47 protein-coding genes and 1 riboswitch (1 of these 48 only partly in view) are annotated in these 47,910 nt (G+C 56.9%); of the genes, 26 read left to right on the top strand and 21 right to left on the bottom strand.

Annotated features, from left to right (window positions below):
• On the top strand, positions 1-1,666 hold a 1,666-nt coding region (locus Y5S_RS19860; RefSeq protein ID WP_035232555.1), incomplete at its 5' end, for an InlB B-repeat-containing protein.
• Between the two features lie 41 nt (positions 1,667-1,707).
• Complete coding sequence (locus Y5S_RS09835) at positions 1,708-2,346, top strand: hypothetical protein (protein WP_035232553.1); 639 nt, start codon at positions 1,708-1,710, stop codon at positions 2,344-2,346.
• Positions 2,347-2,425: 79 nt separating this feature from the next.
• Here the strand turns inward: Y5S_RS09835 and Y5S_RS09830 are convergent, their stop codons facing one another.
• Positions 2,426-3,790: a deoxyguanosinetriphosphate triphosphohydrolase gene (locus tag Y5S_RS09830; protein ID WP_035232549.1), complete on the bottom strand. Its 1,365-nt coding sequence runs from the start codon at positions 3,788-3,790 to the stop codon at positions 2,426-2,428.
• Between the two features lie 118 nt (positions 3,791-3,908).
• Here Y5S_RS09830 and Y5S_RS09825 point away from each other — a divergent pair, with 118 nt between their 5' ends.
• Both Y5S_RS09825 and Y5S_RS09820 read left to right on the top strand, forming a co-directional pair.
• Complete coding sequence (locus Y5S_RS09825) at positions 3,909-4,589, top strand: type 1 glutamine amidotransferase domain-containing protein (protein WP_035232548.1); 681 nt, start codon at positions 3,909-3,911, stop codon at positions 4,587-4,589.
• Positions 4,590-4,623: 34 nt separating this feature from the next.
• Entirely contained in the window at positions 4,624-5,100 is a 477-nt protein-coding gene (locus Y5S_RS09820) for a glutathione peroxidase (protein WP_035232546.1), read from the top strand.
• A gap of 21 nt (positions 5,101-5,121) precedes the next feature.
• Here Y5S_RS09820 and Y5S_RS19700 read toward each other — a convergent pair whose 3' ends face one another.
• From Y5S_RS19700 to trhA, 5 genes are all read right to left on the bottom strand, one after another.
• Entirely contained in the window at positions 5,122-5,271 is a 150-nt protein-coding gene (locus Y5S_RS19700; RefSeq protein ID WP_156107698.1) for a hypothetical protein, read from the bottom strand.
• A 160-nt stretch (positions 5,272-5,431) separates the two neighbouring features.
• Positions 5,432-5,857, bottom strand: coding sequence for a YeeE/YedE family protein (locus Y5S_RS09815; RefSeq protein WP_035232544.1), 426 nt, complete (start codon positions 5,855-5,857; stop codon positions 5,432-5,434).
• A complete protein-coding gene (locus tag Y5S_RS09810) occupies positions 5,857-6,309 on the bottom strand; it encodes a YeeE/YedE family protein (protein WP_331280442.1) in 453 nt (150 codons plus the stop codon). The genes Y5S_RS09815 and Y5S_RS09810 overlap by 1 nt, the downstream gene beginning before the upstream one ends.
• Positions 6,294-6,629, bottom strand: a complete 336-nt coding sequence (locus tag Y5S_RS09805) for an ArsR/SmtB family transcription factor (RefSeq protein ID WP_231552665.1) — start codon at positions 6,627-6,629, stop codon at positions 6,294-6,296. The genes Y5S_RS09810 and Y5S_RS09805 overlap by 16 nt, the downstream gene beginning before the upstream one ends.
• Positions 6,630-6,723: 94 nt before the next feature.
• Positions 6,724-7,395 carry a PAQR family membrane homeostasis protein TrhA gene (gene trhA / locus Y5S_RS09800; protein WP_035232629.1) on the bottom strand — a complete coding sequence of 224 codons (672 nt, stop codon included), beginning with the start codon at positions 7,393-7,395 and terminating at the stop codon, positions 6,724-6,726.
• Positions 7,396-8,081: 686 nt separating this feature from the next.
• Here trhA and Y5S_RS09795 point away from each other — a divergent pair.
• The 5 genes from Y5S_RS09795 (at position 8,082) to Y5S_RS09775 (ending at position 15,386) form a co-directional block, all read left to right on the top strand.
• Positions 8,082-9,152 carry an efflux RND transporter periplasmic adaptor subunit gene (locus tag Y5S_RS09795; RefSeq protein ID WP_035232539.1) on the top strand — a complete coding sequence of 357 codons (1,071 nt, stop codon included), beginning with the start codon at positions 8,082-8,084 and terminating at the stop codon, positions 9,150-9,152.
• Between the two features lie 3 nt (positions 9,153-9,155).
• The gene (locus Y5S_RS09790) at positions 9,156-12,224 is read left to right on the top strand and encodes an efflux RND transporter permease subunit (RefSeq protein WP_035232537.1); all 3,069 of its coding nucleotides are present in this window, start codon (positions 9,156-9,158) and stop codon (positions 12,222-12,224) included.
• A 317-nt stretch (positions 12,225-12,541) separates the two neighbouring features.
• Positions 12,542-13,522, top strand: a complete 981-nt coding sequence (locus Y5S_RS09785) for a calcium/sodium antiporter (RefSeq protein WP_035232535.1) — start codon at positions 12,542-12,544, stop codon at positions 13,520-13,522.
• Between the two features lie 14 nt (positions 13,523-13,536).
• Positions 13,537-14,643, top strand: coding sequence for an AI-2E family transporter (locus Y5S_RS09780; RefSeq protein ID WP_035232532.1), 1,107 nt, complete (start codon positions 13,537-13,539; stop codon positions 14,641-14,643).
• Between the two features lie 2 nt (positions 14,644-14,645).
• Complete coding sequence (locus Y5S_RS09775; protein ID WP_035232530.1) at positions 14,646-15,386, top strand: DUF4397 domain-containing protein; 741 nt, start codon at positions 14,646-14,648, stop codon at positions 15,384-15,386.
• Positions 15,387-15,401: 15 nt separating this feature from the next.
• Here the strand turns inward: Y5S_RS09775 and Y5S_RS09770 are convergent, their stop codons facing one another.
• Entirely contained in the window at positions 15,402-16,301 is a 900-nt protein-coding gene (locus Y5S_RS09770; protein ID WP_231552664.1) for a LysR family transcriptional regulator, read from the bottom strand.
• Between the two features lie 118 nt (positions 16,302-16,419).
• On the opposite strand from Y5S_RS09770, the gene Y5S_RS09765 reads away from it, so the two are divergent.
• The 3 genes from Y5S_RS09765 to Y5S_RS09755 all read left to right on the top strand — a co-directional run bounded on the left by Y5S_RS09765 (position 16,420) and on the right by Y5S_RS09755 (position 18,727).
• The gene (locus Y5S_RS09765; RefSeq protein ID WP_035232527.1) at positions 16,420-17,043 is read left to right on the top strand and encodes a class I SAM-dependent methyltransferase; all 624 of its coding nucleotides are present in this window, start codon (positions 16,420-16,422) and stop codon (positions 17,041-17,043) included.
• Positions 17,044-17,099: 56 nt separating this feature from the next.
• Positions 17,100-17,858 (top strand): hypothetical protein, encoded by a 759-nt coding sequence (locus Y5S_RS09760; protein WP_035232526.1) that lies wholly within the window; start codon positions 17,100-17,102, stop codon positions 17,856-17,858.
• A 137-nt stretch (positions 17,859-17,995) separates the two neighbouring features.
• A complete protein-coding gene (locus Y5S_RS09755; RefSeq protein ID WP_156107694.1) occupies positions 17,996-18,727 on the top strand; it encodes a DUF4397 domain-containing protein in 732 nt (243 codons plus the stop codon).
• A 3-nt stretch (positions 18,728-18,730) separates the two neighbouring features.
• On the opposite strand, the gene Y5S_RS09750 is transcribed toward Y5S_RS09755, so the two are convergent.
• Entirely contained in the window at positions 18,731-19,678 is a 948-nt protein-coding gene (locus tag Y5S_RS09750) for a pirin family protein (RefSeq protein ID WP_052041504.1), read from the bottom strand.
• A gap of 88 nt (positions 19,679-19,766) precedes the next feature.
• Between Y5S_RS09750 and Y5S_RS09745 the strand changes: the two genes are divergently transcribed.
• The 6 genes from Y5S_RS09745 to Y5S_RS09720 all read left to right on the top strand — a co-directional run bounded on the left by Y5S_RS09745 (position 19,767) and on the right by Y5S_RS09720 (position 24,776).
• A complete protein-coding gene (locus Y5S_RS09745) occupies positions 19,767-20,153 on the top strand; it encodes an OsmC family protein (protein ID WP_035232626.1) in 387 nt (128 codons plus the stop codon).
• 62 nt (positions 20,154-20,215) lie between these two features.
• Positions 20,216-20,497, top strand: a complete 282-nt coding sequence (gene ppnP, locus Y5S_RS09740) for a pyrimidine/purine nucleoside phosphorylase (protein WP_035232524.1) — start codon at positions 20,216-20,218, stop codon at positions 20,495-20,497.
• Positions 20,498-20,531: 34 nt separating this feature from the next.
• Entirely contained in the window at positions 20,532-21,431 is a 900-nt protein-coding gene (locus tag Y5S_RS09735) for an alpha/beta fold hydrolase (RefSeq protein WP_035232523.1), read from the top strand.
• Positions 21,432-21,586: 155 nt separating this feature from the next.
• On the top strand, positions 21,587-22,675 hold the full coding sequence (locus Y5S_RS09730; protein WP_035232522.1) for a patatin-like phospholipase family protein: 1,089 nt from the start codon (positions 21,587-21,589) through the stop codon (positions 22,673-22,675).
• A 265-nt stretch (positions 22,676-22,940) separates the two neighbouring features.
• Positions 22,941-24,233, top strand: coding sequence for an MATE family efflux transporter (locus tag Y5S_RS09725; RefSeq protein WP_052041512.1), 1,293 nt, complete (start codon positions 22,941-22,943; stop codon positions 24,231-24,233).
• Between the two features lie 297 nt (positions 24,234-24,530).
• The gene (locus Y5S_RS09720) at positions 24,531-24,776 is read left to right on the top strand and encodes a hypothetical protein (protein ID WP_035232521.1); all 246 of its coding nucleotides are present in this window, start codon (positions 24,531-24,533) and stop codon (positions 24,774-24,776) included.
• 201 nt (positions 24,777-24,977) lie between these two features.
• Here Y5S_RS09720 and Y5S_RS09715 read toward each other — a convergent pair whose 3' ends face one another.
• Positions 24,978-25,940 (bottom strand): sterol desaturase family protein, encoded by a 963-nt coding sequence (locus tag Y5S_RS09715; protein WP_035232520.1) that lies wholly within the window; start codon positions 25,938-25,940, stop codon positions 24,978-24,980.
• Between the two features lie 116 nt (positions 25,941-26,056).
• Between Y5S_RS09715 and Y5S_RS09710 the strand changes: the two genes are divergently transcribed.
• Positions 26,057-27,082, top strand: coding sequence for a helix-turn-helix domain-containing protein (locus Y5S_RS09710; RefSeq protein ID WP_035232519.1), 1,026 nt, complete (start codon positions 26,057-26,059; stop codon positions 27,080-27,082).
• Between the two features lie 171 nt (positions 27,083-27,253).
• Entirely contained in the window at positions 27,254-28,234 is a 981-nt protein-coding gene (locus Y5S_RS09705) for an NAD(P)H-dependent flavin oxidoreductase (protein ID WP_035232518.1), read from the top strand.
• Positions 28,235-28,408: 174 nt separating this feature from the next.
• On the opposite strand, the gene Y5S_RS09700 is transcribed toward Y5S_RS09705, so the two are convergent.
• Positions 28,409-28,930, bottom strand: a complete 522-nt coding sequence (locus Y5S_RS09700; RefSeq protein WP_035232517.1) for a hypothetical protein — start codon at positions 28,928-28,930, stop codon at positions 28,409-28,411.
• Between the two features lie 152 nt (positions 28,931-29,082).
• Here Y5S_RS09700 and Y5S_RS09695 point away from each other — a divergent pair, with 152 nt between their 5' ends.
• The 3 genes from Y5S_RS09695 to Y5S_RS09685 are packed head-to-tail and all read left to right on the top strand — an operon-like array spanning position 29,083 to position 31,476.
• Positions 29,083-30,129, top strand: coding sequence for a DUF7064 domain-containing protein (locus Y5S_RS09695; protein WP_035232516.1), 1,047 nt, complete (start codon positions 29,083-29,085; stop codon positions 30,127-30,129).
• Entirely contained in the window at positions 30,129-31,139 is a 1,011-nt protein-coding gene (locus tag Y5S_RS09690; protein WP_035232515.1) for a phosphotransferase family protein, read from the top strand. The genes Y5S_RS09695 and Y5S_RS09690 overlap by 1 nt, the downstream gene beginning before the upstream one ends.
• Positions 31,129-31,476 (top strand): hypothetical protein, encoded by a 348-nt coding sequence (locus Y5S_RS09685; protein ID WP_035232514.1) that lies wholly within the window; start codon positions 31,129-31,131, stop codon positions 31,474-31,476. The genes Y5S_RS09690 and Y5S_RS09685 overlap by 11 nt, the downstream gene beginning before the upstream one ends.
• A 124-nt stretch (positions 31,477-31,600) precedes the next feature.
• Here the strand turns inward: Y5S_RS09685 and fghA are convergent, their stop codons facing one another.
• Together fghA and Y5S_RS09675 are read right to left on the bottom strand one after the other, a co-directional pair.
• Complete coding sequence (gene fghA / locus Y5S_RS09680) at positions 31,601-32,440, bottom strand: S-formylglutathione hydrolase (protein WP_035232513.1); 840 nt, start codon at positions 32,438-32,440, stop codon at positions 31,601-31,603.
• A 226-nt stretch (positions 32,441-32,666) separates the two neighbouring features.
• Complete coding sequence (locus Y5S_RS09675; RefSeq protein ID WP_035232512.1) at positions 32,667-33,776, bottom strand: S-(hydroxymethyl)glutathione dehydrogenase/class III alcohol dehydrogenase; 1,110 nt, start codon at positions 33,774-33,776, stop codon at positions 32,667-32,669.
• Positions 33,777-33,915: 139 nt separating this feature from the next.
• On the opposite strand from Y5S_RS09675, the gene Y5S_RS09670 reads away from it, so the two are divergent.
• Together Y5S_RS09670 and Y5S_RS09665 are read left to right on the top strand one after the other, a co-directional pair.
• Positions 33,916-34,788, top strand: a complete 873-nt coding sequence (locus Y5S_RS09670; protein ID WP_035232511.1) for a LysR family transcriptional regulator — start codon at positions 33,916-33,918, stop codon at positions 34,786-34,788.
• Positions 34,789-35,162: 374 nt separating this feature from the next.
• The gene (locus tag Y5S_RS09665) at positions 35,163-35,564 is read left to right on the top strand and encodes a GFA family protein (RefSeq protein ID WP_035232510.1); all 402 of its coding nucleotides are present in this window, start codon (positions 35,163-35,165) and stop codon (positions 35,562-35,564) included.
• A gap of 251 nt (positions 35,565-35,815) precedes the next feature.
• Here Y5S_RS09665 and Y5S_RS09660 read toward each other — a convergent pair whose 3' ends face one another.
• Together Y5S_RS09660 and Y5S_RS09655 are read right to left on the bottom strand one after the other, a co-directional pair.
• Complete coding sequence (locus tag Y5S_RS09660) at positions 35,816-36,970, bottom strand: hypothetical protein (protein WP_035232509.1); 1,155 nt, start codon at positions 36,968-36,970, stop codon at positions 35,816-35,818.
• A gap of 27 nt (positions 36,971-36,997) precedes the next feature.
• Positions 36,998-37,216 carry a hypothetical protein gene (locus Y5S_RS09655; protein ID WP_035232508.1) on the bottom strand — a complete coding sequence of 73 codons (219 nt, stop codon included), beginning with the start codon at positions 37,214-37,216 and terminating at the stop codon, positions 36,998-37,000.
• A 311-nt stretch (positions 37,217-37,527) separates the two neighbouring features.
• Here Y5S_RS09655 and Y5S_RS09650 point away from each other — a divergent pair, with 311 nt between their 5' ends.
• Positions 37,528-38,859: a hypothetical protein gene (locus tag Y5S_RS09650; RefSeq protein ID WP_035232507.1), complete on the top strand. Its 1,332-nt coding sequence runs from the start codon at positions 37,528-37,530 to the stop codon at positions 38,857-38,859.
• Positions 38,860-38,892: 33 nt separating this feature from the next.
• On the opposite strand, the gene Y5S_RS09645 is transcribed toward Y5S_RS09650, so the two are convergent.
• The 7 genes from Y5S_RS09645 to Y5S_RS09615 form a co-directional block, all read right to left on the bottom strand.
• Positions 38,893-39,837: a DegV family protein gene (locus Y5S_RS09645; RefSeq protein WP_035232506.1), complete on the bottom strand. Its 945-nt coding sequence runs from the start codon at positions 39,835-39,837 to the stop codon at positions 38,893-38,895.
• A 191-nt stretch (positions 39,838-40,028) separates the two neighbouring features.
• The gene (gene pyk, locus Y5S_RS09640; protein ID WP_035232505.1) at positions 40,029-41,477 is read right to left on the bottom strand and encodes a pyruvate kinase; all 1,449 of its coding nucleotides are present in this window, start codon (positions 41,475-41,477) and stop codon (positions 40,029-40,031) included.
• A 561-nt stretch (positions 41,478-42,038) separates the two neighbouring features.
• Positions 42,039-42,506 (bottom strand): aminoacyl-tRNA deacylase, encoded by a 468-nt coding sequence (locus tag Y5S_RS09635; RefSeq protein WP_035232504.1) that lies wholly within the window; start codon positions 42,504-42,506, stop codon positions 42,039-42,041.
• Between the two features lie 542 nt (positions 42,507-43,048).
• A complete protein-coding gene (gene metF / locus Y5S_RS09630) occupies positions 43,049-43,879 on the bottom strand; it encodes a methylenetetrahydrofolate reductase [NAD(P)H] (protein ID WP_035232502.1) in 831 nt (276 codons plus the stop codon).
• 132 nt (positions 43,880-44,011) lie between these two features.
• A complete protein-coding gene (gene ahcY / locus Y5S_RS09625; protein WP_035232500.1) occupies positions 44,012-45,400 on the bottom strand; it encodes an adenosylhomocysteinase in 1,389 nt (462 codons plus the stop codon).
• Positions 45,401-45,420: 20 nt separating this feature from the next.
• A riboswitch (S-adenosyl-L-homocysteine riboswitch) is annotated at positions 45,421-45,497 on the bottom strand.
• Between the two features lie 88 nt (positions 45,498-45,585).
• Positions 45,586-46,734, bottom strand: coding sequence for a methionine adenosyltransferase (gene metK, locus Y5S_RS09620; protein WP_035232498.1), 1,149 nt, complete (start codon positions 46,732-46,734; stop codon positions 45,586-45,588).
• 208 nt (positions 46,735-46,942) lie between these two features.
• Positions 46,943-47,910, bottom strand: partial view of an ArsR/SmtB family transcription factor gene (locus tag Y5S_RS09615; protein WP_035232495.1) — the 3' portion only. 16 nt of this gene lie beyond the right edge of the window; only the last 968 of its 984 coding nucleotides appear in the window; its start codon lies off the right edge, out of view; it ends in the stop codon at positions 46,943-46,945.

Raw genomic sequence — 47,910 nt, 5'->3', positions numbered from 1 at the left:
GCTGACCACGGTGCCAAGCACCAGCGGCGATGACTCGGCTGCCAAGCAGTACGCGGCCGTGCTGGGCGGCCTCTCCAACCAGGCACATACCATTAGTTCCGGTACGGATGAGTTTGATACCGTCATGGCCCTGATCGAGGATGCCAGTGACGGCGTGGTAGATGGCAAGAAAAATGGTGGCGATATCACCATCGGTGACAATGCCGGCACGCTGCCTGCTACCAGTGGCAGTGACCTTGTGGATGCCATCAATGCGTATGCGTCCGAGAATGAAGCGCTTGGCGTAACCAGTTACAGCCTCTCCGCCGTCGCAGGAGACAATGGCAGCGTTTCGCCAGCGTCAGTCTCGGTGTTGGGTGGCGCCTCTGCCAACTTCTCAATCACGCCGGCGGAAGGTTACAGCATCGATGAAGTCACAGGCTGTAGCGGTGAGCTGGATGGCACGACGTTTACCACGGATGCCATTCAAGCAACCTGTAGCCTGTCTGTCTCCTTCGCCATTAATGAATATGAAGTGACCACAGCCATGGTCACTGGCGGTGGCCTGCTGCCGGGCTCTGCTTTCGTTGATCATGGCGACAGCACCCAGTTCGAAGTCAGTGTGGATGAAGGTTATGACCTGGTGGGCGTCGAGGGGTGTGGAGGTGATCTTGAGGGCACTACTTACACCACCGGTGTGATTACCGCAGCCTGCACCATCACCCCGACGTTTGCACCGAAGCAGTACGCAGTGACCACCAGTGTGGTGGGTGATGGCAGCTTCGATCCGGATTCTTTGACGGTGGGTCATAACCAGAATGGCTTGCTGACGCTCACTCCGGCAATGGGCTTTATGGTGGACTCGGTTGCGGGCGACACCTGTGAAGTGGTGCCGACGGGGCAGAACGGTGGCTACACCGTTGGCCCGGTGACCGAAGCCTGTCATGTGGAAGCCGTGCTCAGCTTGATGAGCTACACCGTGACCACCCAGGTCACCGGGAACGGCGTGATCTCACAGTCCAGTGCCACCGTGGAGCATGGCACTGCCACCGTGTTTGGTCTGACCCCGGATGAGGGGCATCAGATCGGTACTGTCGGCGGCACCTGTGGCGGTAGCCTGGATGGCAGTAATTACGTCACTGCGGCTATTACCGGGGACTGTACGGTGGCGGTGACCTTCGAAGCTATTGAGTATCAGGTCACCACTATCGCGGATAACGGCAGCTTTACACCGGCCAACCCCATGGTGGATCACGGTCAGACCCAGCAATTCACAGTGACAGCGGATGAGGGCTATGAGCTGACTGGCGTCAGCGGCTGTGGCGGCACCCTGGATGGCAATACCTTCACCACCGGCACCATCACTGCGGCATGTTCTGTCACCGCCACCTTTGCGCAGAAGACCTACACCATCACGGCCAGTGTCGATGGTGAGAACGGCATGATTGTAGGCAGCAATCTGGAAGGGGTCCTGCATGGTGACATTCGTGTGCTGACAGTGACGCCGAATGAAGGCTATGTGGTGAATACCATTTCCGGTTGTGGTGGTGATCTGATCGACGACACCTACACCACCGGCGCAATCACCGCAGATTGCTCCATCAGCGTCAGCTTCGTGGAAGACGGTACCGGTCCGACCGCTGCTGTCTGGGACAATTTCAACTGGGATCAAGCCAACTGGCAGTGAGGCCGTTGGTTAAAGCACAAAACCTATAGAGGGGAAGAGACATGAAAAAAGTAATTCTGACAGGCCTCACCGCTGCTGTGCTGAGTGCCAATGCCATGGCCGCAGAAGTGACCGGCTACACGGCTCCGCAATCGGGTCAGGCGGCGACTGCTGCCGGAGTGGATGCGAACTTTCAGGCGCTGATTACGGCGATCAACGACAACAATACTCGTATTGCCGCTCTTGAAGCTGCAAGCGGCGAGGTGGCGAGTCTGAACGACATTGTGAGCGGGGCTACCTACAAGCTGTACTTCTCAGGTGGCATCATCGAGCTGGATGACGGTGGTGGGGCCAATCTGGAGCGCTTCGGTGGCACCGCCGATCTGACCTTCAACAGTGACGGCTCGCTCAGCGAAACGTTCAGCGAGAGTGGACGCTTCATCAGTCTGGATGCAAACATCTGTGATGAGTCCAGCTGTTCTCACTATGTTGACACCTGGAATGACAATGAAACAGGCGGGGGCTCCTGGTCCGTAACCGGGCAGACGCTCAACGTTACCTGGAGTGACGGTGATTCCGAAGCCTTCATGCTCTCTTCCGATGGCAAGGTCATTACGGCTGGTGGAGGTAACCTGGACGAAGGCGACGGTACCTCCGGGCTGGAGACTTTCGTGGCGGTGGGTGTAAGACTGGCCGACTAAGCTGCGATTATTCAAACGAGTATGAGACGGAAAAACGCCCTGACTTGTCAGGGCGTTTTTCGTTGCAGGGGTGCTGAGACTAATAGCGCGTTTCCGCCATGCCTGAAAACTGCTTGGCCAGATAGGTGGCGTAGTTGTCTGTCATGCCAGCGAGAAAATCCAGCGCGCGCATGATGCACTGATAGATTCGTTCCTGTTCCGGTAGCTGTTCCAGGTTTTCCGGAAAACTGTGTCGGCCGATCAGGTCGATAATGCGTTCGTGACGGTAATTGTTGTATGTGTTTTTCGCGTTGTTACAGGCGTGCGAAACGGCCGCTTCAATCAGTCCGTCAAGTAGCGCCCCCATGACTTCGAAAGCGCCAATTTCCAGTTCAATCTTTCGTGGGTGTTCAAAGACTTTTGAGCGCGCCAGTTGCTTGGCGTTTTCTACTACGTCCCGTACAGCGGGTTCACAGTGGCTGATCAGGTCACCCTCCATACGACCCAGCAACAGTTGCTCGTGATTGGCGACAAACGCTTCCACGCCCGCTTCGATGAAGCGCTCGATAATTTTGCCGCGCAGCAGGGCTGCCTTGCGGCCGTCGCGAAGATCGGAATGAATCAGCTCGCTGACTTCTTTGGTGTCGGGCAATGCCGGTTGCAGAAGGGCGTACACTTCATCCCAGTGCAGCAGATCCATCTCCAGACCATCTTCCAGGTCGATAATGGCGTAGCAGAAGTCGTCGGCGGCCTCCATCAGGTAAGCCAGCGGATGACGGCTGAAGCGGCCCGGAGATTGTTCTATCAGTCCGGTGGCGTTGGCGACTTCCTGAAAAGCGGCAGCTTCCGAGACAAAGGCACTGTACTTGCCCGGTTTGCTGCTGGCGTTTCCAGCATCCGCTGATAGCCAGGGATATTTCAGGAAGGTGGCCAGGGTGGCGTAGGTGAGTCGCATGCCATCGTCGTACTGGTGGTATTCGCTCTTGGTGAGAATACGAAAGCCCTGGGCGTTGCCCTCAAAAAAGGTCAGGTCGCTTTGCTGCTGCGCTGGCAGCATGTCGAGAAAACGTTGGCCTCGTTCCTGAAACCAGGCACGGATAGCGCGCTCGCCGGTATGGCCAAACGGCGGGTTGCCGATGTCGTGGGCGAGACAGGCGGATTGCACAATGTCACCGAAGTCGGTGGCGCTGACACTGTCGGGGAGTAGATGTTGTCGTTGCAGGCGTTCTCCTGCGCGAATGCCCAGCGTTCGTCCTACGCAGGAAACTTCCAGCGAATGCGTCAGACGATTATGAACATGATCATTGGTGGCCAGCGGGTGCACCTGGGTCTTGCGGGCCAGGCGGCGGAACGCACCGGAAAAAATGATTTTGTCGTGGTCGCGGAGAAAAGCGGTACGGCCACTTTCATCCTTCGCATCGCGCCCGCCCAGGCGGGTCTTGTTCAGTAGCTGTTGCCAGTCCATGAAATCCGGTCCAGGGTTGATATTGCCGCTGCAAGTCACCACAGTGAATTCACAACATGTTGCCACGGCTTGTGCTGTGGTGAACAGGCAGCACAACCATCTTGTGTGGGAGGAGAGAATGAATCTGGACAATCCCTTGTTGATGTTGGTGACCAGTGCAGCCCAGATGGGGCAGGGTCAGCAGACAGGGCTGTGGCTGGAAGAATTTGCGCTGCCTTATCTGGCGTTTCGAGCGCAAGGCATTCCTCTGGTCGTTGCCAGCCCGCGGGGAGGCAAGATTCCGGTCGATCCCAATTCGATCCCCGACGATAGTCAGAAAGAGGCCTGGGTGGATGCCATAGCGGCATTGCAGGACACAAAAGCTCTGGAAACCGTTTGGGAAGACGCATTTTCCGGTGTCTTTGTCCCAGGTGGCCATGGTGCCATGTTCGACATGCCCGATAATCCCTTGGTGGCTGCGGTGATGGAACGTACCTGGAGTCGCGGCGGGCTGCTGGCGGCGGTATGCCATGGGCCGGCGGCCTTGGTAGGGCTGCGCAATGAGGACGGTACTCCGCTGGTGCAGAACCGCACGGTAAGTTGCTTTACCAATGAAGAGGAACGCGAAGTCGGGCTCGATGATGTGATGCCATTCTTGTTGGCCTCACGACTGGAAGAGCTTGGGGCACGCCTGGATCTGGCCGACAAGTTCGTTGCGCATACGGTGACGGATGGCAAGCTGGTGACGGGACAGAATCCGCAGTCGAGCGAGGCAGTGGCGCAGGCGGTTATTGCCGCGTTGTCCGAACAATCTCAGTAACCTGGCCCTGGGCCAGAAACGACATGGAGTGACAATGGGGATCTACGAGTTTTCAGCGACTACCCTGAGCGGTGATGAAAAGAGCCTGGCTGAGTTCAAAGGCAAGGTGATGTTGATCGTGAATACTGCCAGTAAATGTGGCTTCACCCCCCAGTTTGAAGGGCTCGAAGGGCTGTATGACGATCTCAAGGATAAGGGCCTGGAGATTCTCGGTTTCCCTTGCAACCAGTTTGGTAAACAGGAACCCGGTGGAGCGGAAGAAATTGGTGCGTTCTGCCAGAAGAACTATGGCGTCAGCTTTACCATGTTCGACAAGATTGATGTGAACGGCGACAACGCCCACCCGCTCTATAACTTCCTGAAAAAGGAAGCGCCGGGCTTGCTGGGCAGCAAGGGTATCAAGTGGAATTTCACCAAGTTCCTGGTCAACAAGGACGGCAAGGTGGTGAAGCGTTATGCGCCCACCGACAAACCTGAGTCCATCAAGAAAGACATCGAAGCTCTGCTGTAAGACGCGGGTAGATCCTGCCTGTTAACGGCTCCCTTCCGGTGTGGAACTGGGGGCCGTTTTGGTTTTGTTTTTCTTGTCTTGATCGTAATGCCACTTGATGGCGAAGAACATGCCCGTGCCAAACACGGCCAGCTTGAAGACAAGGAAAATGATCGGAACCCAATTCAACATGCCGGGGATCTCCAGCCTTTGACGTGACACTACCGCTAGGGAGAGGGCCTGGCGCAACAGGCCACTGGTTCTCTCCATTGATGCCGATAGATTCTAGGCCAGGCCTGCTGTCTTCCACATTGGACATAGTGTCTCAGGACGCCATGTCGTAGTGGACGGATCAATCCGGTTTTTGGCGTTCCAACATTTCAAAGATCACCATTCCGCTGAGCATGGCGGCAACAAATACAACCGCCTTCAGGCTGCCTGTGCCGAGTGCTACCAGCGCCGGGCCAGGGCAGAAACCGGCCAGCCCCCAACCCACGCCAAATCCCAACGCGCCCAGAACCAATCGCTTATCGAGTTTGCGGTTGGTGGGCACCTGAAAGCTGGCGCTGAACAGTGGAGCTTTACGATGGCGGGTCAGATAAAAGCCGATGGCGGACACCGGGATCGCGCCACCCATGACCAGTGCCAGCGATGGGTCCCAATGGCCAGCAATATCCAGAAAGGCGAGTACCTTGGCCGGGTTGGCCATGCCCGCCAGGAGCAGACCGATGCCGAAGATCAGACCAGCGACGAAAGCGGTGATATGGCTGCGCTGCATTACACACCCCCCAACAGATGACGAACGACAAAAACGGTAATGAAGCCACTGGTCATGAACGCCAGGGTGGCCACCAGTGAGCGTGGGGACAGGCGCGACATGCCGCAGACGCCATGGCCACTGGTGCAGCCAGCGCCGTAACGGGTGCTAATGCCCACAATCAGACCGGCGGCGATCAACAGCGGAAAGTCTGCATCAATGATCATCGGCGGGAGGGTGCCAACCAGTGTCCAGGCGACGGGGGCGATGAGCATGCCGAGGATAAAGGCAATGCGCCAGCCGCTATCCATGGGTGCCGGGCGCAGCAGTCCGCCGACGATACCGCTGATGCCGGCGATGCGGCCATTGGTATGCAGCAACCACAGGGCGGCCAGGCCGATCATGCCGCCGCCGGCGAGTGAGGCCCAGGGGGTAAACGCATTCCAGTCAATGCTCATCAGGGGGCTCCGCAGAATTGTTCGTAAAGGGTTTGCAGGATGGCCAGTGCGCGGGCGTCGGCTACGCGATAGAACATGTGTTTGCCGTCCCGCCGGCCTTCAATCAGTCCCTCACGGCGGAGGACGCCGATTTGCTGAGACAGCGAGGGCTGGTGCAGGTCGGTCAGCTCTTCCAGTTCACTGACGCTGCGTTCGGCACCGTCAGCCAGCTGGCACAACAGCATCAGCCGGTCCGGGTGAGACATGGCCTTGAGCATCTGGCTGGCGTCGCGGGCGTTTTGCCGGAGGGCTTCCGCATTGGCCATCAGGGTTGGGTTTTCAATAACGTTATTCATAATAAAATAATGTATATTGTCGCGATGGATCTGGCAAGGGGAAGTGATCAGCTTCTCGAAACTCGAAACTCGGGACTGGCTTCAGGCGTGAAATTCACACCACCGGCGCGGTGAACGGCAGTACCCCGTAGTACATGGCGTAGAAGTGGCAGACGCTGCCGCCGACCACGAATAAATGCCAGATGGCATGGTTGAACGGGATCACCCGATCAGCCAGATAGAAGACCACGCCCACGGTATAGGTGATGCCGCCGGCCAGCACCAACCAGAAGCCGGTGTCGTTGAGCTTGGTGGTCAGTTCGCCGGAGGCAAACAGGATCAGCCAGCCCATGGCCAGATAGATGCCGACGCGCAGCAACTTGAAGCGGTGACCATAAAGCGCTTTCAGGGCAATACCGGTCACTGCCAGCGCCCAGATCACGGCGAACAGAATCCAGCCAGTCTGGCCGCGCAGGTTGACCAGCAAAAAGGGCGTATAGGTGCCTGCAATCAGACCATAGATGGCGCAGTGATCCAGCATCTTGAAGGCGGCCCGGAGTTTTGGGCTGCGGCTGCTGTGGTACAGGGTGCTGGCGCTGTAGAGCAGGATCAGACTGGCACCGAAAATGCTGAAGCCGACAATTTTCCAGGGATCACCCTGCAGGCTGGCTGCGACGATCAACACCACGGTACCGGCGATGCTGAGTGCTGCACCAATACCGTGGGTCAGGCCGTTTAGCCATTCCTCGTGATGGGAATAGGGGGGCTCGTGGGTATCGCTGGCCATGCCGTTCCTCTTTTCACTGATCAGGTTCTGAGCAGGGTTGAATGATTCTGAATGATGCCGAGCCGGCAGAGAGGCTGTAAAGCTGCCAAATCGGACAACTTTACCGGGTGGCAGGTGCCGCGTGCCGACGGATAGGTTGCGCCGATAGCTGGCATAGGGCAATTCCGCTTCATTCATTAATAGAAATTATCTATTGTTGCTTTGCTGTCTAGAGACAGCGTCATGTGCAACCCCACTCGCCAGTCCCCCCTCTGGCGAGTATGCAAACTTCCCCTTGGCCGACGTTGAGTCGGCCTTTTTTTGGTTGATCACTGATTAGCGGGAAGGCGTCTACAGTCCAGTCCCCCGAGAGAAGGTTGCCTGACGCTGGCACCTTAAGCCTCTCCCGTTCCCCGTGCCGCTTTGGTGGGAGCGGCGGTTGCGCCGCGATGAACGCTTTTTGCCCTCTTGATCGTTGCTGCATGCTTTTGTCCACCTGCATAAAAAGTAATCACAGTGTTATGCAAGTAACGCAAGGTCATCGCTTTGTGCCGTTTGCGACCTTTCCGGTGTCGCTTTCGCCGACTGTCCCGAGTAAACAAAGACAGCCGTGCCATAGCAGGCGACAATACAATTCTTGTGCAGACGTTTCGCCGGCGATTTGCGGGCGGTCTTGATGGTGTTGCTATTTTTGTTGGGAGAGCGAGATGCAACAACGTATCTGGGTTTTGCTGGGTTTGTCGCTGGCATTGTGGGGTTGTGGTGAGGAGCCACCGGTCGAGGAGGTACAGGCGCAGCCAGTGAAACTGTATACCGTGGACAGCATGGTGGAAGGGCGCTTGCGCCATTACCCGGGCAAGGTGGTAGCCACCGAGGGCTCAGAGCTGGCATTCCGGGTATCCGGGCAGCTGGAGCAACTGCCGGTGCGAGCCGGGGAAGAAGTCAAGAAAGGGCAGCTGCTGGCGGCTCTGGACCCGGCGGATTTCCGTAACCAGCTGGCGGATCGCCAGGCCCAGTACGATCTGGCCGATAGCCAGTATCAGCGCAGTATCAGTCTGTTTGAACGCGGAGTGATATCCGAAGCCCAGTTCGACGAGATCAAGGCCAAACGTCGCCAGGCACAGGCTGCCCTGAGTCTGGCCCGTGACAACGTGAATTACACCCGACTGAAGGCGCCTTACGCCGGTACCGTAGCCCGCACCTATGTGGAGAACTACCAGTTCTTGCAGGCCAAGGAGCCCATTCTTTACCTGCAGGGCAACAAGGACATTGATATCGAGTTCGCGGTGTCCGAGCGGTTCTTGACCAACATCCGTCAGGATGGCGAGGACTATCAGCCGGAACTGCGCTTTGAAGGCGCTCCGGACAAGGTGTTCAAGGCCAGTTACAAGGAGCACGAAGCCAGCGCGGATGATCGCACCCAGACTTACATCATTACTCTCACCATGGCTAACCCGGAAGGGATTTTCGTACTGCCGGGCATGAGTGTGGATGTGGCCATCGACCTGAGTCAGATCATGCGCAAGGCCACCACCTGGCCGCAGGTGCCGGTGGAGGCGGTGTTCAACAAGGATGATGCCGAGGGTTCCTGGGTGTGGCGTTTCCAGCCGCAGGACAACACCGTGTCTGCCGTGCAGGTCACGCTGGGGCAGGTGGTCGGTGGCGGGGTGGAGATCACTGCCGGGCTGGATGCCGGGGATCGTATCGTCAGTGCCGGGGTGCACCATCTCAAGGAAGGCCAGCAGGTTCGCGAACTGGTGAAAGAGCGGGGCCTGTAAGCGATGAATATTGCCGAGTACAGCGTTCGCCACAAGGTGGTGAGCTGGCTGCTGACGGTGGTGCTGCTGGTAGGTGGGGCGGTGAGCTTTACCCGTCTGGGGCAGCTGGAGGATCCCGAGTTTACCCTCAAGATCGCCATGGTCATCACCCAGTATCCCGGGGCCTCTCCACGGCAGGTGGAAGAGGAAGTGACGCTGCCGGTGGAAGCCGCTATCCAGAGTCTGCCCTATGTGAAAACGGTGACCTCTATTTCCGGCAGTGGCCTGTCCCAGGTGCAGGTGGAAATGAAACCCGAGTACCGTGCCAGTCAACTCAAGCAGATCTGGGACGAACTGCGCCACAAGATGACCGACCTGCAGGGACAATTACCGCCGGGGGCAGGAAGTATTCAGGTGCTGGATGATTTCGGCGATGTGTACGGCATTTTGCTGGCCATCACCGGGGACGGCTACAGCTACGAAGACATGCAGGATTATGCCGACCTGCTGCGTCGCGAGTTGGTGCTGGTGAAGGGTGTCGGCAAGGTGGTGGTGGGAGGCCAGCGTCAGGAACAGGTGCTGGTGGAAATTTCCCGTACCCGGCTGGCGTCCCTGGGGATCAGTCCGGACCGGATCTTTGCCCTGCTGCAGACCCAGAATACCGTGAACCCCGCCGGCAAGGTGAGGGTGGGGGATGAATACATTCGCATCTACCCGACCGGTGAATTCCCCACGGTGCAGGCCATGGGCAGCTTGCTGATTTCCGACCCCGGTGCCGATGAGCTGGTCTACCTGCGTGATGTGGCCACCATCGAACGAGGTTATGCGGAAGTGCCCAGCCACCTCTACCGTTTCAATGGTGGTGCGGCATTGACCCTCGGTATCTCGTTTTCTTCCGGCGTGAACGTGGTGGATGTGGGGGCGCTGGTGGATCAGCGTCTCAAGGAACTGGAATACCAGCGGCCGGTGGGTATGGCGCTGGCCACAGTCTACAACCAGCCCAATGAAGTAGATAACTCGGTCAGTGCCTTCATGCTCAATCTGGGCGAGGCCGTGGCTATCGTGATTGCGGTGTTGCTGGTGTTCATGGGGCTACGCTCAGGCCTGCTCATGGGGGGTGTTCTGCTGCTTACCATTCTGGGCACCTTCATCCTGATGAAGATAATGGCCATCGACCTGCAGCGTATTTCCCTGGGCGCATTGATCATTGCCCTGGGCATGCTTGTAGATAATGCCATCGTGGTCACCGAAGGTATTCTGGTTGGCATGAAGCGGGGGCTCTCCAAACTGGAGGCGGCATCGGAGATTGTCCGCCAGACAGTCTGGCCGCTGCTGGGGGCCACGGTGATTGCCATCATGGCCTTTGCACCTATTGGTCTTTCGGAGGATGCCACCGGGGAGTACACCAACAGCCTGTTCTGGGTATTGCTGATTTCCCTGATGCTGAGCTGGGTCACCGCCATTACTCTGGTGCCCTTCTTTGCCGAACTGTTTTTCAGCGACAAGGATGTTGGTGGGAGCGATGGCGAGGGAGATGACCCCTACAAGGGTCGAATCTTCGTGCTCTACCGTCGCATGCTGGATCGGGCGATTCACCACCGGGTACTGACGCTGTCCGGTATGGCGGTGTTGATGGTGGCGGCGCTGGTGGGCTTTGGTTTCGTCAAGCAGGCTTTTTTCCCGCCGTCCAATACCCCCATGTATCTGGTGGATTACTGGCTACCCCAAGGCAGTGATATCCGGGCAACCCGGGAGTCGGTGGCAAGGCTGGAAGCGTCGTTGCTGGACATGGACAGCGTGACCCAGGTGACCACCACCATCGGCCGCGGTGCAGAGCGCTTTATGCTGCCTTATGCGCCGGAGAAAAGTTACCCAAGTTACGGTCAGCTGATTGTGCAGGTGCGAGACCGCGAGCAGATTGATGCTGCCCTTGCAGATACCCGCACCCTGATTCGTGAGCAGCACCTGCAGGCCTTTGCCAAGGTGAAACGCTTGATGATCGGTCCCAGTCCGGCGGCCTCCATCGAAGCCCGCTTCAGCGGGCCTGACCCGGCCACACTTCGTGAACTGGGCTTGCAGGCTGAAGCGATCATGGTGGCGGATGGCGCACTGGAAAGTATTCGCCATGACTGGCGGCAGCAGGAAAAGGTAATCCGTCCGCAGTTCCAGGAGGCCCAGGCCCGGCGTGCCGGCATCAGCCGTGAGGATTTGGACAACACGCTGGCGCTGAACTTCAGTGGTCGTACGGTAGGGTTGTACCGCGATGGCAGCAAGCTGCTGCCCATTGTGGCCCGCCCCCCGGATGATGAACGACTCAGTGCCAACAACCTCAACGACGTGCAGGTCTGGTCGCCGGTATACGCCACCTATATTCCTATTAGCCAGGTGGTGTCGGACTTTTCCACCGAGTGGGAAAACGCCTTGATCATGCGCCGGGATCGCAAGCGGACCCTTACCGTGCAAGCGGAGCCCGATGTGCTCGGTGATGAGACCGCCGACCATGTGTTGCGCCGGATTCGCCCGCAGATTGAGGCACTGGAATTACCGCCGGGTTACGCGCTGACCTGGGGCGGGGAATACGAAGCCTCCCGCGATGCACAGGCAGCGGTATTCGGCAGCTTGCCTCTGGGTTATCTGTTCATGTTCATCATCACCATGCTGCTGTTCAATTCCTTGCGTCTGCCGTTGGTGATCTGGGCCACGGTGCCATTGGCGGTCATTGGGGTGACACTGGGGCTGCTATTACTCAACGCGCCGTTTGGCTTCATGGCCTTGCTTGGTTTCCTGAGCTTGTCCGGCATGTTGGTGAAGAACGGTATTGTGCTGGTGGAGCAGATCAAGCTGGAGATGACCGAGCGGGAACCGCTGGATGCGGTGGTGCATGCGTCAGTGTCACGGGTGCGTCCGGTGTGCATGGCGGCGATTACTACCGTGTTGGGTATGGTGCCGTTGCTGTTTGATGCCTTCTTCGAGTCCATGGCGGTGGTGATCATGTTCGGCCTCGGCTTTGCCACCATCCTGACGTTGGTGGTGGTGCCGGTGTTGTACACCTTGGCGTATGGGATCAAGGCCCGTGAGGGGGAGGCGGTTTAGGGGCGACAGATTACGAGGTACGAGTTGCGAGTCCGAAGATCAAGGTCAAGCCATCGTTTAATCACCTGTGGGAGCTTGCCTGCAAGCGATGGGGAATGGATCAAGGCTTCATCGCTTGCAGGCAAGCTCCCACCGCCGGGCAGTCATGCTGCCATGTTTTGATCTTCGCAACTCGCAACTCGTACCTCGCCCTGCCTTCATTAGTGTGCAGTGTCTTTGCTGCGCCTTGTCGCTCGTAGCTGGTGCTTATGCCTCCCCTCTCTGCCACAATGTGGCCCGCCTGATCCTGATTTTCTCGAGAGCCCAAAGGAGTACCGATGTTGCTGGCCATTGCTGCCGTAATTGGCGGATTGATTCTGCTGGTGTGGAGTGCGGACAAGTTTGTGGATGGTGCCGCCGGCACGGCGGCCCATGCGGGGATGCCGCCACTGCTAATTGGTATGTTGATCGTGGGCTTCGGCACCTCCGCGCCGGAGATGGTGGTGTCGGCGCTGGCGGCGATGGAGGGCAACCCTTCCCTGGCGCTGGGGAATGCCTACGGTTCCAATATTTCCAATATCGCCCTGATCCTGGGTGTGGTGGCAGTGATCAGCCCGATCGCCATCAACTCTGCGGTGTTGCGCAAGGAGCTGCCGGTACTGACCGTGATCACCCTGCTGGCAGGTTACCAACTGATTGATGGCCATATCTCTCGGCTGGACGCCTGGATTCTTATCGGCCTGCTGGCGGCGCTGATGGGGTGGTCAGTCTATGCGGCCATGAGCGGCAAGGGGGATGTGCTGGGCGGTGAAGTGGAAACCGATTTGGCCGAGCACCCACTGCCCCTGAAGGCGTCCTTGTTCTGGCTGGTGGTCGGACTGATCCTGCTGGTGGTCAGCTCCCGGGCGCTGGTATGGGGCGCGGTGTTCATTGCCCAGTCGCTGGGGGTCAGCGACCTGATCATTGGTCTCACCATTGTGGCCATCGGCACGTCGCTGCCGGAACTGGCCTCCAGCATCGCGGCGGTACGCAAGAACGAGCACGATATCGCTTTTGGCAACGTGATAGGCTCGAACCTGTTCAATACGCTGGCCGTGGTCGGTATTGCCGGCGCCATCAGCCCCATGGCGGTGGAGCAGGATGTGCTGCTGCGCGACTGGTCCTTGATGACCGGGCTGACCCTGGTGTTGTTCGTCATGGGCTACGGTCTGTGGGGGCGCAAGGGGCAGGTGACGCGGGCCAATGGCATTGGCCTGTTGATTGTCTACGTGGCTTATATGGCGTATCTGGGCAGCACTGTCATCAAGGCTGCAGTCTGAGGGAAGAGAACCGTATGGATACAGGGAAGTCGGAAACGCTGGAGCAGCGTGCCTTTTTACTCACGCTGGTGGGTGTCAGCCTGGTCTTCGCCATGCTGCTGCAGCCATTCTGGGCACCGGTGTTCTGGGCCTGCGCCATTAGCGTGATTTTCTACCCGTTCCAAAAGCGCTTGCTGGCGCGCTGGCCCAATCGCCGCAATCTGGTCGCGCTGCTGACGCTGACGCTGTGTATTGTGCTGGTGATTATTCCGGTGCTGTTTGTGGCCACTTCTTTCGTGACGGAAGGGGTCGGGCTGTTTCAGAAGGTGCAGAGCGGCGAGATCAATCTGGCCGAATACGTAGACAAGATCAAACACGCTTTTCCCGGTATCCAGTCTCTCGCGGAACGATTCGATATCGATCTGGAGCGGATCAAGGCGCAGGCAGTACAGGCCTTTACCGGGGCCGGCCAGTTTCTGGCCAAGCGGGCACTGGCTGTAGGGCAGAATACCTTCCAGTTTTTCCTCAATTTGGGGCTGATGCTGTACCTGGCTTTCTTCCTGATCCGCGATGGGGATAGCATGATCGCCATGCTGATCCGCGCGCTGCCGCTGGGTGATGAACGCGAAAAATTGCTGTTCGCAAAATTTGCCGAAGTCACACGAGCCACTATCAAGGGCAATCTTGTGGTGGCGATTACTCAGGGGGCGCTGGGTGGCCTGATCTTCTGGATCCTGGATATCCCCGGTGCAATGCTGTGGGGTGTGGTGATGGCGGTGCTGTCGCTGATCCCAGCGGTGGGTGCAGGACTGATCTGGCTACCGGTGGCCGTTTACCTCTATGCCGTGGGTGATATGGTAGAGGCGACGGTGTTGTTGCTTTACGGCATTTTCATCATTGGTCTGGTAGATAATATCTTGCGGCCCATTCTGGTGGGCCGGGATACCAAGTTACCGGATTATGTGGTGCTGTTTTCTACCCTGGGCGGCCTGGCCATGTTCGGTATCACCGGCTTTGCGCTGGGGCCGTTGCTGGCGGCGTTGTTTGTAGCCTTCTGGGGCATCTTTATCCGTGAATTCAACGAGAGTGAACCTGCCGCGCTGCTGGAGCAGCCCGAAGAGGCCAGCTCCGGGAGTGATTGACCATGGTGTTTCTGCGCATGGTATTGGCAGCGTCCATCGCTGGTTTATCGGCCTTTGGTTGTGATGAGGATGAGGACGGAGGGCTGTTTTCTGACAGTACCCGGCTGTATTTCCACAATCAATTGACGCAAACCACGGGTGGCAGCAGCAGCGATGTCAGTGTGGATCTGTTCGTGGATGACATGAATTCGGCACTGCTGAGCGATCGTGGCTACACCGAAACCGGCAGCGTCAGCAGTCAGTCTATTGAGCTGGATGACGAAAGCGAGAGTATCGCCTTCGATGTCCGAGGTGCCGGTTCAGGTAGCACCCTTATCAATGGTCCGGTAAATCGTACCCTCACGGCGGGGGATCGCTACACCGTAGTGATGATGGGCGACACTACCCTCGATAACCGCGAGCTAAAAACGTTCCGTTATCAGGATGTGGATGTTGCTAGCGGCCAGATCCGTGTTCGCTTTATCAATACCCTTTCAAGACTGAATGGCGATGAACTGAGTGTCACCTTGCCCGGCGGCACCCAGCAGCTGGTATCTGGCCTGGAATATGCGATGGGGAGTAATTACGTTTCCCTGTCCGCGGGCAGTTCGCTACAGGTCGATGTGAACAATCAGACCCAGGGTGTCTTGATTGATCAGGTCAGCTGCAATGTCAGCAGTGGCCGCAGCTATGATGCCATTATCGCCTACACCCGCTTTGATAGTGCTGACGACCAGATTGCGATTTATTGCCAGCCGTTCTAGTTGATTGCGGTTGGCTTAATACAGCGATGCGGCGTCGGTGAAGTGCCGGCCAACTTCGTTGGCGAGAAAATCGAAAACTGTGCGCACCCTCAGGTTCGTTCTCAGTTCACGGTGAGCAACGAGCCAGACATCCCCACGGAATAATGTGTCTGCCAGTACTCGTCTGACCAAGGGCTCTGTACTTGCCAGTTCGACCGGCATCACCCCTATCCCCATACCCTGTTTCACCATTTCCCACTGAACCACATGGCTGTCGACCCTGGCGGCAAAGTTGTGATCTTGAAGTGCTATCCCATGGGCGCCAAGGGCGTTGATAAACGCTTCGTTTGCAGAAGCAAAACCGATAAAGCGGGCCTGGGTCAGCGCTTCGGGTGTTGTCGCAGCATCAAGGCCTGCCAGATAGTCAGGCGTTGCGTAGAGCGCGGCGGCGAATTCTCCCAGTTTTCTGGCAATCAGGTTTGGCTCTGTGGGGCGAAAGTTGCGAATGGCAATGTCTGCCTCCCGGCGGCGAAGGTCACTGGCGCTGTTGGATGCAACCAGGCAGACCTGTATGCCGGGGTAGGTCCGCCGCAGCTTTTGCAGAATTGGAGGCAGGATATAGGCGGCGGTCACCTCCGAAGCTGAAATGGTTATCTCTCCCTCGATGGAAGTCGCGCGTCCTGTGGCGGCCAGTGACAGGCTGCTGGCGGCTTCTCCCATGGCTTGTACATAAACAAGCAGATCCAGGCCGGTTGGGGTCAGGGTCAGCCCTCTGCCAACCCGTTCAAACAAGGCGGTTCCCAGTTCTTCTTCAAGGGCGGTGACTTGCCGACTTAGTGTGGGTTGCGACATGCCCAACGCGAGAGCGGCGGCAGACAATGATCCTTCTTCTGCAGTGACAAGGAATGCCCGAGCCCGGTTCCAGTCGAATTTCATGGTTCGCCAATTCATACGAATATGCATACCTAAAATGCAATATAGGGGATTTTGTAATTTATATGAATAAATAAACTGCGTGAATCTTTATCGGATTTTGGCGAGCGGGAGAAGCCTGGTGGATTCATCGGTGGAATTCTGGAACAGGACAGCAGAGCGTTATGCGCGGCGCACAATAGCCGATCAGGAGGCCTATCAAAGAAAGTTGGCTCTGACTCGTAGCTTCCTCGGGCCGGAAATAGATGTTCTGGAGTTTGGTTGCGGAACCGGTTCCACAGCGTTGCTACATGCTCCTTACGTTAATCGCTATCTGGCTATCGATACGTCATCAAAGATGATTGAGATTGCGCGATCAAAGTGGGTCTCAGAGCCGGTCGAGCAGCTCACTTTTGAGGTGGCAACGCTGGATAGCCTGAAAGGGAAGCCGAGGCAGTTTGATGTGGTCCTGGGTCTGAATGTTCTGCACCTCGTGCCCGATCCTGCGACCACGATCCAGGAGATATTTGGTCTTCTCAAATCTGGCGGAGTTTTCATCAGCAGCACTGTGTGCATGAAAGATACACGCCCCTGCTTAAAACCCGTGGCTGCGGCTGCCCACTTCCTCGGGATAACGCCGTTCGTCCATTTTCTTTCACGTGAAAGCCTTGAACGAAGTCATCGGTATGCCGGGTTCTCGTTGGTGTATCGATGGGTGCCCGAAAGCAGCCTGGATACGTACTTCCTGATCGCCATCAAGCGGTAATGAGCGCTATGCCTGAGGAATGCAATTGAGAAAAGGGATTCAAACGAGGAGTTAAAATGAAAAGAGTAATGATGGTGTGGTGTGTATTGGTCCTGACTGCCTGTGGTGGTGGGGGAGGATCAAATAGCGACGATAGCCCTGCCTCCAGCAACGAGGCAAAAGGGGTGTATCGGGGGGCAACGGATACGGGGAGAACCCTGCTGGCGGTAGTGCTGGATAGCGGAGAGAGTTACTTTTTTCTTGGTGCCGAGGGTGGTGGATACGATGCTGTTGAAGGTCTGGTCCACGGTGTGGCCACGGCTGCACGGGGTAGCTTGAGTATTGCTCCGGCCCGACGCTTTTATCTGGATGGTGATGGCGAGCCTGTGCTGGCTGTCAGTGTTGAGGCGACGTATGTGCAAGGACAGTACCTGACAGGGCAGGTAGTCGATGATCAGGGGGAAGCAATGGGGTTTACGTCGGCGCCTGATGGCGACGTGGTGGCAAATCTTGATGACCTGGAGGGGGTTTATGCGGGAGGTTTTGACACCGTTGCAGGTACGCAATTTACCACCATTGAGGTGGGAGCGGATGGCGCACTGACGGGACGGGTTTCCGTTGAAGCATACTGCTCTTTTTCCGGTGCGGTGGTGCCGAAGGCAGAAGGCATGGCGTTCAATCTATCGATCAGCTTCGATGATCCCGACTGCTTGTATGACGGGCAAACACTGGGCGGGATTCTCTTCCATGATAGGGAGAATGAAAGAATCTATATTGCTGCGCTGAAGAGTGACAGAAGTGCAGGGGTGTTCTTTTATGGCGGTTATCCAAGGTGATTTCGTCTGTTAAAAAGTAATGTGGAACTTTCGTGCAATTATATGGCCTACCTGAGAACTGATTCCAGATGGTGGTCGATGGCCATGTTTATCATGGCCTTTTGCGTTTTTAGTGAGGTGTTATGCGCGGTTGGGGAATGTTGGTTGTTATCAGTAGCGTTGTGCTAACGGGCTGCGGTGGTAGTGACGATGATGACAGCGATGACTTGTTTCGAGAAAGAACGGGGATCTATTTTCATAATCAGCTCACGGATTATAGCGGGAGTGGAACAGAAGATACTGATACTCGCGTCGACGTGATCATACGTAATAATTTGTCAGACCCCCTGTTTGAAGATCACCAGTATTCCACAACACAACAGGGCGGAATGGCCTTTAAGCTTGATAGTGATACTGAGACGGTGTTGTTTGACGTGAATACGGATGTCACGACCGTGGTAGATGACAAGGGGCTCACGCTTGCTGCGGGTGCAAATTATACGCTGGTATTGATGGGTAAACTGGCGGGTGCTGGTGAACAGATTCCAAACCTGAAGTCCTTCAGGCAGGTTGCCGTGTCCGTGCCGTCCAATCAGGTCAGGGTCCGTTTTATCCATGCTCTGTCAGATCAAAGCGGTCAAACCATTAGCATTGCCCTCAAAGGTAGCAGCGTGGCAAACAATCTGCCTTACGGTGCGGTCAGCAGCTACGTGACAGGGACGCCGGTAGTGGCGACACAGCTCGATGCGGAAGTCAAAGTTGGTGCGGCAGCGGCGATAACCCGCAGCTGCGATATCGAGTTGGGCAAAAGTTACGATGCCATCATTACTCACCCTGCGCCGGACAGCACTGGAGTGGCTCTTTTCTGCCAGCAGGTTGCTTCCTCCTGACAGCTACTTCAAACGAACTTGCGGATCCAGGGTTGGCGCGCTAAGCGGTTTGCCCTGGTAAGCCGCTACGTCGCCGAAGCGATTGTTTGGCCAGCGATTCCAGTCGGCCAGTGCCTGTTCCAGACGCTCCTGGTCCCGGCCGACAAAATTCCACCACAGCAGCACGGGTTGATGCAGGGGCTCGCCGCCCAGTAGCATCACCCGGCTGCCCGGTTCCAGAGTGAGGCTAAGTTGTTCGCGGCCTTGTCCCAGGTAATACAGTTCGCCCACATCCAGCATGCGCCCTTCCAGGTTGGCACTGCCTTCATTGATGCACAGTCCCAGTTCGAAGCTGGCAGGTACCGGCAGGGTCAGGCTGCCACCTTCAGGGGCTTGGATGTCTGCTCCGACCAGCGCCGAAAACACCTTTGCGGGAGACGCTTGCCCGGCCAGTTCTCCGACCACCAGCGTGATGTGGATGCCGTCCTGTTCCCATTGAGGCAGGTCCGTGTGGTGGGCAAAAGCCGGTTCGGTATCTTCGTGCTCGGCTGGCAGAGCAATCCAGAATTGCAGACCGTGCATGGGCCCACTGAACCCCGGCGGGCTTTCCTCGGAATGGCAGATGCCATGCCCTGCGGTCATCAGGTTGAGCTGGCCGGGTTCAATCACCTGTTGGTAGCCCAGACTGTCCTTGTGCAGCAGTGCACCTTCAAATAGCCAGGTAACCGTTTGCAGGCCGGTGTGAGGGTGGGTGCCCACGTCTACCGCATTTTCTTCGCTCAATGACGTGGGGCCGATATGATCCAGAAAACACCAGGGGCCGATGAGACGCTGATCGCGGCTGGGTAGGTGGCGAATGATCGGCAGGCCGCTGCCGAGAATGCTCTTGCGTGATGTTACCGGCCTGAGAGTGGGTTCGCCTGCCTGATTGGGGCATTCCACCAGTTCGCCATTGTCATTGAGGTTGCTCATGGCCGTCTCCGTGGCATAGTCCAATAGTGAAGAATGATGGTGCGCCCTCAGTATGGTGTGCCCCACTGACAAAGAAAAGGACGGTGCCATGGCAAGGGTTGAGGTATTGGGTAGATATCATTATCAGCAGGATATTCAGGTGCGGCAGCATTGCCTCAAGGCGGATGAAGGTGAGTCCATGGGGGGGCAGGATCAGGGGCCAAATCCCTACGAGTTGTTGCTGTCCGGGCTGGGGGCGTGCACCTCGATTACCCTGCGCATGTATGCGGAAAAGAAAGGCTGGGAGCTGGGTGAAATCCATGTGGGGCTGCATTTCTATCGTGATGATCAAGGGGGCGAGCATATTGATCGAACGTTAACCTGCAGTGCTGAGCTTGGTGATGAGCAGCGCCAGCGATTACTGGAGATTGCAGCGAAGACGCCTGTGACGCGAACGGTGCGCCAGGGGACACCCATCGAGACAGAGTGGAAATAAGCGGCAGGAAAGGCCGGCTTTTGGCATACTCGCGCCTCCATTGATTCAGCGGAGGCCCTTGTATGTTCAAGGTCAACGAATACTTCGATGCCAAAGTGGCATCCATTGCTTTCCAAACCGAAACCAAGCCAGCCACCGTGGGTGTGATGGCGCCGGGTGACTATGAGTTCGGCACCAGCGAGCACGAAACCATGACCGTGGTGAGTGGTGCGCTGACGATCAAGTTGCCGGGCGCTGCCGATTGGCAGACTTTTGCTGCCGGTGAGTCCTTTGAAGTGGAAGCCAACAGCAAGTTTCAGGTAAAGGTAGAAGTGGAAACGGCCTACCTGTGCCTGTATGGCTGATTTGCTAAAACTGTTGGAATAACAAGGGGGTAGGATGCCGTTCTTCCCGGTCAGGGATGGCCAGTTTCTGCATGTTCGAACCGTCGGGCGTGGCCAGCCGGTATTGATGCTCCATGGCCTTGGCATGCAGGGTCGTGACTGGCTCCCCTTTGTGCTGCCCTTTGCCCGGCAGTTCCAGTTTTATCTTCCTGATCTGCGCGGTGCAGGAAACTCCGGCAAGGTGCGCTTTAATCAGGCGGATGTTTTCCATAATCACATGGAAGACATGGAAGATCTGGTGAGTTACTTCGGGCTGGAACGCTGCTATCTGGTGGGGTACTCCCTGGGGGCGACGACCAGCCTGCATTGGCAGGCATTTGGTGATTTTTCTCCTTTTTCCCGCTATCTGCATGTGGATCAGTCGCCCTGCACCACTAACCAGGACGACTGGATCCACGGTCTGTTCGGCGAGCGGCAACCCCATTTCTTTGACCAGCTGCGCAGCTTGCTTTCCTTGCTGGAGGGCGCGCCAGAGCAGGGCAAGGTGGTCAATCTGGCGGTGGGGCTACGTGAACGCGTGCTGCAGGGGCTGGTGGATATCATGGCGCAGATTTCCGGTAACGAAAGGTTGAAGCAGGCGTTTGATGCCAGTTCTCGCTGGGCCGGATTGTGGGCCCGTTTGCTGCCGGTTTCCGATGTGTCTGATCTGCGCGCCTATCTCAGTGCGTATCTGGATGGTGCCCATGACTACCGTGAAAGCGCCCGAGCTTTCCCGGTACCCACCACGGTGCTGACGGGGGCGTTGTCGCCACTTTATCCCGCTGAAGGACAGGCCGCGTTTGCCAGCCTGGCCGGTGCGAACCATGTGGTGTTGCCACGTGCCGGGCATGTGCCGCTGATGAGTCAGCCATTGGAGTTCACCCGTGTGCTGGGGCGTTTTTTGAAAGAAGATTAGCGCCGGACGCTCAACAGGCGTCATCCCGGTAGTGTTAACAGGCCCGTGGGCATCCTCCCGTCGTGAAGCACCCGATCACCGACGTCTCTGCAGTTTTTCTTCATGCATTCAATGGTTAACATGCCAATCCTGACTTGAGAGTGTGGGAGAGCAGGGTGGTTGCCATTCATACGTCGTCACCGGCGCTGACTATTCGTGCGGGGCGCGATGCCATTGCCCATCTACGTGAGCATGGTTTACAGCCGGAGCATGTGGATATCATCCCCGGGGCGGCGGGCGGACCGAAAGCGTTGGGTATTCTCGGTCTGGACCGGGCCGTGTTTGGCGACTTTCTTCCTCGCGCTCCTCGCCCTCGCACCCTGATCGGTGCCTCGATCGGTAGCTGGCGGTTTGCGGCGATCAGCATGTCGACGGACCCGGTGGCGGGCCTGCGTCAACTGGCCGAGATTTATACCCGACAACGTTTTGATGGCCGTCATTCCCCGGCCCAGGTATCCGAGCAGTGTGCCCTTATGCTGGAGGAGCTGATTGGGGACCGGGATGACCATATTCTCAATCACCCCCATTACCGTCTGGCCATCGTGGTGATTCGCAGCCGGGGGCTGATGGCTCGTGAGGATGGATTGGGCTTGGGAGCAGGGTTGGCGGGGCTGATTGGCTCCAACCTGTTCAGTCGCAAGGCGTCGCGACTTTTTATGGAGCGCGGGCTGGTGTATCCAGCGGGTGATGCTTTGCCGCTGCATGAGCTCAACGATTTCACCTCTCACGATATTCCCCTCGGGCCCGACAATCTGCGTGCCGCATTGCTTGCCAGTGCGGCCATCCCCATGGTGTTGGCAGGGGTGGTTGATCTGCCGGGTGCTCCAGAAGGGGTATATCGTGATGGTGGCCTGCTCGACTACCATCTGGATCTGCCTTATCGCAGCGAAGGCATCGTGCTGTATCCCCATTTCACCGACCGTGTCATCCCCGGCTGGTTTGACAAGCCATTGCGTTGGCGCAACGGCGATCCGCAGAAGCTCAGCCGTACGCTGCTGGTGTCGCCTTCTGCTGAGTACCTTCAAACACTGCCCAACCGCAAGCTTCCCGACCGGCGCGACTTCAAGCAGTTCATGAATGACGACGCTGCTCGCGAAGCCAGCTGGCGCAAGGCCATGGCGGAAAGTGAGCGGCTCGGAGATGAATTCCTGGAGCTGGTGGAAACGGGGAAATGGACTGAAAGGCTAAAGGCAATTAACAGTTAATAGTGAACAGTGAACAGTTGCGCGACCATCGCTGGCGCCAGATTCAGGCCTGGCAGCCCGCGCCCAACCGTGACGCGCGGCCTCAGAAGTTGAAACCCCACAAGACAATCGCGCGCGCTGTTCACTATTCACTGTTAACTGTTCACTGAACCCCTGCTAGTCTCCCCAAACCCGATTCCAACCTGAAGGTTGTCCCGTGCAGCAGACCGACGCTCGCCCTTCCAATCTGACCCTGGCCCGCCAGTTGTGGGAGCAGACCTGGCCCATGGCGCTGGGGGTGATGGCGCTGTTGGGTTTTTATCTGGTGGACAGCGTGTTTGTGGCGCGGTTGGGGACGTTGCCGCTGGCGGCACAGTCATTCACTTTCCCGCTGGCGTTTCTGGTGATCGGGGTGCAGGTGGGGGTGGGCATTGCCATTGCCGCGTTGATTTCCCGTGCCATTGGTGCAGAGCAGTTTGAGGATGCCAACCGTCTTGGGGCGCTGGTGTTGGCTGGCGGTGGAGCCTTGTTGGCACTGTTGGCGGTGGTTTTATGGTGGGTTCAGGAGCCGGTGTTTGATCTTTTAGGGGCGTCCCCGGAAGTGCAGGCAATGATTCGTCCTTACTGGGCGTTGCAGCTGCCAGCCATGTGGATCGGTGGGGTGGTGTACTTTGGCTACAGTCTCTTTCGTGCCCATGGGGATACCCGCTTTCCGGGCATGATGATGGTGCTTACCAGTCTGCTCAATCTACTGCTCGATCCCCTGCTGATTTTTGGTGTTGGTGATTGGCAGGGGTTCGGCTTGCGGGGTGCCGCCCTGGCGACGCTGTTGTCATTTTGCATTGGTGCGCTGCTGCTGGTCTGGGCTCTGCGCGGCAAGGGCTGGGTTCAGCGGCACGGGATGATGGAGCAGGTAAAGAAATCGGCCCTGCCGTTTCTGCATATTGCTGGCCCAGCCATGATCAGTCAGCTGATGCCACCGTTGGCGGCCATGTTGGCGACTGCCATGGTGGCCCGCGGTGGTGAGCAGGCGGTGGCCGCCTGGGGGATGGCCAGTCGTCTGGAAAGTTTCACCATTGTATTGGTTCTGGGCATGACCATGGCGTTGCCGCCCTGGCTGGGCCGCTGTTATGGACGCCGGGACTGGCAGACAGTACAGCAGCTTATGAAAGTGGGTGCGATCATGGTGATTGGCTGGCAAACCTTGCTGGGCCTGCTGATGGCGGTATTGGCAGTGCCGCTCGCTCAGCTGTTGGTGGAGACCGCTCCGGTACAAGCTTACCTGGCTCTACTTATACGTTGTATGCCGCCCAGTTTTGGTTTTCTGGGGGTGTGCATGCTGGTGGTTTCTGCCTGTAATGCGCTGGGTTGGCCGTTGCGGGCCATGCTGCTTTCCTTCCTGCGCCTGTTCTTGTGCTATTTGCCGCTGTTGTGGCTGGGTTTCCAGCTGGGAGGTTTTGGCGGTCTGGCACTGGGCGCGGCGTTTGGCAACCTGATGGCGGGTGTAATGGCCTGGATGGGATATCAGCAGGCATTGTCTTCGGTGAAGGTGGTGTCAGCCGGGCCTGAGAATTCGTGAAGCTGCCTGTAAAACAGCCAGTGTGACGCAAATCACAAAGCCGCTTTTCTTTAAATACAATAAGTTAGCGTCGATTGTTAAAGTTAATTATAAAGTATTAGATCTGCCTAATACTATATGCTGTTTTTTCGTCTTATGCGCGTTTTTTTCTAGACTTCCCCTTCTTCCTGCCTAGACTTCACAAACAGGCACTGCGCAGAACTGCGTAAAGCCACTATAAAAAATCAATGGTTTTCAGATTAAAGGCGCTGAACACCAGACAAGAATGAATCAAGTCGGTACAAGTTGGGGCGGAATATGAAAAGCACAAAATGGATTTTGGCCATCATGATCTGGGCAGTGGCAGCCATCGCAGCGGCTGATGCGCAGACCACCGAACAGGAAATCGGTACCCAGTTGCGCGGTTACCAGTCTGAGCTGGAAGCGACCTGGAAAGACGCCGAGTCCTCCACCGACGCCAGCCTCGACACCCTGATGGACGGTATCGACCGCCTCACCAGCAACATCCAGCTGGAAGACCTGGTTGCCCAGGTGCAGCGTTAAGCGCAACGCGCTCGCATCACGCAAAGACAAAAAAGAAGGGAGCCAATGGCTCCCTTCTTGCGTTTTGGGATGGTGGAGGGTTGGCTGAAGAGCGTTGCTGCAAGTGACAAGTTTCAAGTTGCAACGCGGATCTGGGCGTAGCCAACTTGAATGGGGGAGGCCGCGTCCAAATGTTCGGACGCGATCTCTTTCGCTGGTCGTTTAACGTGAACTCTGGTCGCGTTGTAACTTGCCACTTGTCACTTGCTCCTCTCTGTTCCACTCCGGCGGTTTCCACAGGTGCTTGAGGCGCTGCAGCAGTGGTCCCCGCTTTGCCATATCCCGGAACATATCCATGTACTCATGGCACCAGTTCACCAGCAGGTTGTTGCTGTGCACCGGGCGGGTGATGCCGTATTCCACCGGCAGGTCTTTTTTCTCTTCCACGAAGGTGCCGAACATTCTGTCCCAGATCATGAATACACCGGCGTAGTTCTGGTCGATGTACTCAGGATTGCGGCCATGGTGAACACGGTGGTGGCTCGGGGTGTTGAACACGTATTCAATGGCCGGGTGCAATTTGTCCACCAGGGTGGTGTGGATAAAGAACTGGTAGACCAGTGATAACGCGTAGGCCACGCCGATCCACACCGGGTTGAAGCCGATTACCGCCAGCGGGACATAGAACAGCCAGCCGCCGTTGAAGATGTTGGTGGCGTTTTGGCGCATGGCGGTGGAGAAATTCATGCGCTCAGAGGAGTGGTGAGTCACATGGGCTGCCCACAGCCAGCGCACCCGATGCGAGCTGCGATGGAACCAGTAGTAGGCCAGATCCAGCAGTACCCACAGCAGCAGGCCAGTGAACCAGTTGAGTTCAATGTCCATCAGCCGGTAATGATAGGCGAGCGCGTAAACCGGAAAGGCAATCATGCCGGCAAACAGTAATTCCGTGGTCTGGTAGCCGGCCCCAAGCAGAAAGTTGAGTACCGATTCGCGGCCATCGACGAGGTTTGCGTCGTGGCGAATCTTGCGATACTCCCAGAGGAACAGGCCAATAAAGATCGGGGTGGCGATCACGAAAATGATCTGGCGTTCATCCAGTGCCAGCCAGGGCGCCACGGCATCCCACAGCGGCGCCAGCCCGCTGTTTGCCCAGACATCTTGAAACCAGCTTGTTATTGACATGATGTGGCCTCGCTAATTCGCATTGAGCCCATTGTGTCGTGGGTCGGGGCGAAAGTATTGACGATCTGTGCCTTATTTTTGACAATTAGTGCCACTTGGGAAATCAGGAAAGCATCATGGCCAGTCCTATGCGGGTGACCGGTGCCTGGGTGCAGCTTCTAACCGATTGGCTGGATCAGGAAAATCTGCCGGCCCCGGATTTGCGTACCGTTCTGGACAGCCGTAGCCCGGCTGATGTGGTGCCTCTGCCACTGTGGAATGCGCTGCTGGAGAAGGCAGTGGCCTTGCGTCCCGAATCGGTGGCCCCGGCACTGGACATCGGTGCCCGGGTGCAGCCGCGACATGTGGGGGTGCTGGGTTATCTGATTCTTACCTGCCGCACTCTCGGTGAGGCGATGCTGGCCTATCAGCGCTATGAGTCGCTGTTTTATGGGCGTGAAGTGGTGGAAGTGGTCGCTGAGGGCGGGACGATGGCGGTCTGCTGGCCGTCGGCTGATTCCACCGGAAAGCTGGCTGACAGCGCCGCGATTGCTGCACTGATTGCTTTTCTCCGTCGCCTGGTGGAATCACCGCCTTCGCCGACCCGTGTGGATTTTGTGTTTGATGAGCCTGACCTGGCGGCCAGGGAGGCTTATCAACAGTTTTTCGATTGCCCCGTGCGGTTTGGGCAGTCCCACACCCGAGTGGTGTTCCCGCTTGAGTTATTGGCCTTGCCGCTGCCCCACAGCGCGCCGCAGATGCGCAGCCTGTTGGATCGTCAGGCGCGAGCCATGCTGCTGGCGTTGCCGGAATCAGACAGTTTTGACCGTGCCCTGCAGCAGGCCATGGTCAGGCTGATGCCGGAAGCGGTGGTGACATTGCCGCGCCTGGCCAGTGAGCTGCACATGTCGGTGCGGACACTGCAGCGCAGACTGGGGGAGCGCAACATGACCTGGCGGGAATTGCTGGACAGAACACGCGAACAGCTGGCGAGAAATTACCTCTCAGACCCTTCTCTGACGCTGGGCGATATCGCCCTTCTGCTAGGGTTCTCCGAGCACAGCGCCTTTAGCCGGGCCTGGCGACAATGGACTGGCAGCACCCCGGCCAGTGTCAGAAAGCAGTTGCTGGCGGCGCAGAAGGGCGGCGGAACGGTTTTATGAATTTTTGCGTATTCCATTGAAAATCAAAGCATTGCGCTGAATGATAAGGCGCTTGTATCAAAACTGTCCGGTCCGCTGAACAATCCTGTCATTGCTGACCGACCGTCCACTTGTTTACTTTGCTGCCATCACGCCCTGTGGGGCAGTTCTAATTCAGCAGGGGAAAGACCCATGAAAACGCGTATTACCGAATTGCTGGGTATCCAGTATCCAATCGTCCAGGGTGGCATGCAGAACGTAGGCTATGCCGAGCTGGCTGCCGCTGTCTCCAATGCGGGTGGTCTGGGTATCATTACCGGTCTGACCCAACCGACGCCAGAAGATCTGGACAAGGAAATCAAACGCTGCAAGGAAATGACCGACAAGCCTTTCGGTGTGAACCTGACCATTCTGCCGACCATCAAGCCGGTACCTTACGAGGAATACGCGCGGGTTATCTGTGAAAACGGCATTACCGTGGTGGAGACGGCTGGCCGTAACCCGGAGCCGTTCATGCCGTTGTTCGAAGGCGCAGGCGTGAAAGTGGTCCACAAGTGCACGTCCGTTCGTCACGCGCTGAAAGCCGAAAAGGTGGGTGTGGCCGCGGTATCTGTGGATGGCTTCGAGTGTGCGGGCCACCCCGGCGAAGACGATATTCCCAACCTGGTACTGCTGCCTGCGGCGGCCAAAGTGCTGAAGATCCCGATGCTGGCGTCAGGTGGTATCGGTACCGGTGCGCAGATGGCAGCGTGTCTGGCACTGGGTGCTGACGGTATCAACATGGGGACCCGTTTCCTGGCGTCTGCCGAGGCGCCGGTTCATGAAAACATGAAGAAGGCTATTGCCCAGGCTTCCGAGCTGGACACCGCCCTGATCTTCCGTCCGCTGAACAACACTGCTCGCGTATTCAAGAACGCCGTTGCCACCAAGGTGAACGAAATCGAGCGTGAGAAAGGCCAGGACATGAAGTTCGAATACATCGTCGACCTGGTTGCCGGTGTGAAAGGCAAGGCGGCCCTGACCTCCGGTGAAATCGACGGTGGTATCTGGACCTCCGGTATCGTCCAGGGGCTGATCGACAGCTACCCGAGCTGTGCCGAGATCATCGATGACATCATGACCGAGTGCACCGCCACCATTAATGATCGTCTGGCAGGTTTCCTGAAAGGCTGATCAGCAACAGTTTCAAACTCGCTCTCCCGAGTCCGGCCAGGGGTTTCTCCCCTGGCTTTTTTTATGGGGGTAAATGACAGTGATGAATGCATCTGTTGCTGAGGTTGCAGTAATTCATGCTGTGCATTCAGAGCGCTAACAGTTCCAATGAGTGGTGTTATGTCTGATGCGCAGTCAGCCGGGCTTGGTTACTGCGAGAAAGATAATAATTGGAATCACGATAATCACCAGTGGCGTACTGATCTGAAAAAAGCGCCAGTGCCAACGCATCAGTTTTTCATAACGTTTCATGTCGCCTTTCAGACGCCATTGTTTTTTGCTGCCACCAAAATGCGATAACCAGTAGTCAAAGAGCTCGATGGGGCCGAACACCAGTACCACCAGTGCCAGCTTGATCACCAGCCAGTGGCTATCCATTCCCCAGCCTGCCAGCCACACCATCAGTCCGCCGGTGACCAGCACAATCGGGAACGCAATGTGCTCCAGAGCTGCACCCTTGTCGAACTGTTCCATGGTCCAGTTGCGGCGTTCAAGGCGGTGAGGATCGTCCGGATTGTGTTGCCAGGCAATCCAGGCTGACTTCACATACCAGGTGTAGGCCACGGCAGTGCTGAAGCTCCAAATCATGACAAAAAGTAAATGAATAAACTTTATTTGTAGATACCAGGGCTGTAGCAGAGCGCGAAGTTCATCCATTGTTATTCCCTTGTTTTTTCTTTGAATCTACGTGTTAACAGAGGGGGGCAACATGACAATTCCGCCAATCCATATTGTCAGTCCCGGACAGTGCAAAATGGCGACCCAGCCATCACCCTGAGGCAACGCTGAAAAGAACAAGGAGAACGAGCATGGATCTGGGTAAAGGTGCACGGATAAGACTGGAGCCACAGGACGAGTACATGCATCCGATTGAGGCGGCCCGCAACTTCAATGAGAGCATGTACATCAACCTGTTCGATCACCAGCAGGCCTGCGGCGGCTGGTTTCGGGTGGGCAATCGCCCCAATGAGCGACATGCGGAAATGTCATTCTGTTTCTATCTGCCGGACGGAAAGGTGGCGTTCATGTTCCGGCGCGTGGAGATAGACAACAATGATGCGCTGGCTGCAGGCGGTATGCACTTCGATGTGGTTGAACCGTTCAAGACACTGACTCTGAAATATGAGGGCAAGGCGGTGCTGCTGGATGACCCCCAGCAAATGGAAGATCCGAAAAAAGCCTTTGCCAACAATCCAACGGTGAACGTCAGCGCGGATCTGCTGTTTACCGGCATGACCCCGGTATACGGTGGCGAAGCAGTGGACGAGAGCGGTCAGCCCATCGAGGAAGATCCCGACGAGTCTTTTGCCCGTGGTCATTACGAGCAGCATATGAAAGGCGAGGGCAATGTCTGCATTGATGGAACCCCCTTTGCCCTGAGCGGTTTTGGTCTGCGCGATCATTCCTGGGGGCCGCGTTACTGGCAAAATCTGTACTGGTATCGCTGGCTGCCGCTGGTGTTCACGGAGCAGTTTGCGGTCAACATTTCCATTGTGCAGATGGCAAGCGGACGCCAGCATATCTGGGGTATGGTGTACGACACCCGTGATGGCAGTGAGTCGGTCTACGACCTGGTCGACACAGCCAGTATGGAATCGACGCTGGATGATCGCGATCAGGCGCAGGCACAGAAATTTTCACTGAAGACGGTATCTGGTCGCGAATATCAGCTCAGCGGGGAATCACTGGCGCTGATTCCTTTGCGCAACCGTCGACAGACCGACACTGGCGAATGGCGGCAGACCCGTATCACTGAAGCCATGAGCCGGTTTCAGTGTGATGGCCTGACCGGGTATGGCATGTCGGAGTACCTGGATCAGATGGTGGAAGGTGTGCCGGTGGGCAGGCACTGCTGATGGCGGTCTCTGCAGAACAGATTCTCGCTACGCTGCCGGCCCTGTTGCAGCAACGGTTGCAGCAGCCCTGTGAGGTGCTGGTATGCCGACGGCTTACCGCCGGTGCCTCTGCCGATACCTGGTGGCTGGAAGCGAATTGCGATGGACCGCAGCAGTGGATCCTGCGTTTGGATGCGGGTGCAGAAAACCTTGGTATGGCTCCGGGCAAGCGCTGGGAGGCACTGGCGCAACAGGCCGCTGAGGAAGCAGATTGTCCGGTGGCCAGGGTGGTGACCATTCTGTATGGCGATGAAGGCCTGGGTGAAGGCTACCTGATGGCGGCGTTGCCGGGGGAATCGCTGCCGCCGTTGCTACTCAAGGATGATGGTTATGCCGACGCCCGCGAGCGGTTCTGCGAGGATGTCGCCAGTGCACTGGCCGCGATCCATCGAACCCCGTTGGATAATCTCGAAGGTTTGCCGCTGCAGGATGCCGCCTTTCAGGTAGAAATGCTTTATGCCATGCATCTGGATTATGGCGAATCACTGCCGGTATTTTCACTCGTCTATGGCTGGTTGAAAAAGCATGCCCCGCAGACACGAACACCGGCACTGGTGCATGGGGACTTTCGGCTGGGTAACTTTCTGATCTCGGAGCAGGGACTCAGTGGGGTGCTGGATTGGGAGCTCACTCATCTGGGCGATCCCATGGAGGATCTGGGCTGGTTGTGTGTGAATGCCTGGCGCTTTGGCCGTCGAGATAATCCGGTGAGTGGCATTGCCCAGCGCCAGCAGCTGTATGCCGCTTATGAGGCTGCAACAGGTCAGGCGGTGGACGAGGCCCGCGTCCGTTACTGGGAGCTGCTCGGCACCTTCAAATGGGGCGTGATCTGTCAGTACCAGGCCTACAGTTATCTGCGTGGCCATGTGCCGTCACTGGAGCGAGCCGCCATCGGTCGGCGCGTTGCAGAAACCGAATACGACATGCTGGTGTGTCTGCAGGAATTGCTGGAGCTGAATCATGCCGATTAATCGCCCCACTGCTGACGAGCTCATGTCTGCTATCCGCAAATACCGCAACAAGCCGGACCCGGATGCCAAAGTGGATGGCTATTACCAGAAAATTATCGCCCACCTGGATGCCTTGCATGAGCGCGAGGCGCTGCTTGGCGAGGCCTTTGCTCGTGGTGAGCGATCCCGCTGTATTTCTACCGCCGCGCTATTGGGTCTGCCGGAAAATGATCTGGAGGAAATTTGCCGTTGCTTTGCTGAAGACGATATCAGCGACATGCTGCCGCTGATCATTGAGCTGTGGCTGCCCCTGGCGAAGGAAAAACTGGCAATAGACAGTCCGCGGTACAGGAAGTAATCAGTTCCGAGTTGCGAGAGACGAGTTTCGAAAGTCAAAATCCGAAGCCTGGTGCCTGGCCACCGGTTTTAGGTTTTCGAAACTCGTAACTCGATACTCGCTTCTGGAATCCTTGCCTTACCCCCTACTTCAACTTCTCGGCGTGATACTTCAGATGCTCATCAATAAAGCTGGCGATGAAGAAGTAGGAGTGGTCGTAACCGGGCTGCATGCGCAGGTTCAGTTCTACCCCGGCTTCCTGGCAGGCGGCCAGCAAGTCTTCCGGCAATAACTGCCCATCGGTATAAAAGTTATCGGCTTCACCTTGATCGACCAGTAACGGCAGCTCGCTGCCATTCTGGCGAATCAGTTCACAGCTGTCCCACGCTTTCCAGGTCTCACGATCCTCGCCCAGATAACCGCTAAAAGCTTTTTCACCCCAGGGGCACTGGCCCGGGTGGGTGATCGGGGCGAACGCCGATACGGAACGATAGCGGCCGGGGTTTTTCAGCGCGCAGATCAGTGCGCCATGGCCGCCCATGGAATGGCCGCTGATGGATTCCTTGCCATTCAAGGGGAAGTGCTGGTTAATCAGCGCCGGCAGTTCACTGGTGACGTAATCGTACATGCGATAGTGCTGGCTCCAGGGGGAGCGGGTGGCATTCACATAGAAGCCGGCGCCGGAACCGAAGTCGTAGCTGTCGTGCTCACCGGGCAGCTCCGTGCCACGGGGGCTGGTGTCCGGGCAGACGATCGCCATGCCCAGTTCCGCCGCCATACGCTGCGCCCCCGCTTTCTGCATGAAGTTTTCATCCGTGCAGGTGAGACCAGACAGCCACCACAGCAGAGGCACCTTCTGCTCTTCCGCTGCCGGCGGCAGATAGATGGCAAAGATCATCTCGCAGTTCAGAACCTTGCTGCGATGCTTGTAACGTTTCAGCCAGCCACCAAAGGACTTGGTGGCGGATAACAATTCGATATCCATGGAGCTACCCTTCTACAAAGCTGCTGTGGGAGCTCTCTGTGCTCGTCAGGGTATGCCTGCAAGCGATCCGAGCCTGGGCGAGGGGAGAGCTTCGAGTTGCGAGAAGCGAGTTTCGAAGGTCAAAAGCCGGCTCGCGCCAGGTGCTGCCTTTCGCAACTCGAAACTCGTTACTCGCCTTACCCTCTACAACAATGACCTGCCAACAGGCTGGCTCCCACAGTGAAAATCAAAACAAGATTACAGACCGAATGCTCTTGCCTTCGTGCATCAGATCAAACGCCTTGTTGATGTCCTCCAGGCCCATGGTATGGGTCACGAATTCATCCAGTTTGATCTCGCCCTTCATGTAACGATCCACATAGCCAGGCAGTTCGGTACGGCCTTTTACGCCACCGAAAGCGGAGCCTTTCCAGACCCGGCCGGTCACCAGCTGGAACGGGCGGGTGGAGATTTCTTCGCCGGCACCGGCCACGCCGATGATGACGGATTCGCCCCAGCCCTTGTGGCAGCACTCCAGCGCGGAACGCATCACATTGACGTTGCCGATGCACTCGAAGGAGTAATCCACGCCGCCATCGGTCAGTTCCACGATCACGTCCTGAATCGGATCGCTGTACTTGGTGGGGTTGATGAAGTCGGTGGCGCCGAACTGCCGTGCCATGGTTTCCTTGCTGTCGTTTACGTCGATGGCAATGATACGCTCGGCCTTTGCCATCACCGCGCCCTGGATCACTGAAAGGCCGATGCCGCCGAGGCCGAATACCGCCACGGTGGAGCCCGGCTCAACCTTGGCGGTGTTCAGTACCGCACCAATACCGGTAGTGACGCCACAGCCCAATAGACAGATCTTGTCCATGGGCGCTTCCTTGCTCACCTTGGCCAATGAGATTTCCGGTACCACGGTGTACTCGGAGAAGGTGCTGGTGCCCATGTAGTGGTGGATCATCTTGCCGTTCAGGGAGAAACGGCTGGTGCTGTCCGGCATCAGGCCCTGGCCCTGGGTGGCGCGTACTGCCTGGCACAGGTTGGTCTTGCCGCTGAGGCAGAATTTGCACTTGCGACACTCGGCAGTGTACAGCGGAATCACGTGGTCACCCGGCTTCAGGCTGGTCACGCCTTCACCCACTTCCTGCACGATGCCGGCGCCTTCGTGGCCGAAGATGGAGGGAAAGATCCCTTCCGGGTCCTTACCGGACAGGGTGTAGGCATCGGTATGGCAGACGCCGGTGGCGACAATCTGTACCAGCACTTCACCGGCCTTGGGGCCGGCCACATCCACTTCTTCAATGACCAGGGGCTTGCCTGCTTCCCAGGCGACGGCGGCACGTGACTTCATGATGACTCCTTGTTGGCGGCCCGGAAGGGCTGAAATGATATGGATTCACTATACGCAGACAGTAATCCGGGGATAAGGCACAATATGGCAATTGATTGTTGCTCCTCAGCAATAATGGAGACCAAAACAGGAGCCCCCCATGCAGCATTGGGATCGCATCGAAGCCTTTGTGGAAGTGGTTCGCCGTGGCTCCTTTGCCGATGCAGCCCGCCATCTGGGGGTGTCCAGCTCCCATGTGAGCAGGCTGGTGGCGCGGCTTGAAACCCAGCTGGGTACCCAATTGCTCTACCGCACCACCCGCCGGTTGACCCTCACTGATGCCGGGCAGGTGTACTTCGAGCATTGCGGCCAGCTGTTCGACGGCTTTCAGGAAGCGCTCACCGCCATCAGTGATTTCCAGCAGCAACCCACGGGTGTGTTGCGGCTCACCTGTGCCACCACCTTCGGTGAGCGTTTCATTGCTCCCCTGGTGAATGACTTCATGACCCAGCATCCGCAATTGTCGGTGCAGCTGGATTTCACCAATCGGCGGGTAGATATCGTCGACGAAGGCTTTGATGTGGCGATACGCACCGGAGCCTTGCCGGATTCCTCCCTGATTGCCCGCAAACTGTGTGCCCGGCGGGAGTACATTGTTGGATCGGCAGCGTACTTCCAGCAGCATGCCCGGCCCCACACACTGGGGGAGTTGGGTCAGCACAACTGTCTGCTGGGTTCTGCAGAGAACTGGCCGTTGGATGTTGAGGGGCAGCATCGTCAGTGGAAGGTTCAGGGCAACTGGAAAGGCAATTCGGGCATGGCACTGTTGGACGCTGCCCGGAAGGGGCTGGGGTTGGTGCAGCTGCCGGACTATTACGTGGAAGAGGATCTGGAAAGCGGCGCTCTGATCTCGGTGCTGGACCAGTATGCCTGTACTCATACTGCTGTCTGGGTGGTGTATCCCCGCCACCGGCACTTGTCTCCCAAAGTGCGACAGTTTGTGGATTTTCTGGTGGAAAACATGAAGCGCTGAAGAGCAATTAATAGTTATCAGTGAATAGTTAATAGCGGCGTGACAGGGCGTTGTGGGCACTTGGTCGCAGGAGGCCGCGCCCGGAATTTGGGTGCGCTCGATGGTGTAAGCAACCGGGAAGTGCGGAAAAAATACTGGAGGGGCTGCAAGCGATCCGAGCCTAAGCGAGGAAATCAGTTTCGAGTTGCGAGAAGCGAGTTTCGAAAGGGAAACACCCCTGGCCTCACATCTGACTGCCTGTCTTGGGTTTTCGAAACTCGTAACTCGCTTCTGGAGTCCTTGCCTCGCTTAGGCTCGGATCGCTTGCATGCAAGCTCTTGCGGCTACATCCTGTTCTCCCCCCCCAATGTCATGATGTCTTTCAAGGAGGAAATATGTACACGGGAAGCTGTTTGTGTGATGGAGTGGCATTTGAAATTGCCGGTGAACTGGAGCCCATTCAGGTTTGTCATTGTCAGCAGTGTCGCAAGGCTCAGGGCACCGCGCTGGTGACCAATATTCCTGTCAGTACGGACAAGTTGCGTTGGCTTAGAGGTGAGGACTTGTTGAAATCCTTTGAGTCCACGCCGGGGAAGCAACGGGTGTTTTGTCGCGAGTGTGGCTCACCGTTGTACAGCTGTCTGGAGGCGTTGCCTGGTGTCGTACGAATCAGAGCGGGGCTGCTGAACGAGCCATTGAAGACGCGCCCTGCGTTTCATTTCTTTGTGGCGTCTGCCTGTAACTGGTGGCAGATCAATGATGATCTTCCTCAGTATCAGGAAGGGCGTCCGGTATAAGTTCAGGGATAGTAGAAAGTAACGAGTTGCGAGTTGCGAAGCGCGAAAATCAGAACCGTAAAAACCTTGTGCGTTTGGAGCTACCAGGTTTTTCTCTTCGAAACTCGAAACTCGACACTCGAAACTCGAAACTCGAAACTGGAAACTCGAAACTCGAAACTGGAAACTCGAAACTCGAAACTCGCCAGCCCTCTCCAGCAAACCGCTTCTCCCGGCACCGGGAAATTTGGCTTGCTGAAGAAGACGGTCGCTTAGTTCAGGGCCGTTTTCAGCGCTTCGATCTCATGGGCATCAGCATTGCGATCTGCAAACGCCTGCCATTGGCTGGCGGCGTTGGCTTTGATAGCCGCGGCCATGGTGGGGATGGCGCTGTCCGGCAAGTGTCCAAACAAGCCCAGCAATTTGCTGTCATGGGCAGATTCCAGTGCCTGTGCCAGCGTCGCGGCCTGGGAGCCTGTCAGTACTTCGATAGCAGGAGCCAAGTGCGCCTGGTCCAGAAGCGGCAACAAGTCGAGCAGCTCATCCCAGCTGTTTTCTTCAGCGACCGTGCTGATCAGACTTTCCATGACCGGCGCTTTCCGCAACGTTTCCAGATTCACCACGTTTTGCTGGTGCTGGTTGTCCATGGCGTTGACGGCTTGTAGCAGGTTGGTCCACAGGCGCTGTTCACTGGCCACTTCAATCAGGTGACTGAGTACGGCGTCGCCCTGCTCGGCCACCATATTGCCCATGCGACCACGCAAGGTGGTGTTCACGTGTCCGTTCAGGGACAGCACAGCCGGCCACAGTTCGTGCTCGGTGGCGGCTTTCACCGTTGCGCGCTGCTGCTCTTCACTGAGCAGTTCCAGCAAGGTGTCCAGCTTGCTCTTGTCTTCCAGGTACAAGGCAATCTTCACCATGGCTTCGCCACTGTTGACGGTGGCGGTGATGGCCTGCAGTGCTGACGGTTGGATCACAGCGACAAAGCGGGCGAGGGTGATGTGCTCGTCCATGCTCAGCAGGGTCTGGGCAACCCGTGCCACGATTTTGTCTGGCATGGCGCTGAGCAGATCGCGGGATTGAGATGGCTCCAGATGGATGCAGAGCTTGGCCAGGAAATCATCCGGCAGCTTGTCTGCCAGTTTGATTGCACGCTCAGCAGGGAGCTCGGAGGCAATACCGGCGGCCAGTACAGAGCCCAGTACGGAGGTGGCGAGCTTGGCGCTGGCACCGGTGGGTACCAGTTTGCTGATGCCGGCGAGGCGCTGATAGCTGTCCTGATGCTGACCATAGAAAAATGCGGATACCGTGTTGCGGAAGGCGGCGAGCTGTCCTAGGTCCTGTCCATCAAGGAAATCCAGCGCGTTTTCTTCGCATTCCAGCAGGCGGCTGAGTTTGAGCAGTTCGGCTTGAGTTTCGATATGCATGTGAATCTTCCCGTAACGTTTCCGGTATTAACCGAACAGCATTTTCTTCACCGGGCGACGGAACGGCCCGGGTACCACGTTCAGCGCATTGTTCATCGCTTTTTCCACGCGGGTGTCCTTGGTCGCCAGCGCCGCCAGTACGGCGTCGGCAAGGCGGCTGCCCTGGTCTGCGGGCAGGGATTCGATAAAAGCCATTGCCTCGGCGGGCAGGCCTTTGCTTTTCAAGGTACTGATGGAATCAGACATGGTTCCTCCTCTGGATCTGGGGGCTGGCCTGATGAACTTCATTCATGAGGCGGCACAGGGTCGTTACTATGCCAGCCCCTGCGCAGGATGGAATTGCCGAAAAGCCGCATGGCCGGGGCGCTTCAGAAATTGTTACCCATCTAATTCGATGGCTTGTCCCAAATTGGTGCATCTCCGCTTGCTGAGCTGACATAAAAATGTAAAAAGTAAGAGCGCATGAAAATGCGTTTGAACCGTTTCAGGATCAGGAACGACTGCTAGACATCACTGTTGCTTCATGACGAAGCCTGAAGACCTACAGGGAGAAGACGATGTCATTGACTCAAACCCCACTACGCCTCGCCATTGCCGCTGCCACTCTGGGCTGGACAGGTGCCAGCATGGCGGCGGCCCCCAGCTGGAACTATGCAGAGGCTCGCTACACGGTAGATGGAAGAATGCCCTGGATTTCTTCTGGCGAGCGGATGTACCTCGATGGTGTTGCGCTGGAAGGCGCTGCGGCATTTGGTGATTACGTTTTTGTCCGCGCTGGCGCGGACAATCTCACGGGCAGGCTGGCAATTGATCCCGGCGAATACGTGGATGTGCAGGCACAGGACTGGTCCCATGTGGGCGTGGGGGGACACTACCCGTTGACGTTGGCGGGTGTGACAACCGACTTCTGGGCTGAGTTGAGTCTGGATCGGGTCGGGGTGTTTGGCCTGGCTGGGAATGGCTTCGGTTATGGGTTGGGGGCAAGAACGGCACTCAATGATCGCTGGGAAACCGAAGTGTGGTATCGCGCTGCCAGTACCGAGCTGGATGTGGATACCAATGAAAGCCTGGATCTGAATCCCAAGGCATACGGCGTGGATATCTTTTACCGCATGAATGATCGGGTGCAGATCAGCCTCGGGCGTTACTGGGCTGAGTTGGAGCTGGAGTCGGATGGCAATGACGATACCAGTGACCTGATGGTGACGCAGATTGGGCTGCGTTACCTGTTCGATGGCAACAACGAGGCAGGCAAAGAGGACAGGAAGGTGTCCGCCTTGAGCTATAACCAGATTGGTTTCGGTTATCTGGTAAGTGGTGATGTCACGCTGGACAGCGACAGCGATTCCAGTGACTTTGACAGTGAAGCGGGCTGGTTGATCAAAGGGCGAGTGTCTCCTTGGAAACATGTTTTCCTGGCGGCGGAAAATTCGGACGTGAGCTATGACCTGTCTGATGAGGGTGAGGTCGATAACCTTTTGCTCGATAATCGTTTGTCGGTTGGGGTGGGGGCTTACCTGCCATTGCTGGAAGGGGATCTGTCCGCCAGCGTCTATGGGCAGGTGAGTCATGATCAGATGACGTTCCTGGAAGCAGGTCTGCGCAGCGATGGCACCGGTTACCGGGTCGGTATGCGCGGGGCGGTATCGATGGTCGATGCAGAAATTTATTACCACAACGCGCATACCTCAACCAATCTGGGCACCACCAGCTATCGGATCAAGCCGGAAATCATTGGTGTGGAGGTGGGAGTCAGTCCCTTTGGTAATGGTTCTGCCATTACGCTGGGCTACCAAAGCCAGATGTCTGACTTCTCGGTTGAGGGCAGTGGCAACGAGATCGAGATCGATAGTGAAAACTGGTTCCTGGGGCTACGTCAGAGCTTCTGAGGACGAACAGGCCCGGCTATGCCGGGCCTGTTTTTATCCGGTGAATTTTTCCTGATCAGAGATCAGGCCAACGCTGATGGCGCCAGGGCCGATGTTGACGCCACCAGTGAGTCCCATGTGGCTGACCAGCAATTCGATATCGTGTTTTTCTGCGCAAGCCTTGAAGGTTTCAAATCCCGGCATCTGATAGACCGCATCGGTATCGCCGGCATAGCTGACACAAACAATAGGTGCGAGTAATCCCTGCTCTATGCATTTGCAGGCATGGCGAAACATGGTTTCAACCGCTTGTTCAAATCCTCTAACTTTCGCTACCGGGAAGGTCTGGTCCTGGCGTGCACAGAGAATGGGTTTGATATCCAGTGCGGCTCCCATCATTGCGCCCATAAAACCAACGCTCTTGTCGCCCTTTTTGCGAGCTCGTTTGTGAACGTAGTAAAGGTCCGGTACCACGGCATAGCCTGTGGTTCTGGGTGTCAGGTCGTTGATGCGTTGACGGATGTCGCCTACTTTCATTCCCTCGTTGATCAAGCGGATCGTTTCTGCCGCAAGGACGCCCTGGCCGGCAAACAGGGTTTGGCTGTCGCTGACACGAATACGGAACGGGCCTTCGAGGCCGGCAGCTGCCCGGTACTTCTTGTAATCGGACAAGATGCTGTGTGCAGCTTCTGAGGCATTATCAAAAATGGGGCTGCGGCTTTTGGGTACCGTTTGCACCAAAGCAAAATCGAAGGTGCTGGCAGCCTTTTCCAGAAACAGGGTGCGAATTTGCTCGACGCTGGGCGGGGCTGTCTCGGCGTCATGATTTTTGTCGACTTCGTGGCGGGAATAGAATTCCCTGGCCCGCTGGGGATCACGGTCGTCCACATAAATTTCCTTGCCGATGCGAATAGGAACCGGCATGACAAGGATGTTGTTGGCATCAATAAAATCTTTGGGCAGGTCACAGCCCGAATCCACTACCAGACCAATTCTCATTGTTATAGACCCTGTGTACGCGTGGCGGGTTTTTATTCACTTGAGTCTAGAACGAGCGTGCCGTTACTGGCGTCTTTTTGCGTATGGGTATGGTGTAGGAATGTTAACTATGAAAGGAAAAATCCTGGCAAGCACGATGTGTCAGGCCATTGCCGCTTTCACTCGTCCCGAGTGAAAGCGGCGGGAGGGCGCTACTGAATTTTTCCTCCAACCTCGACAATTTTCAGGGTGTTGGTTCCACCATGGGCATCGGCATAGTTGCCCTTTGTGATCAGTACCCGATCGCCACTCTTTACATGGCCCATCTTTTCGAGAATGGCCACGGCTTCATGATTGACTGACTCACTGGGCAGGGCGGTACTGTCAAACGAGATCGCTTGCACGCCACGAAGAATGGCGACGCGACGTTGCGTCGCTGGTGTGGGAGTAAACGCAAAGATCGGCATGCCGGAGCGCAGGCGTGACATCAGCCGCGGGGTGTTGCCGGTTTCTGTCATGGCGATAATAGCGGTGACATTATTCAGGCGGTTGGCTGCCTGCATGGCCGCCATGGCGATCACCTCATCAATGTTTTCGGCGCTGTCATTCATGGGGCGGTCGCTGCGTCGTTCCTGCCAGGTGCGTTCGGCGCCGCGAATGATGCGATCCATAGCCTGGACGGTTTCTTTCGGATAGTCACCGACAGCGGTTTCTGCTGACAGCATTACGGCATCGGTGCCATCCAGTACCGCGTTGGCCACATCGGAAACCTCAGCCCGGGTAGGCTGTGGGCTGTGGATCATGGACTCCATCATCTGGGTGGCGGTGATGACAAAGCGATTCAGGGCGCGGGAGCGTCGGATAATGTGTTTTTGCACGCCCACCAGTTCGGCATCTCCGATTTCGACGGCGAGATCGCCACGAGCAACCATGACGCCATCAGAGGCAAGAATGATCTGGTCGAGGGTGTCGTCATTGGCTACCGCTTCGGCCCGCTCAATTTTGGCAACGATGCTGCCGGTGCCGCCTGCGGCCTGAAAATGACGGCGCGCTTCATTAACATCATCGGCATCCCGCGGGAAGGACAGGGCGAGGAAATCCACTTCCATGTTGGCGGCAGTGATAATGTCATTGAGGTCCTTTTCTGTCAGCGCCTTGGCGCTGAGGCCTCCCCCCTTACGGTTGACGCCTTTGTGGTCTGAAAGCGCGCCGCCTACTAGCACCGTACAGATGACACGGGTGCCCTCAATACGCTCGACCTGCAGCTCAAGAAGACCATCATTCAGCAGCAATACATCGCCGGGCTCACAGTCGTCCGGCAGCGGTGGGTAGCTGATACCGACGATATCCTGGTTGCCGGCGTCATCGTCCAGTCCGGTGTCCAGGGTGAACGTCTGGCCGTTCTTCAACTCAATGGGGCCGTCACGGAATTTGCCGATACGGATCTTTGGCCCCTGAAGGTCAGCAAGAATGGCTACCGCTTTCTGGTGCTTGTCGCAGAGGCTGCGAATCTTGTCAGCAGTGCGACGATGGTCATCGGCGCTGCCATGGGAGAAATTGAGGCGGAAAACATTGACCCCGGCGGTGATCAGGGCATCGAGCATGGTCTCGGAGGTAGAGGCGGGACCTAAGGTAGCAACAATCTTCGTGCGTCGTGTCATTCACTCTTTCCGTTTACTGTTTTATGACAGCTTAGCATGCAAATGCGATAGAAAGGTGACAGAAAATTGAGGCGAGTTGCGAGGAGCGAGTGACGAGTTGTGAAAATCAAAACCGTAAGCGCCCCCCTTCTTTCTCTCGCGGGCACGGGGTTTGCTCTTCGAAACTCGAAACTCGAAACTCGAAACTCGAAACTCGAAACTCGAAACTCGAAACTCGAAACTCGAAACTCGAAACTCGAAACTCGAAACTCGAAACTCGAAACTCGAAACTCGAAACTCGAAACTCGAAACTCGAAACTCGAAACTCGAAACTCGAAACTCGAAACTCGAAACTCGAAACTCGAAACTCGAAACTCGAAACTCGAAACTCGAAACTCGAAACTCGAAACTCGAAACTCGAAACTCGAAACTCGAAACTCGAAACTCGAAACTCGAAACTCGAAACTCGAAACTCGAAACTCGCCTTTCCTTCAGCATGGCTGCCAACCTCCTGCACCAGAAGGTCGGCAGTGCTCTGTCCTCAGCGCCGGGCTTCAGCATCCAGCATCCGGTGTGCCGCCTTTAATGCAGCATGGCGAAGGAGCAGGTGCTGGCCTGGCTTAGGCGCAGGAAATCGCCCATGCCCATCTTGATGACTTCTGTGTGGGAGCCAGCATTGAAGGCAATCCAGTCCTGACTGACCAAGGTGTCATCGACGTAGACGTCCATGCCGTAGAGGTTGCCGAAGGGGGGCTCGCCGCCGGTTTCGCAGAATGGGAAGCGATCCTTGAATTCACTTTCACTGGCAAGCCGGACATGGTCGGCATGCAATGCCTGGCGCAGCTTTTCAGGGTCCATGTACTGGTCAGCTGGCAAAACAGCCATTGCCAGAGAACCGTCTACATCAACGATGACGGTCTTGGCCATGTGTCTGCCGGGGATGTGACTGGATTGTGCCACTTCAGCAGCGGTGACAGCGGGAGAGTGGTTGTAGCAGTGATAATAGATATCGTTGTTATCGAGATATTCTGTCAGAGCGCGCGTAGCCATGACTGCCTCCTCCCGGCGGGGTAAGCCAGGAAATTGCTGCCTTGCACACAGGGGATACACTGGCGCAAGGCCAGTAGGTGAAATGTCATTTCAGGGTAAGCGTGTGTGAAGCAAGGGTGAAATACGGTTATGTGCTAAGGGAAAGATCGTTAGATCATAATCAGCTACGAGCTACGCTGATTGGATAGGGCATTCTGAAAAATTTCCCGGCGGTGCGGCACTTGTTCGAAGCCGCAGTAGGAGCGTCGCTTGAGACGCGAATCTGAGCCAAGCGAAAGATTTTTTTCTCGCCAAGGCTCGCATTCGCACCTCAAACGGCGCTCCTGCAAAAACATCACCTGCGACGAAACCCTTGCAGGAACGTAGCGTAGCGGAGTAACGCATGCAGGGCGGCCCGAAGGGTGAGCGTAGCGAATAACGGGTTCTCCTGCAGGTGTAAACCAAAAGGCAAGAGGTACAAAAAAACGCGGGCAGAGACTCATCGCCCCCACCCGCGTTGTTGTGTGCTGCGTGAAGCATGCAGCGTGCAGCGTGCGTAGCGCTTACAGTCCCAGATTATCCAGAATACGCAGATTCGGGCCGGCCTGGTTCATGGTGTAGAAGTGCAGGCCGGGTGCGCCCATAGCCAGCAGACGTTCGCACAGCCGGGTCACGACTTCCTCTCCGAAAGCTTTTACTGCTGCATCATCATCCTTGATGTCATTGAGCTTGCTCTGCAGCCAGCGAGGCACGTCGGCGCCGCAGGTGTTCGAGAAGCGTAGCAGATTGGCCACGTTCAGAATCGGCATGATGCCGGGGTAAACCGGTGCATCGCAGCCGATTTTCCGCAGTGCATCCATGTAGTAGCCGTAGGCGTCAGCATTGTAGAAATACTGGGTCAGGCCGCTGTTGGCTCCTGCGTCGATCTTGCGTTTTAAGTGAGCAATATCATCTTCAAAACTGCGTGCTTGCGGATGCATCTCAGGGTAGGCAGCCACTTCCAGCTGGAAGTGATCATCGGTTTCCTGGCGGATCAGGGCGACCAGCTCATCCGCATACTTGATTTCACTTTGTGCGTAGCCCATGCCGGAAGGAAGGTCACCGCGCAGTGCCACAATGCGAGTGACACCAGCATTTTTGTAGCCATGCACCAGTTCCAGAATTTCTTCTTTGCTCTGGCCAATGCAGCTCAGGTGCGGAGCGGTGTCACCATGTTGCTCGCGCAGCTTGTTGACCATGTCACGGGTGTTGTCACGAGTAGAGCCGCCGGCACCGAAAGTGCAGGAAAAAAATTCAGGATTTTTTACCAGTAATTTTTTCTGCGTTGCCAGCAGCTTGCTTTTTCCCTCGTCAGTTTTCGGCGGGAAAAATTCAAAACTGATTCTTTTGCTCATTGGCTTGTGCCTTTTCGATCAAAAGCGGTTTCACCACAGAGGCCGCAGAGTGCAAAGAGTTAAAATCGTTGCGATCAATGCGGATTGTTTTTCCTCAGTGAACTCTGTGCTCTCTGTGGTAAAAAACAGCCTTTAGTACTTGTAGTGCTCTGGCTTGAAGGGGCCGTCGACGCCAACGCCGATGTAGTCCGCCTGTTCCTGGGTCAGTTTGGTGATCACACCACCAAAGCCTTCCACCATGTAGCGGGCCACTTCCTCATCAAGATGCTTGGGCAGAACTTCCACTTTCAGCATCTTCTCTTTCACGGTGTCAGAGTGGCTGGCGTAGGCCTGGTCGAACAGATACATCTGCGCCAGTACCTGGTTGGCGAAGGAACCGTCCATAATGCGGCTGGGGTGGCCAGTGGCGTTACCCAGGTTTACCAGACGGCCTTCGGACAACAGCAGCAGGAAGTCACCTTCTGCCTTGTTGCGCCATACCTTGTGAACCTGCGGCTTCACTTCTTCCCACTCCCAGGTCTTGCGCATGAAAGCGGTATCCACTTCGTTGTCGAAGTGACCGATGTTGCAGACCACGGCGCCTTTCTTGATCGCCTTGAGCATGTTGGCGTCACAGACGTTGAAGTTGCCGGTGGTGGTTACGAGAAGATCCGTGTTGCCGAGCAGCTCGGTGTTGATGGACGCTTCACTGCCATCGTTGATGCCACCCTTGTACTGGCTCACTACCTCGAAACCGTCCATGCAAGCCTGCATGGCACAGATCGGATCGGCTTCGGTGACTTTCACGATCATGCCTTCCTGACGCAGGGACTGGGCGGAACCCTTGCCCACATCACCGTAACCGATAACCAGCGCCTTCTTGCCGGACAGCAGGTGGTCGGTGCCACGCTTGATGGCATCGTTGAGCGAGTGGCGACAGCCGTACTTGTTGTCGTTCTTGCTCTTGGTCACGGAATCGTTCACGTTCACCGCCGGCACTTTCAGGGTGCCTTTCTTGAGCATTTCGTAGAGACGGTGCACACCGGTAGTGGTTTCTTCGGTGATGCCGTGGATGTTATCCAGCATCTGCGGGTAAGTCTCGTGGATGTAGCCGGTCAGGTCGCCGCCATCATCCAGAATCATGTTGGCTTCCCACAGTTCCCCGTTACCGTCGCGGCAGGTCTGTTCGATACACCACATGTACTCTTCTTCGGTTTCACCTTTCCAGGCAAACACCGGGGTGCCGGCAGCGGCGATGGCGGCAGCGGCGTGATCCTGGGTGGAGAAGATGTTGCAGGAAGACCAGCGCACTTCCGCGCCCAGCGCCTGCAGGGTTTCGATCAGCACGGCGGTCTGGATGGTCATGTGGATACAGCCGATGATCTTGGCGCCTTTCAGCGGCTGCTCGGCACGATACTTTTCGCGGATGGCGATCAGTGCCGGCATTTCGGTTTCGGCGATATCAATTTCAGAACGGCCATAGTTGGCCAGGGAAATATCCGCGACTTTGTAGTCGGTAAAGGTGTCCGCTTTCGCGTTCATGGTGTTCTCCATTCGTTTTTGACGAATGGGCGCCGTTGTTCTTGTGAACCCGCCCCGCGAGCCTCGCGGTCCAGCCGCTGCAGCGCCCCTCGTGGGGTGGGTCAAAATTTTGTTGTAGGAGTGGCGCTTGAGCCGCGAAAGCATCTCGGCAATTCGCGGCTCAAGCGCCGCTCCTACGGCAGGTCTTAAAGCGCCTTGGCCAGCTCGGCAGCCTTGTCGGTCTTTTCCCAGCTGAAGCCTTCGCGGCCGAAGTGGCCGTAGCTGGCAGTGGGGCGGTAAATCGGCTTGCGCAGATCCAGCATCTCGATGATGCCGCGCGGACGCAGGTCGAAGTGTTCGCGTACCAGGCTGATGATGGCGTCGTCGCTGAGCTTGCCGGTGCCGAAAGTGTTGATGGAGATAGAGGTCGGCTCGGCCACGCCGATGGCATAGCTCACCTGGATCTCACACTTGTCAGCCAGGCCCGCAGCGACGATGTTCTTGGCCACGTAACGACCCGCATAAGCCGCAGAACGGTCTACCTTGGACGGATCTTTGCCAGAGAAGGCGCCGCCACCGTGACGGGCCATGCCGCCGTAGGTGTCCACGATGATCTTGCGGCCGGTCAGGCCACAGTCACCCATGGGGCCGCCGATCACGAAGATACCGGTGGGGTTCACGTGGTATTGGGTGTCGCTGTGCAGCCACTCTTCCGGCAGTACCGGCTTGATGATTTCTTCCATCACCGCTTCACGCAGATCGTGCAGACCGATTTGCGGGGCGTGCTGGGTGGACAGCACCACAGCGTCAACGGCAACCGGTTTGCCGTTTTCGTAGCGCAGGGTCACCTGGCTCTTGGCATCCGGACGCAACCACGGCAAGGTGCCGTTCTTGCGCAGTTGTGCCTGACGCTCGACCAGACGGTGGGAGTAGAAAATCGGAGCGGGCATCAGGGTGTCGGTTTCATTGGTGGCAAAGCCGAACATCAGGCCTTGGTCGCCAGCGCCCAGATCCTTGTCTTCAGCTTCGTCCACGCCGATGGCGATGTCAGCAGACTGTTTGCCGATACCGTTCAGTACCGCACAGCTGGCGCCATCGAAGCCCTTGTCAGAGCTGTCGTAGCCAATGTCGAGAATCACTTGGCGAACGATGTCTTCCAGTTCCACATAGGTGCTGGTCCGCACTTCGCCAGCCACGATGGCCATCCCGGTTTTTACCAGGGTTTCCACCGCCACACGGGCGTGGGGATCATCCTTGATGATCGCATCCAGAACGGCGTCCGAGATCTGGTCGGCCATTTTGTCCGGATGACCTTCGGACACGGACTCGGAAGTAAAGATGGAATATTCACTCATTTCTGGAGTGCTCCTTGGTTAACGCTACACGCTGCAGGCAACACGCCACAACGCGGATAAAGATTAAGTTTCGAGTTGCGAGAAGCGAGTTTCGAAAAGCAAAACCTTGAGAGTCGGTTCTTTGAATTTCGAAACTCGCTTCTCGCAACTCGCGACGAGTCTTGTTGGAAACATGCTGCATGAATCATGTCTGGCAGCCGGAATCCTGTTACGAACCATCCTTTCTGAACGTTCTCACCTGCACCTGAAACCCGTTCCGCAATGCCAGGAACTGGGTCTCCTGCAATTCTAGTCCGGCGCGGCCGGCCCAGTTGACCAAATCGGCTTCTTCAAAGCCGAGCCAGACATCGCCGCAGGCTTCGTGAGCCCAGTGCTGATCATGGGGACACAGGTCCGTGATCAGCAGGGTGCCACCCTTATTCAGCTGCCGGGCCGCAGCGCGAATCGCGCTGGCGGGTGATGGCAGGTGATGCAGCACCATGTTCAGTACCACGGCATCCACCGTGGCCAGGGTGTCGGCAGTGGCAGGCCAGTCACCCAGTATCAGTTGTACATTTGACCGTTTAGCGACGGTCTGCCGGGCCACCGCCAACATGGCCTCGGCATTGTCCAGGCCGACTACCTGCTGGAAGTGACTGGCCAGCTCAGCCAGAAACTGACCGTCGCCTGGGCCGATTTCCAGTGCGTTTTCGCCGTTCGGGCAGGCCCGTAGCAGCAGTTCCGCGGCCTGTTCGGCGTACTGATCGTAATCCGCGATCAGTTCCTGTTGTTCGTCCAGATGCTCTGCATGGCGGGCAAAAAAGGCCCGGCTTTGCTCCGCACGCTGGTTCTGTACCTGCTCCAGCCGCGCGGCCACCTCGCCATTGAGCTCGCCATCGTCCAGTTCATCCAGCAAGGCACCGTGAAGGGCGCCCTCGCGGTTTTCCGACTGGGGCAAGCGGCGACGGTAGAAAATGGAATTGCCTTCCCGGCGCTTTTCTACCAGACCGCCCTGGGCCAGCACCTTGAGGTGGTGGCTCATGCCTGACTGTTTCATGGCCATGATGTCGCACAGTTCCAGTACCCCGAAGCTGCTCTGTCCCAGCACCTGCAATACCTGCAGCCGCAGGGGGTCACCCGCGGCCTTCAGGAAAGCAGCCAGGTGATCAGTGATCTCCGTGGCGGCAGGTAGTGAGG

Origin of the sequence: Alcanivorax nanhaiticus (genome assembly GCF_000756665.1) — a bacterium.
Classification (GTDB): domain Bacteria; phylum Pseudomonadota; class Gammaproteobacteria; order Pseudomonadales; family Alcanivoracaceae; genus Alcanivorax; species Alcanivorax nanhaiticus.
The sequence above is the reverse complement of the archived record's forward strand: the minus strand, read 5'-3'. Positions and strand labels throughout refer to the sequence as shown.

What these genes read in the sequence shown, in the direction of transcription:
- Y5S_RS09835 (WP_035232553.1), top strand. Translation starts at nt 1,708, where the DNA reads ATGAAAAAAGTAATTCTGACAGGCCTCACCGCTGCTGTGCTGAGTGCC.
- Y5S_RS09830 (WP_035232549.1), bottom strand. Translation starts at nt 3,790, where the DNA reads ATGGACTGGCAACAGCTACTGAACAAGACCCGCCTGGGCGGGCGCGAT.
- Y5S_RS09825 (WP_035232548.1), top strand. Translation starts at nt 3,909, where the DNA reads ATGAATCTGGACAATCCCTTGTTGATGTTGGTGACCAGTGCAGCCCAG.
- Y5S_RS09820 (WP_035232546.1), top strand. Translation starts at nt 4,624, where the DNA reads ATGGGGATCTACGAGTTTTCAGCGACTACCCTGAGCGGTGATGAAAAG.
- Y5S_RS19700 (WP_156107698.1), bottom strand. Translation starts at nt 5,271, where the DNA reads ATGTTGAATTGGGTTCCGATCATTTTCCTTGTCTTCAAGCTGGCCGTG.
- Y5S_RS09815 (WP_035232544.1), bottom strand. Translation starts at nt 5,857, where the DNA reads ATGCAGCGCAGCCATATCACCGCTTTCGTCGCTGGTCTGATCTTCGGC.
- Y5S_RS09805 (WP_231552665.1), bottom strand. Translation starts at nt 6,629, where the DNA reads ATGAATAACGTTATTGAAAACCCAACCCTGATGGCCAATGCGGAAGCC.
- trhA (WP_035232629.1), bottom strand. Translation starts at nt 7,395, where the DNA reads ATGGCCAGCGATACCCACGAGCCCCCCTATTCCCATCACGAGGAATGG.
- Y5S_RS09795 (WP_035232539.1), top strand. Translation starts at nt 8,082, where the DNA reads ATGCAACAACGTATCTGGGTTTTGCTGGGTTTGTCGCTGGCATTGTGG.
- Y5S_RS09790 (WP_035232537.1), top strand. Translation starts at nt 9,156, where the DNA reads ATGAATATTGCCGAGTACAGCGTTCGCCACAAGGTGGTGAGCTGGCTG.
- Y5S_RS09785 (WP_035232535.1), top strand. Translation starts at nt 12,542, where the DNA reads ATGTTGCTGGCCATTGCTGCCGTAATTGGCGGATTGATTCTGCTGGTG.
- Y5S_RS09780 (WP_035232532.1), top strand. Translation starts at nt 13,537, where the DNA reads ATGGATACAGGGAAGTCGGAAACGCTGGAGCAGCGTGCCTTTTTACTC.
- Y5S_RS09775 (WP_035232530.1), top strand. Translation starts at nt 14,646, where the DNA reads ATGGTGTTTCTGCGCATGGTATTGGCAGCGTCCATCGCTGGTTTATCG.
- Y5S_RS09770 (WP_231552664.1), bottom strand. Translation starts at nt 16,301, where the DNA reads ATGAAATTCGACTGGAACCGGGCTCGGGCATTCCTTGTCACTGCAGAA.
- Y5S_RS09760 (WP_035232526.1), top strand. Translation starts at nt 17,100, where the DNA reads ATGAAAAGAGTAATGATGGTGTGGTGTGTATTGGTCCTGACTGCCTGT.
- Y5S_RS09755 (WP_156107694.1), top strand. Translation starts at nt 17,996, where the DNA reads ATGTTGGTTGTTATCAGTAGCGTTGTGCTAACGGGCTGCGGTGGTAGT.
- Y5S_RS09750 (WP_052041504.1), bottom strand. Translation starts at nt 19,678, where the DNA reads ATGAGCAACCTCAATGACAATGGCGAACTGGTGGAATGCCCCAATCAG.
- Y5S_RS09745 (WP_035232626.1), top strand. Translation starts at nt 19,767, where the DNA reads ATGGCAAGGGTTGAGGTATTGGGTAGATATCATTATCAGCAGGATATT.
- ppnP (WP_035232524.1), top strand. Translation starts at nt 20,216, where the DNA reads ATGTTCAAGGTCAACGAATACTTCGATGCCAAAGTGGCATCCATTGCT.
- Y5S_RS09735 (WP_035232523.1), top strand. Translation starts at nt 20,532, where the DNA reads ATGCCGTTCTTCCCGGTCAGGGATGGCCAGTTTCTGCATGTTCGAACC.
- Y5S_RS09725 (WP_052041512.1), top strand. Translation starts at nt 22,941, where the DNA reads ATGGCGCTGGGGGTGATGGCGCTGTTGGGTTTTTATCTGGTGGACAGC.
- Y5S_RS09720 (WP_035232521.1), top strand. Translation starts at nt 24,531, where the DNA reads ATGAAAAGCACAAAATGGATTTTGGCCATCATGATCTGGGCAGTGGCA.
- Y5S_RS09715 (WP_035232520.1), bottom strand. Translation starts at nt 25,940, where the DNA reads ATGTCAATAACAAGCTGGTTTCAAGATGTCTGGGCAAACAGCGGGCTG.
- Y5S_RS09710 (WP_035232519.1), top strand. Translation starts at nt 26,057, where the DNA reads ATGGCCAGTCCTATGCGGGTGACCGGTGCCTGGGTGCAGCTTCTAACC.
- Y5S_RS09705 (WP_035232518.1), top strand. Translation starts at nt 27,254, where the DNA reads ATGAAAACGCGTATTACCGAATTGCTGGGTATCCAGTATCCAATCGTC.
- Y5S_RS09700 (WP_035232517.1), bottom strand. Translation starts at nt 28,930, where the DNA reads ATGGATGAACTTCGCGCTCTGCTACAGCCCTGGTATCTACAAATAAAG.
- Y5S_RS09695 (WP_035232516.1), top strand. Translation starts at nt 29,083, where the DNA reads ATGGATCTGGGTAAAGGTGCACGGATAAGACTGGAGCCACAGGACGAG.
- Y5S_RS09690 (WP_035232515.1), top strand. Translation starts at nt 30,129, where the DNA reads ATGGCGGTCTCTGCAGAACAGATTCTCGCTACGCTGCCGGCCCTGTTG.
- Y5S_RS09685 (WP_035232514.1), top strand. Translation starts at nt 31,129, where the DNA reads ATGCCGATTAATCGCCCCACTGCTGACGAGCTCATGTCTGCTATCCGC.
- fghA (WP_035232513.1), bottom strand. Translation starts at nt 32,440, where the DNA reads ATGGATATCGAATTGTTATCCGCCACCAAGTCCTTTGGTGGCTGGCTG.
- Y5S_RS09675 (WP_035232512.1), bottom strand. Translation starts at nt 33,776, where the DNA reads ATGAAGTCACGTGCCGCCGTCGCCTGGGAAGCAGGCAAGCCCCTGGTC.
- Y5S_RS09670 (WP_035232511.1), top strand. Translation starts at nt 33,916, where the DNA reads ATGCAGCATTGGGATCGCATCGAAGCCTTTGTGGAAGTGGTTCGCCGT.
- Y5S_RS09665 (WP_035232510.1), top strand. Translation starts at nt 35,163, where the DNA reads ATGTACACGGGAAGCTGTTTGTGTGATGGAGTGGCATTTGAAATTGCC.
- Y5S_RS09660 (WP_035232509.1), bottom strand. Translation starts at nt 36,970, where the DNA reads ATGCATATCGAAACTCAAGCCGAACTGCTCAAACTCAGCCGCCTGCTG.
- Y5S_RS09655 (WP_035232508.1), bottom strand. Translation starts at nt 37,216, where the DNA reads ATGTCTGATTCCATCAGTACCTTGAAAAGCAAAGGCCTGCCCGCCGAG.
- Y5S_RS09650 (WP_035232507.1), top strand. Translation starts at nt 37,528, where the DNA reads ATGTCATTGACTCAAACCCCACTACGCCTCGCCATTGCCGCTGCCACT.
- Y5S_RS09645 (WP_035232506.1), bottom strand. Translation starts at nt 39,837, where the DNA reads ATGAGAATTGGTCTGGTAGTGGATTCGGGCTGTGACCTGCCCAAAGAT.
- pyk (WP_035232505.1), bottom strand. Translation starts at nt 41,477, where the DNA reads ATGACACGACGCACGAAGATTGTTGCTACCTTAGGTCCCGCCTCTACC.
- Y5S_RS09635 (WP_035232504.1), bottom strand. Translation starts at nt 42,506, where the DNA reads ATGGCTACGCGCGCTCTGACAGAATATCTCGATAACAACGATATCTAT.
- metF (WP_035232502.1), bottom strand. Translation starts at nt 43,879, where the DNA reads ATGAGCAAAAGAATCAGTTTTGAATTTTTCCCGCCGAAAACTGACGAG.
- ahcY (WP_035232500.1), bottom strand. Translation starts at nt 45,400, where the DNA reads ATGAACGCGAAAGCGGACACCTTTACCGACTACAAAGTCGCGGATATT.
- metK (WP_035232498.1), bottom strand. Translation starts at nt 46,734, where the DNA reads ATGAGTGAATATTCCATCTTTACTTCCGAGTCCGTGTCCGAAGGTCAT.